A 57,536-nucleotide genomic window follows, 5' to 3' on the forward strand; every position below is an offset into this window, starting at 1 on the left:
CGTAGGTGGTGGGGTGGGATGGGGTGTGACCTGCTAGCCCCGCCCCCCCCCCCCCCCCCCCCCCCCCCCCCCCCCCCCCCCCCCCCCCCACCCCCTGGGCGCGCCGCCGGACGCAATGCGGATATTTAGGGCCGTTTTCCCGGAACCAATGGGTGCCTCCGGGGTCTCTACATGATCGAGTGACACCCCCGCGGGGGCGTCACCGACACCACGAGACAGAGGGCGGGCTGGGTCCCGGCCGGTAGAAGCTAGGTGGCACGAGGGATGAAGGCGGTACCAGTGGCGGGCGAATCGTCCGACACGTCGAAGAGCGCGCAGGGTTCGACCGCGGACGCGGTGGAGACGTCCACTCCCGAACCGGCGCCCCCCGAAGCCGCCCCGGTCGCCGCCGAACAGGCCGCGGTCCCCGCCCCCGCGAGCGAACGGGAGCCGGAGCCGGACCCCGCCCCCCGCGCCGAGGCGGCCCCACCCGCACGCGAGCCCGCGAACGAGCCGGCACGACCCGAAGCCGTGGCGGCAGCCGATACCGAGACGTCGACCGGGGACGAGGCCGGGACCGAGGATGCTGCCCCGGCACCGACCCCGGCCACGGCCGACCTCCCCACCAAGGCACGCCCCGAGGCCCCCGCGAAGGCGTCGGCCGAGGGATCGCCCAAGCCGTCGAGCGAGGCCCCCGCCAAGGCGTCGAGCGAGGAGCGGACCACGGCCTCGACCGAGTCGCCGGTCGAGCGATCGACCAAGGCGTCGAGCGAGGCGCCCGCCAAGGCGTCGGTCGACGGATCGCCCAAGCCGTCGAGCGAGGCCCCCGCCAAGGGGCCGGCCGGGGCATCGACCAAGGCGTCGAGCGAGGAGCGGACCAAGGCAGCCGCCAAGGCGCCGATCGAGCCGGCGGCCGAGGCACCGACAGAGGCCCCCGCCAAGGGGTCGCCCGAGGCGTCGACCGACGCCCCGGCCGAGGCATCGACCAAGGCGTCGACCGACGCTCCGGCCAAGGCTTCGACCGAGGCGTCGGCCGGGGCGGGCGCCCGGGGCGAGGCTGCGTCGAAGGCCGCGACCGAGGACTCGTCCGGGACCGATGACGGGGAGTCGACCGGAGCCGGGGCAGAGGCAGGGGCAGGCCGGGCGGCGGTGCCGGAGTCCGACAACGAGCGGACCAGTACCTTCGTCGCCCTCAAGCCGCTGGAGGCGACGGCCGCACCGGCCAAGGCGCCGGCCGCCCCCGCCCCGACCACCCCGTCCTGGGCCAAGGGCGCGACCCCGAAGGAGCGCGCCGCACCCCCGGTGGCCCCTGCCAAGGCCCCGGCCCCCGCCGCCGAGCCCGCCGCCAGGCCCACCGCCCCGCAACCCCCGCAGCCCGTACCGCCCCTCGACCTGCTGGCGCAGCTCACCAACACGCCCCCGCCGCAGGAGACCACGGCACGCACCCTCGGCCGCCGGGTCAAGATCTGGACGCCCGTGTTGCTCGGGCTGGTCGGCGCGGCCGTGGTGGCCCAGCTGGTCCGGCCGCTGCCCGCGCCGACCGTGACCACCGGGAACGCCGCGGCGTCCTTCACCTTCGACGGGACCTACACCCCGCCGTGGCCCAGCGCGGGCCAGGGCGCGATGCGCGTCGTCGGCAGCGGAGAGATCGGCAGCTTCGGCGAGCAGAAGCCCGTGCCGATCGCGAGCGTGGCCAAGGTGATGACGGCGTACGTCATCCTCACGGGCCACCCGCTGAAGAAGGGCGAGGCCGGCCCCCAGATCGAGATCGACGCCAAGATGGTCGCGGACGGCACGTCCGCGGACGAGTCGCGCGTCGAAGGGCTGACCGCCGGCACCAAGTACAGCCAGCAGGACGTGCTGAAGATGCTGATGATCCCCTCGGGCAACAACGCCGCCCGGCTGCTGGCCCGGTGGGACGGCGGCAGCGACTCGGAGGCCGCGTTCGTCGAGAAGATGAACGCCGCCGCCAAGGCACTCGGCATGACGAACACCACCTACACCGACCCCAGCGGACTCGACGCGGGGACGAAGAGCACGGCCGAGGACCAGCTCAAACTGGCCGAGGCGGTCATGCGGTTCGACGCCTTCCGGGCGATCGTGTCCATGCCGAGCGCCCCGATCCAGGGCCTTCCCAAGCCGCTGATCAACAACAACGCCAGCCTGCTGCTGGCCAACCTGAGCGTCGCGGGCATCAAGACCGGTTCCAGCTCGGCGGCGGGCGGGGCCCTGATGTGGGCGGCGTACAAGTCGGTCGGCGGCAAGGACCAGCTGATCGTGGGAGCCACCTTGGAGCAGCGCGCTCCCGCGCCCGACAAGGACGCGCTGGACAGCCTGGAGCTCGTCAAGGCGAACACCAAGAAGATCATCGAGTCGGTGCGGGGCGCCCTGACGGCTGCCGGAGCCGTGAAGAAGGGCCAGGTCGTCGGGTACGTGGACGACAAGCTCGGCAAGCGCACCGCGCTCGTGGCCACGCGCGACGGCCAGGTGGCCGGCGTACCGGGACAGAAGGTGCGGTTGAAGCTCACCGACGGCGGCAAGACGCTCCCGCACGCGGCGAAGGCGGGCACCCAGGTCGGTGAGCTGGTGCTGGGCGACGGGCCCGGGGCGGCCACGATCCCGCTGGCGCTGAAGGAGGACCTGGTCGAGCCGTCGTTCGGGGCCAGGGTGCTGCGCCTCGGGTAGGGGATCCGCACGCGCGGGGGTGCGTACACCCGCCGTTCGCCGTACGACAACCCGCCCGTCACGACGCGCCGCGAGTGCTACCTCGTCTACGCACCCGGGCGGACGATCGCGCCGCCCATCGGACAACTCCTGACGGACCCCCGGTCCGTCGGGCCCGTCCGGTGGGCGGCGCGGCCGCATCCGGCGCCGCCGTGGCCGCGCCGCGGTGGTGACCTTCGCCACGGACCCCGTCGACGGGTGCGCGCGACGAGGGCGTCCCGAACCCGCGGTGACGACGGGGCGGGAGGGGCGCCCGGAGACCCCCGGGAGCAAGAGGAACGACGAGATCCGGACAACTGCGGGGCGAACGGTTCCCGGCGCCGTCGGATGGCCGGTAACGGGTGACGGTGTGCCAGGTCCGCCGTGGTGTCGCTCCGTGTGGGTGATCCGCGTCCGTTTGCAACCGTTCCGGTCCGGAGCGGGTGTGGGGCGCACCGTTCGTCACTGCCTTCACCGCCACCGGGGGTCGGCGCGTGGGGCGGGACCCGCGCCGCGGGGGAGTGCCGTCGATGTGCGGTATCTGACATTCCGATCGCCGTTATCCGGACAGTCCCGTATACCGTCCCGACTGTCCGAAGTGGACCAACCGCAGGCAGCGGGGCTGGTGGTGGCTGTTTCGGTTGCGGGGGGCGGCGGTGACCCATCTCACTTTTCGAAACATTGCCAGGTCTGCCGCGCTGCTCGAATATCAAGCCGGGATGCAGTCCGGCGCGATCGTGATCCGATCGCCAGGCAACTCAAAGCCACAGATTCTCGGGGGAGTTCGTCATGACCACAGCCCTTGATCTTCACGCATGGGAACTTGCGGAACAGGGTTGTACTCTGCTCACAGACATCGAAACGGACGAGCAGGCCGCCGAGGTGCTCAGCGCCTTCGGCGAACTCGTCCCGCAGTACGACGGATCGCTGCGCTACCAGGTCAAGGCGGCTCCGGGCTTCGAGGAGCGCCGCTACTCGAAGAGCGTCAACACCATCCTGGTGCACACCGAGGCGCCGGGCTGGAACCCGACGCCCAGCTACCTCGCCCTGCACTGCCGGGTCCAGGCGACCTGCGGCAGCGGCCACACCGAGCTGGCCGACATGCGCGCGTTCGTGGAGTCCCTCCCGGCGCAGGACCGCGCGGCCCTCTACGAGCGCGACATCGACTGGCTCGGCCACAACACCGGTGGCGTCGGGACCGAAGGCGTACGCCGTCCCGTGGTCGAACGCACCGCGGGCGGCCGGGAGATCGTCCGCTTCAGCTACAACCTGCTGACCACCGGCCAGTACGACCCGCCGGTCGACGCCTGCGTCGATCCCGCTGAACTGCCCCTCGGCAGCTTCGGCATCCACCTCGCCGAGCAGGCCGAGGCGTTCTTCCGGGAGCAGAAGCGGTCCGTGCTGATCCCGGAGGGCGCGGTCCTCGTCTGGGACAACCAGCGCATGGTGCACGCCCGTTCCGCCTACCGCGACGCCAAGCGGCACCTGACCCGCTACTGGATCGCCGCCCAGCACTGACCCGCCCGCACCGGCCGCCCGGCTCCGACCCTTCGGCGCCGGTCGGCCGGCGCCGAGCGACCACCGCGACGCCGCGCCCGAGCCGGGCCCGCGCACGTACACGGCGCCGGGTCACGGCCTCGGCCGGTGCAGGGCACACGACGCACCGCGACGGCCGCACCGCGCCGCCGCACCGCGTCGGCCCTCGCGGTCGGCCCGCCGCCGCTCCACCGGGACCGCTCGCCCCGGTGGCGCGGCCGGGCCGCGCCGGCCGCGCCCCGCACCGCGCACCCAGGAACACCGATCCCCAAAGGCTGGACCATGACCACCATCGCCCAGAACGTCGTGCACTCGGAGAAGGAAGAGGAGTTCCCCACCGGCCTGCCGGAGGAACTGCGGGGGCTGCCCGAAGGCGTGCCCCGCTACGACCCGAACGACCAGGTCGAGACCGCGGTGATCCGGCGCCTCGTCGGCAACTGGCACCGCAGGGCCACCGTCAAGCGCGACGAGCCGGACCTCGACGAGCTGTTCGAGGTGGACCGGCCCGACTACCCCGAGGGCATCCTGCCCTTCCACGACCACCCCACGTACCAGGCGCTGGACCCGGCGAAGAAGTCCGAGCTGATGAGCTGGGCGTGGATCGCGTACAACCGGCACACGATCATGGCCGAACAGAAGGTGGCCAACCCGGCCTTCGCCCTCGTCATGGAGGGGGAGTACCCCATGCTCCAGGACGAGGCGCTCAACATCTCGCTGGCGCAGGCCATGGTCGACGAGCAGTACCACACGCTCATGCACCTCAACGCGAGCGCGCTCACCCGCCGTCGGCGCGGTCGCGCCATGCCCGACAACGAGCTGCCCATCTCGCACACGGCCCGGGAGCACATGCGGCTGCGCGAGGGCGCTTCGCACCGCTGGCAGAAGTCGCTGACCACGCTCGCCTTCGCGACCGTGTCCGAGATCTCCATCAACGCCTACCTCGACCTGCTGGCCGACGACCCGCACATCCAGCCGGTCAACAGCAGCACCGCCAAGCTGCACAACCGCGACGAGTACTGCCACGCCTCGATCTCCGCCGTCCTGGCCGAGATGGTGCACGACAAGCTCGACGCCGAACAGGGCAAGTTCTTCCGCGACATGCTCTTCGAGGGGCTGGAGGCGTTCGTCGCCACCGACTACACCACCTGGCACCGGATCATGGACCTCGCCGAGATCGAGGGCGGCCACGAGATGCTGGCCGACTGCCAGGCCGAGACCAGCCGCAAGCGCCTCGTCCGCGACTACACCGGACTGCACACGCTCATCGAGCGGATGGGCGTGCAGGAGCTCGTCGAGTTCGACTGGTCGAAGTCCCACGTCGCGCGCTGACGCCCCGCCGATGTCGTTGCAGCAGAAGAGGAATCGAGAGTTCCGGTGAAACACTACGCCAACGAGCGGCTCGCTCAGCTCGCACTGGACCGCGGCATGCCCGCGGAGTACGTGCGTGACCTGCGCGTGGTCGGCAGCGTCCTCCCGTTCAAGGTCAACGAGTACGTGGCCGACGAGCTGATCGACTGGTCGGCCGCGCCGGACGACCCCATCTTCCGACTGACCTTCCCGCACCGGGACATGCTCCCGGCGCACGTCTTCGACCGGATGGCCGCGCTGCTCGACGCCGGCGCCCCCCGCGGGGAGCTGCGCCTGGCCGCCGCGGCCGCGCAGCTCGAACTCAACCCGCACCCCGGCGGCCAGTTGGAGGCCAACGTCCCGGAGCTGGACGGCCGTCGGCTGGACGGGCTCCAACACAAGTACGCGGAAACGGTGTTGGTCTTCCCCTCCCAGGGGCAGACCTGCCACTCCTACTGCGGATACTGCTTCCGCTGGGCCCAGTTCGTCAGCCAGGCGGAGCTGCGCCAGGCGCTGCGCGACCCTGCCGACCTGACCGGCTACCTCGCCGGGCACCCCGAGGTCACCGACGTGCTCTTCACCGGCGGCGACCCGATGATCATGCGCACCGACGTGATCCGCCGCTGGGTGGAGCCGCTGCTGGAACCGGACGCCGACGCGATCCGCACGCTGCGCTTCGGCACCAAGGCCCTGTCGTACTGGCCGGCGCGCTTCACCACCGGTGAGGACGCCGACGACCTGCTACGCCTCTTCGAGCAGGCCGTCGCCGCGGGCCGCCACGTGGCCGTCATGGCGCACTTCTCCCACCCCCGGGAGCTGGAGACCGAGGCGGTACGGGACGCCATCGCCCGGATCCGGTCCACCGGCGCGGTGATCCGCGCCCAGGCGCCCCTGGTGGCGCACGTCAACGACGACGCGGCCGCCTGGGCCCGCATGTGGCAGATGCAGGTCGACCTCGGCATCGTCCCCTACTACATGTTCGTGGAACGGGACACCGGGGCGCGCAACTACTTCGGGCTGCCCCTGGTGCGCGCCCTGGACATCTACACCGAGGCGCTGCGCGGGGTCTCCGGCCTCGCGCGCACCGCGCGCGGCCCGGTCATGTCGGCCGGACCGGGCAAGGTGATGATCCACGGCACCGCCGAGGTCGGCGGCGAACGCGCCTTCGTCCTCAGCTTCCTGCAGGCCCGCCGCCCCGAGTGGGTCGGCCGCCCCTTCTTCGCCGCCTACGACGAGCACGCCCAGTGGTACGACGACCTCAAGCCGCTGTCCGCCTCCGGGGCCGCCTTCCCGCCGTTCCCGGAGCTGAGCGCATGAGGCTCTCCGTCCACGAGATCCGGCTCACCGACCACGACGTCTGGCGCAGCGCCCGCGAGGCCATCCCGGTGCAACCGGGCCTCCTCGTCGAGCTGTCCGCCGGTGGCCGCTCCGGCTTCGGCGAGGCCTCGGCCTTCATGACCGACCGCTACAACTCCTCCCTCGCGGCCATGCACGACGACCTGCGCCGGGTGGCGGCCACCGTGCGCGCACTGCCCGCCGACGACCCCGAGGGCAGCTGGGCCGTGCTGGCCCCGCTGCTCGCGGGCTCGCCCTTCCTGCTGGCCGCGCTCGACGTCGCCGCGCACGACCTCGCCGCCCGGCTGGCGGGCGTACCGCTCTGGCGCCACCTGGGCGGGGAGGAGCCCGGCGCCCTGCAGTCCAGTTACAGCATCGGGCTCGACGAGCCCGACGTGATGGTGCGCAAGCTCCGCGACCAGCCGGGCTGGCCCGCCTACAAGGTCAAGCTCGCGGCCCCCGGCGACCTGCACGTCCTGCGGGCGCTGCGCGAGCACACCGACGCCCCCTTCTTCGTGGACGGCAACTGCGGCTGGGACCTGGCCGCGACGCTCCACGCGCTGGAGGACATGCGCGCCCTCGGCGTGGAACTCCTGGAGCAGCCGTTCCCGCGCGAGCGCTGGGAGGACGCCGCCGCGCTCAAGGCGGCCTCACCGATCCCGGTGTACGCCGACGAGAGCATCACCGGGCCCGACGACCTCGACGCCTGCGTCCGGGCGTTCCACGGGGTCAACCTCAAGCTGATGAAGGCCGGGGGCATCACCCCCGCGCTGCGGATGCTGCGCCGCGCCCGCGCCGCGGGCCTGGGCACGATGCTCGGCTGCATGCCGGAATCCAGCGCGGGCGTCTCCGCCACCGCCCACCTCGGACCGTACGTGGACCACCTCGACGCGGACTCCATCGCCCTGCTCGCCGTGGACACCGGCGTCGGGGTGCTGCTCGACGACCGGGGCCGGATCACCCTGCCGCAAGCTCCCGGCACCGGCTTCGTCCCCGACTTCGCGGGACCCGCCTTCACCGTGCGACCCACCCTGGGCGGGCGCGCCGGCTGGGACGGCGGCGCCCTGGCCGTCTACCGCGAGGCGGTGCCCGTCGCCGCACTCGTCGAACGGCGTCGGCCGTTGCCCGGGAACGGGCCGAGCGACGCGGTGCGCCGGCTGATGGACTTCTCCTTCGAGGATGCGGCGGGCACGGAGGAGATCGCCGCCCTGCTCCGCACGGCCGTCACCCGCGCCGTCGCCGACGGCGCCGACACGGTGTGGATGCGCTCCGAGCACGCCGCCGGCTTCGCCGAAGCGGCCCGCACCACCGGTTTCGCCGCGGCGACGCCGGTCGCCGAATCCCTCTTGGTCTGGAAGGCACCCGCATGACCAGCGCCCCCGCATCCCCGACCACCGCCGCGCCCGCCGCCGGGGCGGGCCTGGTGACGGCGGCCGTCGCCACCGCCACCGCGGTCGCCGCGCTGCGCGCCGCGGGCGTCCCGGAGGGCGACGCCCGTGACGTGGCCGCCGCCCTCACCGAGACCTCCCTGCGCGGCATCGACACGCACGGCCTGCGGCTGCTCCCGCAGTACCTCGCCGAACTCGAACAGGGCATCGCCACCGCGCGCCCCGACATCAGCGTCGTGCGGGACTCCGGCGCCGCCGTGATGCTCGACGCCGACGGCGCCCTCGGCGTGGTCGCGGGCCTGGCGGCCGCCCGGATCGCCGCCGAGCGCGCCCGTACCCACGGCGTCGCCGCCGTGGGCGTGCGCAACTCCAACCACTTCGGCGCCGCCTCCGTCTACAGCCGCCACCTCGCGGCCCAGGGCCTCGTCGGCATCGTGACCACCTCCGCGGCCTCCCGCGTCGCGCCCTTCTCCGGGACCACCCCGCTGTACGGGACCAATCCGCTCAGCTTCGCCGCCGCCGACGACGGCGACGAGTTCGCCCTCGACATGGCCACCAGCCAGGTCTGCTTCGGCGAGATCAAGGAGCGGCGCAAGCACGGCCGCGCCCTCGACGCGGGCTGGGCCACCGACGCCGACGGCCGCCCCGCCACCGACCCCGAGGACGCTCACGCGCTCTCCCCGCTCGGCGGCTACAAGGGCCAGGGCCTCGCCATGGTCGCCACCCTCCTCGGCGCCGTCCTCACCGGTTCGCCGGCGGACTGGCACCTGGAGCACATCGGTGAATCCGCCCCCGGCCGCAGCCGCCAGGTCGGCCACTTCCTGATCTGCCTGGACCCGGCCGCGTTCGGCGGCGCCGAGAGCTTCGCCGCCGGTTTCGCCGACCTGGTGGGCACCACCCGCGCCACCCGGCCCGGAGTCGAGGCCACCCAGCCCGTGCAGGTCCCCGGCGACCCGCAGCGGCGCTGCGCCGAGCAGCGCGCCGCCGACGGCATCCCGCTCGACCCGCACACCGCGGGCGCCTTCGCCGAGCTGGCCGCACACCACGGAACGGGAGCGGGCGCATGATCCTGGTCCTGCTCAGCCCGCGCAACGCCGGACTGCCCTTCGCCGAATGGCTCGGCGAGGAGGCGGGCCGGCTGCTCGCCGTCACCGCGCGGGGCGTCGACCCCGGTCCCGGCTTCCAGGCCGTCGAGACCGTCGCCGACTACTTCGACGACACGGCCGTACGGGAGGCCGCGCGCCGCCTGTGCGAGCGGTACGGGGTCACCCGCGTCCTGGCCCTCGCCGAGGTCGACGTGGAGCGCGCCGCCGCCCTGCGCGAGGAGTTCGCCCTGCCCGGCCAGCGCCCCGAGAGCGCCCGCGCCTACCGGGACAAGGTCCGGATGAAGGAGCTCGCCGCCGCGGGCGGGATCCGCGTCCCCGCCTTCGCCCCGGCCGACTCCCCGGCCGACGTGCTCGCCTTCATGGCCGCCCACCCCGGCCCGGTCGTCGTCAAGCCGCGCGGCGGCTCCGGCTCCACCGGCGTGGCCGTCCTGGACACCCCCGACGACCTGCCCGCCGTCGCCGACCGGATCCGCGCCGGCGACCACGAGGTCGAGGAGTTCGTCGCCGGCCGGTTCTTCCACGTCGACGCCCTGCACGCGGGCGGTGGACCGGTCGTCTCCGTCCCCTCCCTCTACACGGACGGCGGCTGCCTCTCCCACTGGACCGACTCCGGCAACGGCAGTTGGACCCTGGAGCGCGAAGACCCGCTGCACCGCAGGCTGGTGGACGAGACGTGGCGGCTGGTGGCCGCGCTGCCCGCCGCGCCCGCGCTCTTCGTGCACGCCGAGTTCTTCGTGACCGACGCCGACGAGATCGTGCTCTGCGAGATCGCCGGCCGGGTCGGCGGCACCCCGATCCCCGCCATGCTGGAGGCCGTGCTCGGCCTGGACCCGCGGCACTTGTGGGCCAGGATCGAATGCGGGCTGCCCGTGGACCTCGACGCCGTGCGCGCCCACGCCCACGCCGCCCCCCTCGTGGCCAACTTCGGCCTTCCGCCGCGCAACGGCCGCATCACCCGGGTGCCCAGCGGAGCACCGGACGGCACCCGCGACTTCGCGGTCCTCGCCGAGGTGGGCGAGGACTGGGGCGGCGCCCGCTACGCGGGCCGCAAGTCCGGCGACTTCATCGCCACCTGGCTGGTCACCGCCGCGGGCGAAGGGGAGCTGCTCGCCCTCCTGGCCAAGACCGAGGCCGACACCGAAGCCGCCTTCGGCTGGGACCTGGTCGCCGCAGCGGTCGAGGAGGAGCGGTGAAGTACTCCGCCAAGGTCCTCGACGCCGCGAGCCGCCCCACCGCCCGGGAGTTCCCGGCGCTGGAACGGCCCCCGGTCATCTGGGACGACGACCGCTGGTGGCGGTTCACCGAACGCACCGACCTGCACGAGACCCACTACCTCGCCGTCCACGCCGCGGACGGCGCCCTGGTGGCCCTCGCCCCGCTGCTGCTCACCCGGGACGGCGGCGGCCTGCTCTTCTACGACGTCCCCAAGATGACCGGGAACCTCGGAGCCTTCGGCGACCCCGCCCACCTCACCGAGGACGAGCGCACCCGCTGGGAGGAGCTGACCCCCGCCCTGGAGCGGGCCCGCCCCGCCCAGTACCCCTCCGTCGCGCTGTCCGTCTTCGGCTCCCACCACGGCATCGTGCACGCCACCGGACGCACCGCTGACGAGCGCCGCGAGGTCCTGGCCGAACTGCCGCGGCTGCTGGAGGACGCGGCCCGGTTCCTGGGCTGCGCCAGCCACGCCCTGCTGTACGCCACCGACGAACAGGCCCGGACCCTCGGCCCCGCGGCCGCGGACCTCGGCCACGTCCCGGCCGTCCTGGGCGCCGAATCCGTCCTGCGCCTCGACGCCCCGGACTGGGACACCTACCTGGCCACCCTCGTCAGCCGCAAGCGCAAGCGCGCCAACCGCGAACTGCGCGAGTACGCCGAGGCCGGATTCACCACGGTGATCCGCGAGGGCGCCGACGCCCTCACCGGCCCCGTCGTCGACCTCCAGGTCGCCCTGCGCGCCAAGTACGGCCTGCCCGGCGGGCGTCCGCGCGTCGAGCGGGACTTCGCGGCGATCCGCGAGACCGTCGGCGACAGCGCCCTCGTCCTCAGCGCCGAACGCGACGGCGAGACCCTCGGCTTCGTCCTCTACCTCCGTTCCGGCGACGCCCTCTTCGGGCGCACCGCCGGCTTCGACGACGACCGGGCCAAGGGCGTCTACTTCGCCCTCACCTACCACGAGACCATCCGCTGGTCCCTGGCCAACGGAGTCCGGGACATCTGGTACGGCCTCGCCGCCTACGACGCCAAGAAGCTGCGCGGCTGCGACCTCGAACCCCGCCACGGCTGGTTCCACTTCACCGGCGAGGGCCACCAGGTCCTCACCGAGACCGTCCGCCTCCAAGGGGACGGCGAAAACGGCCGGCTGCGCGGCCTGGGCCCGAACAGCACCACCCCACAAGGAGACTGAGCCGACATGCCACTGACCCCGACCCCCTTCATCTGGATGGACGGCGAACTGGTCCCCTGGGACGAGGCCCAGGTGCACGTGCTCACGCCGAGCCTGCACTACGGCTGGGGCGTCTACGAAGGCATCCGCGCCTACGAGACCGAGACCGGCCCGGCCGTCTTCCGGCTGCGCGAGCACATCGCCCGGCTGCGCGACTCCGCCCGCGTCTACCTGATGGAACTGCCCTGGACCGACGAGGAGTTGGTCCAGGCCGTCCTCGATCTGGTCCGCGTCAACGGCCAGCCCTCCTGCTACATCCGGCCCATCGCCTACCTCGGCTACGGCGAGATGGGCGTGGCGCCCAACCTCGACGCCGTCCGCATGTCCATCGCGGTCTGGCCCTGGGGCTCGTACCTCGGCGACAAGGCGGAGAGCGAGGGCTGCCGCCTCATCGTCAGCAACTGGCAGCGCAACTCCAACCAGACCGTCCCGCCGCTGGCCAAGGCCACCGGCGCGTACGTCAACAGCGCCCTCGCCAAGGTCGGCGCGCAGCGCGCCGGTTACGACGACGCGCTGATGCTGACCGCGAACGGGCACATCGCCGAGGCCTCGGCCGCCAACCTGTTCATGCTGCGGGGCGGCGAGCTGGTCACCCCGCCCGTCAGCGACGGCATCCTGCCCGGCATCACCCGCGACACCGCCATCACCTTCGCCCGCGACCTCGGACTGACCGTCGTCGAGCGCAGCATCCCGCGCAGCGAGGTGTACATCGCGGACGAGGCGTTCTTGACCGGGACCGCCGCCGAGATCGTCCCGGTGGCCTCCGTCGACGAGCGCCCGGTCGGCGACGGCCGCGTCGGCGCCGTGACCAAGGAACTCCGCGGTCTCTTCCAGGACGTCGTGCGCGGCCGCAACCAGGCGTACGAGCGCTGGCTGGAGCGCGTGTGAGCGGCGAGCGCCACCAGGACCACCAGGGATACGGCCGCGCCCGCGCAGGGGTCGGCGAGGCGGTGGCCCGTCTGGAGGCCGCCGCCGGCGCCCTGCCCGACACGGCGCCGGAGGCCGCCCCGCGCACCGGGCACACCTCGTGGGGCGAGGAGGTGTGCGACCGGCTGATCGACCTGGGGGCCGCCCGCGCGTGGCTGCGCGCCGCCGAGTCCGCCCCGGTGCGCGACGACGTCGACGAGATGATGCACGCCTGCGTGCGCTGGGTGGTGGGCGAGGACGTCGTGCGCACCCGCTCGCGCGTCGACACCTACGTCGCCGACACGGTGCCCGTGCGCGAGGGGCAGAGCGCCGACGCCGCGCACGGCCTGGTCACCTCGGTGGTCACCTTCGCCGCCCGCCCCGAGTACTACGACGGCGCGGTGGAACGGCTGCGCGCGGCCCTCGGCCCGCGCCCCGCCGGCCGGGCCGCCGCCGCGTGGGACATCGCCGCCGAGGCCCTGGCCGGCCTCGGCGTCACCCGCGACGAATGGGTGGGCGCGGACCCCGCGTTCACCGCCGCGGGCGGCTGGGTCCTGGTCGAGCGGATCGGCCGGATCCAGCTGGCCGCCGCCCTCCTGGCCGAGGCGGACGCGCACCCGGAGGCGGAGCGGGGGACGGGGCCGCAGTACGTGAACGCGGCCCGCCGCTACACCTGGAACTGGCTGCGCCAGCCCCCGCCCGAGGCGGCCACCGAGGTCCACGTCCGGCGCACCGGTGAACTCACCGCGTGGCTGCGGGGCGCGGGCGCCGCGGGCGACACCGCCGCGGGGCGTGACGCATGACGGACCGGCAGACCCCGCCGACGGTGCGGACCTCGCCGAGCGGGCGCCTGGCCCGCTTCCTGGTCGCGATCCTGCCCAGGACCCCCGCCGGGCGCAAGCTCGCCGCGGGCGCCGCCGTGGACTCGGTCGGCTCCGGCATGTTCCTCGCCGCGTCGACCCTGTACTTCGTCACGGTGGTCGGCTTCCCGGCCGAACGGGTCGGTCTGGTGCTCGCCGTCGCGAGCGTCGTCGGCCTGCTCAGCCCGGTCCCGCTGGGCCGGCTCGCCGACCGGGTCGGCCCCGCCAAGGTGTACGTCGGCCTGCTCGCGGCCCGCGGCGTCGGCTACGCGGGCTTCGCGCTGGTCCACGACTTCTGGCCGTACGCGCTGCTGACCTGCGTGTTGACCGCCCTCGACCGGGGCTGCTCGCCGCTCCAGCAGGTCGTGGTCGGGCTGATCGAGGGCGGCGAGAACCAGACCCGCACCATGGCCTCGATCCGCTCGGTGCGCAACATCGGGCTGACGGCCGGCTTCCTGCTGGCCGGCGCGGTCCTCGCGGTCGAGAGCCGGGCCGCGTTCGTCGCGCTCTTCCTCGGCAACGCGCTGACCTTCTTCGTGATCGCCACGGTCGTGGAGCGGCTGCGGCGCCGGGCCCCCGGCACGTCCCCGGCCACCGCGTCCGGCGCGGCGTCCACCACCGAGCCCGTCGCGGCGGCCGTCGTGAAGGACGTCCCGCAGCGGGCCGCCGCCGAGGAGCCCGTCCGCAGTCCCTTCCGGGACCTGCGGTTCATGCTCTTCACCCTCTCCAACGGCGTGCTGTCCCTGCACGACTCGGTGCTCTTCGTACTGCTGCCGCTCTGGCTCACCACCGCCACCAGCGCGCCCACCTCGGCCGTCTCGGTGCTCCTGGCCGTGAACACCGTCCTCACGGTGCTCCTCCAGGTCTACGTGTCCAAGTTCGCGGAGACCACGGCCCGCGCCCTGAAGCTCGTCTGGGTCGCGCTGCTGCCGCTGCTGCTGTCGTGCGGCTTCTTCGCGGGCGCCGAGCACGTGTCCGTCTGGCCCGCCGCGGCCTGCGCCGTGCTCGCCGTGGTGCTCCTCACGGTCGGCGAGAACCTGCACTCCGTGGCCGTCTGGAACCTGTCGTACGAGATGTCCCCGGCCCCGGCCCGGTCCCGCTACCTGGCCACCTTCAGCCTCGGCGTGACCGGCCAGCAGATCATCGGGCCGGTTCTGATGACCTCGGTCATGCTGCCGCTCGGCAGCATAGGCTGGGCGCTGCTCGCCGGGATCTTCGCGGTGGCCGCGCTCGTCGTACGGGCCACCGGCGGCCCCCGGGCGACGCCGGCCGCCGCCCCGTCCACCCCCGTAACCACCGAGGTGACCACATGACCGAGCACGTACTCATCGTCGGCGGCGGCCGCGAGGTCCCCGGACTGATCCGTGACGTCGGCGGCCCGGAGGTGGCCACCACGATCCTGTGCCGGATGGACTTCGTCCCCAAGATCCGCAAGCCGGGGCAGCACGACCGGGTGCTCGCCCTGCGCAGCGACGCCCCCGACGAGGAGTGGATCGCCCTGGCCGCCGCCGTCCACGCCCGGCACCCCTTCACCCGGGTCGGCACCTTCGGCGAACGCGACCAGGACCGCGCCGCCGCCGTGGCCGAGGCCCTGGGCCTGCCCTGCCACAGCCCGCGGACCATCGCCTACGTGCACGACAAGCACGCGATGCGCCGCAGGCTCGCCGAGACCGGGGTGGACGAGACCCCGGTCGCCCGGGTCGCCGACGCGAGCGAGCTGCGCGCCTTCCTCGCCGAACACGGCACCCCCTGCGTGGTCAAGCCCACCCAGGGGGCCGGCAGCTTCGGGGTGTCCGTGGTCCGCGACGTGGAGGAGGCCGAGGCCGCCTTCGCCCGCGCCGCGCGCGACTTCGAGGTGATCCCCGACGCGGGCGTCCTGGTCGAACGCTTCCACGTGGGACCGCAGTTCAGCGTCGAGGCCTTCTCGGAGGACGGCGAGCACGAGATCCTCGCGATCACCCGCAAGTACTCCGATCCGGTCGGCTTCGTCGAGGTCGGCCACGTCGTCCCCGCCGAACTCGACGCGGAGCAGAGCGGGTCGGTGCACGCCTACGTGCGCCGCCTGCTCGACGCCCTCGACATCCGCTACGGGGTCACCCACACCGAGGTCGTGCTCACCGACGCCGGTCCGCGGGTCATCGAGACCCACGTACGGCTCGCCGGGGACGAGATCCCCTACCTCGTCCAGGACGTCACCGGGGTCGACCTCGTCGACTGCGTGGTCCGCCAGACCCTCGGCCAGTCGGTGCTCGCCGACATCCGCAAGACCCTCGCGGACCCGTCCGTGGACCGGCGGCCCGAAGCCATCTGGTTCGCGGTGCCCCGCGCGCGCGGCACCCTCACCGCGATCAACGGCCTGGCCGAGGCCGCCCGGCTGCCCGACGTCGTCGTCGCCGAAGCGCTCCTCGACGCGGGGGACACCGTGGGCGACCTGGACAGCTCCGAGTCCCGCGCCGCCTTCGTGCGGGTCCGCGGCGCGGACGCCGCCGAGGCGATCGCCCGCGCCCAACAGGCCGTGGCCGGCCTGGAGTTCGCGGTCCGGGTCGTCGGTGGCGACCGGGCCGGCGCCGACGAGTGGGTCTGAGGGGGCAGCGGTGAAGGACGACATCACGGCCGGTCCCGAACTGGCCGAGCGCGCCCGGGCCCTGCTCCCCGCCGCGGCCTACGACTTCTACGCCGCCGGCTCCGACGAGCAGATCAGCACCGGCGAGGCCGCGGCGGCCTGGCGGACCCGGCGGCTCGCCCCGCGCGTCCTGCGGGACGTCTCCGCGGTGGACACCTCCCTGGAGCTGCTCGGCAGCACGCTCGCCTCGCCCGTCCTGGCCGCGCCGACCGCCTTCCACCGGATGGCGCACGACGAGGGCGAGGTGGCCACGGCCGCGGGCGTGCGCGCCGCGGGCTCCCTGATGGTGCTCTCCTCCCGGGCCACCCGGTACCCGGAGGACGTCGCGGCGGCCGCCGGGCCCTGGTGGTTCCAGGTGTACTGCCTGCGCGACCGCGACATCACCCGCCGCCAGGTCGAACGGGCCACGGCTGCCGGAGCCCGGGCGCTGGTCCTCACGGTCGACGCGCCCTACGTCCCCCCGAAGGCCACCGCGGGCCTGCCGCTCCCGCTGCCCCAGGACGACGAGCTGTGCCGCTCCGTCGGACTGGCCACCCGCACGCCCGGCTGGGAGCAGGACCCCTCCATCGGCCCCGAGGTGATCGGCGAGCTGAAGCGGATCTCCGGGCTGCCCGTGCTGGTCAAGGGCGTGCTGCGGGCCGATGACGCGAAGGCGTGCGTGGCCGCCGGAGCGGCCGGCGTGATCGTCTCCAACCACGGCGGCCGCCAGCTCGACCGCGCCGCGGCGACCGCCGAGGCGCTGCCCCCGGTGGTCCGGGCCGTGGGGGACACCGTCCCGGTGCTGGTCGACGGGGGCGTCCTGACGGGCACGGACGTCCTGGTCGCCCTCGCGCTGGGCGCCCGCGCGGTCCTGGTGGGGCGCCCGGTCCTGTGGGCCCTGGCCCTGGGCGGCGCCGACGGCGTGGCCGCCCTGCTCGATTCGTACCGGGAGCAGCTCTCGCTGCGGATGGCGCTGGCGGGCGCCGCCACCCTCGGCGAGATCGGACCGGACCTGCTGCACGGATGACGTTCCGCTTCCGCTTCCGGACGCACAACGCGCAGAGGCCCCCTCGACACGAATGTCGAGGGGGCCTCACGCATGAGTAGCGGGGACAGGATTTGAACCTGCGACCTCTGGATTATGAGCCCAGCGAGCTACCGAACTGCTCCACCCCGCGTCGATGAACACCACTCTACGCGAGATTCTGGGCACCGTTCACCAGGTATTCCTCCAGCCGCCCTCGACCGGATCCGGATGCGCTCCGGACGACGTCCGGACGTGATCCGTAGCGGCGTCCTCCCGGTCCTCCCAGGTGGGCCTCGTCCGCGCGGCGCCGCGCCGCCGCCACCGAGGCGGTCCGGAGCGGTCCTCGAAGCGGTTTCGAGGGGGATCTGAGCCATCGTCAAGTGATCGCCGTCATGGTCTGACCACCGAACGTGACGCACGGCCCGGTCCCCGCGCGACGAGCGCGGGGCCCGGGCCCCGCGGATGGAGGACGACCCCGTGACGATGAACGCCGCCCGATCGCCCGCGCACGCCCCGCCCCTGCCCGGACCCGAGGAGTTCGCCGCGCTCGGCCCGGACCGGCGCGAGGAAGCGGTGCGCACCACCCCCGGCACCGCGGGCTGGGGCGAGACCGTACGGATCACCCTGATGCTCGGGCGGCCGCGCACCTGCGTCCCCGGCATGCTGACCTTCGCGCTCGGCTGGACGGTGGCGGGCGGCGGGGTCAGCGGGCTCCTCTTCGCCGGACTGGCGATCTCCCTGGTCTACGGGCTGCTGGCCAACACCTACAACGCCTACACCGACCTCGCCGAGGACAGCCGCAACCTCCCCGGCCGGGTCTGGCAGGTCCTGCGCATCGGGCACCGCCGACTGCTGTGGATCAGCCACGCGATGTCCGCCGTACTCATCGGCGCCTCGCTCCTCTACAGCGTCGCGTACGTGGTCCCGATGACCCTGGCGCTGGTCGGCGCCCACCAGTACTCCTTCCTCCCCGGCCGGCTCAAGGCCCGCCCCGTGACCGGGCTGTTCGCCTTCAGCCTGGCCGTCTTCGGCCCGTACCTCCTCGGCTACTTCGCGGCCCCCACCGGGGTGCGGCGGCTCACCGGGGACGCCTGGGCGATCCTCGCCTTCCTGATCATCTGGTTCGTGGCCAAGGGCATGGTCAAGAACCTCCCGGACTACGACGGCGACCGCGAGGCCGGGCTGCGGACCTCCGCGACCGTCTTCCCCGACCGGCTCTCCGCCGCCCGGGCCGCCACCGTGGTCACCCTGATCGGATACCTGTCCCTGACCGGCTTCGTCCTGGCCGGCAGCCTGCCGCTGCGCACCCTGGTGGCACTGCCCTGGGCCGTCGCCGCCTTCCAACAGTGCCGGGCGATGGCCCGGGCCGTGGAGAACCGGGCGGCCAACGCCGTCCTGAAGGCCGACATGCTGCTGTCGACCGCCTTCCTCGCCTCCGTGCTCGTGCTGCGCGCCCCCGGCTGGGCGACCGCCCTGTCCGTGGCGATCGGCGCCGTGATCCTCTTCGGCAGCGACTTCCTGGCCCTGGACTCCCGGCGCAAGAACGACGGCGCCACCGCCCCGAAGACCGCCTGACACCCCTCCGCCTCCCCCCACCCGCCCCGAAGGAGTTCCCGCATGGCCGCTGTCCCCGGACCGCGCACACCGGCTCAAGTGGTGCGCACCGTCAGAGCGTTCCAGCGCTCGCTGCCGGAAGGGCTGGAGCACCTCAAGGACGAGTACGGTGAGGTCAGCGCCTTCGGGCTGGGCCCCACCCGCACCTACTTCCTCTTCGGGCCCCAGGCCAACGCCCTGGTGATGCGCAACCCCGAGAACTTCCGCTTCGCCGGCGCCTACGACATGCTCCGCCCCATCGCCGGAGAGACCGCCCTGGTCGTCACCGACGGCGAGCCGCACGCCCGCCGCAAGCGCAAGGCACTGCCCTCCTTCCAGCGGCCCGGTGTCGAGCAGGCCACCCGGATGATCGTCGAGGCCGTCGACCGGACCATCGACGACTGGCGCCCCGGGCAGCGCCTGGACATCCACGCCGCACTGCGCGAGGCGATCCGCGGTGCGATGCTCCGACTCTTCTGCGGCGATCGGATCGCCGCACAAGCCCCTTACTTGATCGGCCAGTTGGACCAGATCCACGAGCTGATGGACAATCCGCTGCCCCAGCAGATGGTCGCCTGGAGCCTGCCGACCCGGGCCCGCAGGCGCGCCCTCGACGGCATCGCCGCCGTCGAGGAGCGCATCTACGAGGAGATAGCCCGCAGGCGCCACACCGGAGAGGCCGGAGCTCGCGGCGGCGAGGACCTCATCTCGGTCATGCTGGCCGACGGCGGAGCCGTGATGACGGACCAGGAGATCCGCGACATGGTCGTCAGCGCGCTGATCGCGGGCTACGACCCGGTCGGCTCCGGCATCGGCTGGGCCGTCTACAACTCCCTCGCCCATCCCGGCGTCTGGCAGCGGCTGCGGGCCGAGGCGGACGAGGTCCTCGGCGGCGCGCGCGCCACCCCCGGCGCCGTGCGCAAGCTGCGCTACACCGGCCGGGTGGTCCAGGAGAGCCTGCGGCTGCACCCGCCCGTCGTGATGAGCCCGCGCCGCGTCGTCAAGGCGTTCCGGCACCGCGGTCACCTGATCCCCGCGGGCGCCACCGTGGCGGTCAGCGAGTACATCACCCACCGGTTGCCGGCCGTCTGGGACGCCCCGGGGGCCTTCCGCCCCGAGCGCTGGGACACCGACCAGGAGGGCTACCAATCCCCGTCGCCCTTCGAGTACCTGCCCTACGGCTACGGCGCCCGCCGCTGCATCGGCGCCGGGATCGCCGGAGCCGTCCTGCCCGCCGTCCTCTCCCGGCTGGCCCAGCGCACCGAACTCGACCTGCTCACCCTGCGGCCCCAGTACGGCGGCATCCCGGCCCTCATCCCGCGCGGCGGACTCCACGTCCAGGTCGCCGAGATGCCGCTCCGGGACCGCCCCCGCGACCGGGCCGTCGACACCGACCGCGACGTACTGGTGGAGGAATCCCGATGACGAGCCAGACCGTCCGCCCGACCGGGAGGGTGGCCGTCCCCGACGCCGGCCGGGCCCGGCACGCCTGGCGGATGCGCGAGATGATCTACGGCCAGCTCCGCTCCCGCGCGATCAGCGCCATGGCCGAACTCGGCCTCGCCGACGTGCTGGGCGGCGGAGCCCTGACCGCGGCCGAACTCGCCGAGAAGGTCGGCGCCGACCGCGCCCTGCTGCCCCGACTGCTGCGCGCCCTCGCCTCCTTCGAGATCCTCCACCTCGAACACCGGGACGGACGCGAGGAGTTCTCCCTGACCCCGCTCGGCGAGACGCTGCGCTCGGACGACCCCGGCTCGGCGCTGCCGACGGCCCTGCTGGTCGCCGCCACCGTGGCGCCCGCCTGGGAACGGCTCACCCAGGTGGTCCGCACCGGACGCGCCGCCTTCCCCGAGGTCTTCGGCCAGGACTTCTTCTCCCACCTCGGCGACGACACCCGGCTGCGCCGCATCTTCGACCGCTCCCAGGAGACCGGCCTGGCCCTGGAACTGGAGGGCCTGCTGGGTGCGGTGGACTTCACCGGCCCGCTCAGGGTCGTCGACATCGGCGGCGGGGACGGAGCGCTGATCACCGGCCTGCTCGCCGACCGCCCCGAGCTGCGCGGCACGCTCGTCGACCTCGCCGCGGCCCTGCCGCCGGCCGCCCTGCGACTGGCCGGCGCGGGGCTCGCGGACCGCTGCGAGCTGCGCGAGGGCAACTTCTTCGAAGCCCTGCCGGCCGGCGCGGACCGCTACGTCCTGCGCCACATCCTGCACGACTGGGACGACGAATCCTGCGTCGCGATCCTGCGCAACTGCCGTGAGGCCATGGGACCCGACGCCCGACTGGTGCTCATCGACCACCTGTCCGCCGCCGATCCGACGGGCGACGCGGGGGAGGGTTCGAGCGGCCAGTGGGGCGGCCTGATGGACCTCTACATGATGTCCCTCTTCGACGGCGGGCGGGAACGCACCCGGGAGGAGACCGAGGCCCTGCTGCGCGAGGCGGGCCTGACGGTGCTACGGGTCACCCGACTGCCGGGCGGCACCGGGGTGATCGAGGCGCGCGGCACGCTGGGAGGTGCTCCCCGATGACGCTCCACGACGACGCCGCGCCCGTCGCGGTGCTGCCCCCCGCCTCTCCCGCGTCCGTCACGGAGGCGGCCGAGGCCGTCGTCCAGGAGTGGCTGCGCGACTACGTGAGCCGCCCCCACGAGGAGCTCGGCCGCGACGGCGACGTCTGTCCCTTCGTGGAACCCGCCGAGCGGGCCGGCACCCTGATGATGCACACCCGTACCGGACTCACGGGCGCCACCGGCAGTGAACTGCGCTCCCTGGTACGGGAGATGGCCCGGACCTTCCGCACCACCCACTGGCCGCGCTCCAACCCCACGATGTACGCCTACGTCCTGATCCTGCCCGACCTGCCGCAACCGCAGTGGAGCGAACTCGACCGGACACAGGCGCTCTTGAAGGCGGAGCTCGCCGAGGGCGGCCTGATGCTGGGCCAGTTCCACCCCGAATGCCCCGAGCCCGCCGCCCGCAATCCGCGGTTCCCCGTCTCACGGAGCCCCGTACCGCTCCTCGCCATGCGGAACATGGCGCTGCACGACGTCCTGTTCCTGCACAACGACAGCCGGCTGTTCGCGGAGTACCAGCACCGCTTCGGCGGCCGCTACGAGCGGGGAGCGGTCGCCGACCCGCTGCTGCGCTCGTCGTACGAGGCGGGCTCTGCCGTCAACTGATGGCATGGGCTCGTACACAAGGCCATACACCCACCGCTAACGAGGAGTTCCGTGATGAGGGAGTTCGACCAGCGCTTCGAGGAGTACATGCGCGGGCACACGAGCGAGGCGAGCCGCTGGATGCACGTCGTGGGCATGTCCGCCGCCGCGGCGGCCGCGGTCGTCACCGTGCGCAGCCGCAGGCCCGGACGGCTGTGGACCGTACCGGCGGCCTTCTTCGCCTTCGCGTGGAGCGGCCACTTCGTCTTCGAGCGCAACCTGCCGGTCGGGTTCACCGACCCCGGCGCGGCCTTCTCCGGCGACCTGAAGATGATCTACATGATGGCCACGGGCCGCAACGCCCGCTTGAAGGAGCTGCTGGCGCGCCTCGCGCGGGAGGACGCCGCCGCGGAGTTCGTCGAGGACACCTCCGGCGCCGTCGCCGAAGGCGTCACCGCATGCCCCCGCCCCCTGGACCACGCGGCCTGAGGGGACCCGCCGGGTCCGCGGCCCCCGCGGCAGAGCCGCCCGGGTGACGGCGCGGTCCACCACCCGCGCATAATGCGCACTGCGGGTGACGACCGCAGGTCCAGGGCGAGCGTGCGAGGAAAGGAAACCCCATGGAAACGGCCGAAGGCCCGGAGTTCGTGCAGGACGGCCCCACCTCGGTGGAGCGCGAGGCGTGCGACGAGGTGCGGCGGCTGGCCGCGGGGATGTCCCACCACGAGAGCGCCGAGGCGCTCGAAGCGGCGGAGGAGGCCGCCGGGGACCTGGAGGCGGCCGACGTGCGGACCCGTGCCACGGTGGCCGAGTGGGAGCGGATCACCGACGTGCTCTCCGCCCACGGCGGCCCGTACACCCCGGAGACGGACCCCTACGTCCAGGGCCAGCTCACCGGACGCAGGAACCGGCGGGACGCCACCTCCTGAGCGGTGGAGGTGGCGCGGGCGGCCGCGCCGGGCGGCCGCCCGTTCACCGTCAGGCGATCGGCTGACCTGTCAGCCGGCCCAGCAGCTCGTCCATCTCCGCGCGCCACAGGCGGTGGACGTTCATCCGCGTCGGCTTCGCCTGACCGGGCAGCTGGAGGCGGAACGAGCTCCAGATGGTGTTGCGGTCGACGCCGGAGATGATGCCGACGGCCTCGTGGGCCGGGATCGCGAAGGCGATCTCCTGGGGGCGGTTGCTCATCCGGCTTGCCTTGTGTATCACCACGGCCTGCTCGGTGACGGTGACGAAGTAGTAGGTGAGGAACGCCTGCCCGATCAGCCCGAGCATGCTCATGAGCCACACGCTGGGGCCGGCCACGGCCTGGATCGTGACGAGGGGTCTGTCGGCCGGGTTGACCTGGGCGATGGCCTGTGCCACCTGCTGCTGAATGGTGGCCTTCTTGACGGCCATGGTTCCTCCTGGGCGGGGACGGTACGCCCCCGGTCTTCGAGGGCACCGCAGAGTACCCACCCTCCCCACCACCCCCGCGCCCACCCCCCGCTCCCCGGCTACCTCCGGCCCGTCCGGCGTTTGAGGACCCGCCGGAGGCATCCGTCACCGACGGGAGCCGCAACCAGCCCGCCCGAGCGGAGGTCACACCCGCACGGCGGCCCCGTCCGCCACGGGCGCCCGGCGCAGCGCCCACAGGCTCGGGGCGGCGAAGAGGGCCAGGGTGGCCAGTGTCATCGCCACCGCGGCGGCCCGCAGTACGGGCGCCGCTCCCCAGGAGGCCGCGGCGGCCCCGACGAGGAGATAACCCAGCGGCACGGCCAGCTGCTCGCCGATCGAGCTGAACGAGCCGAGCCGCCCCAGCAGTTCGCCCGGCAACTGCTGCTGCATCACGGTGTTCCAGCACACGATCGAGATGTCCACCCCCACCCCCGCCAGGGCCGCGGACACCGCGAGGACGGGCAGGGGAGCACCCGCGGCCAGGGCCAGCAGGGGGAGCGCCAGCGGAAGGTTGGCGGCCACGCAGGCGATCATGATGCGGGAGGGCCGCCAGCGCAGCGAGAGCACCCCGCCGAGCACCAGTCCCACCGCGAACGACCCCTGTACGGTGCCCCACCCGGCCGCGCCGAGTTCGGTGTCGTGGGCGACGACCGGACCGAGCAGCCCGTACCCGCCCAGCCAGAAGGCCACCACGAAGGTGCCGGACAGCGTGTAGGACCACAGCCAGAACCGCCCGCGGAACTCGTTCCAACCGGTGTGGAAGTCGCGGAGCACGGACCCCCGCGCCGCGACCGGCCCCGCGATCGAGAGCCTGCTGTAGAGCAGCGCGGCGATGGCGAAACTGGCCGCGTCCCACGCGAGGGTCAGCTGCGGACCGACGAGTGCGACGAGGACGCCGCCGATCGCGGGCGCGAGGATGCGGACGAGGTTGGTCGGCAGGCGCAGCAGCGCGTTCGCCTCCTGGAGCCGCGGGGCCTCGACGAATTGGGGCAACAGGCTGTTCATGGCGGGCGAGGCCAGCGCGGAGGCGCCGCTGGCGACGGCCGCGAACACGGCGACGCGGGCGGTGCTCGCGGCTCCCCACAGGACGAGCAGGGCGACCGTCGCCTGGGTCAGGGCCGGCACCACGTTGCCGATCACGATCAGCCGCCGTCGGGAGAAGCGGTCCGCGGCGACCCCGCCGACGAGCAGCAGGATCAGCTGGGGCGCCGTGCTGCCGGCCAGGACGATGGCCAGCGAGCTCGGACGGCTGTCGAACCCGAGCACCGTGAAGGCCAGGGCGACCGGCGCCATCGCCGAGCCGCTCGCCGAAACGAGGCTCGCGAGCAGCAGCGTGCGGAACTGTTTGTCGCGCAACAGGGCGGGTGGCGTGGGGATATCCATCCGCCGGACCCTACCGGGAGCGGCGCGCGGCGCCCCGCAGCGGGCTCAGAGGTCGCCCGCCACCAGGGCGTGCAGGTGCATGTCGTGCCACCCGTCCGCGTGCAGCACCGCGCTGCGCAGGGTGCCCTCGGGGGTGAACCCGGCCCTGTCGGCCACCCGGCAGGACGCCGGGTTCGCCACCGAGTGCAACAACTGGAGCCGATGCAGACCGAGTTCCTCCAGTGCCCAGCGGCACACGCGCCGCGCGGCCGTCACGGCCAGGCCGCCCCCGCGCGCCTCGGGCAGGACCCAGTACAGGATCTCGGCGGTGCCGGCGGCGAGGTCGATGTCGTTCCACCCGGCCAGGCCGACGACCGCGCCGTCGGGGCGGGCGATCGCCCACAGGGCGCCCGACTCGGCCTGCCAGCGCCGCCCCATGCCCTCGATCCGCCCGCGCGCCTCGTCCGGCGTCCAGGTCCGGAGCATGTTCCACAACCGGATCGAGGGATCGAGGCCGGCGGCCACCAGCGCGGGCGCGTCGTCAGAGCGCCAGGGCCGCAGCTCCATCCCGTCCGCCAGGTCGAGCACGGGCTGATCGGCGGCGGCCATCCGACCTTCGGGAACGACCGGCGGTACCGGCTCGGGGGAGATCATGGCGGCATCCTGTCAAACCGATCATGTACGTGCCACCATCTCGGGCTCCGCCACCGCCTCTGCCCCCGCCTCGGGCTCCGTCCCCACCCGCTCCACGGCGACGAGCGCGAGCGCCGACAGCAGGACCAGGGCGCCGGCCCACACGAAACAGCCCGCCACGGGCAGCCGCCCCACCAACAGGCCGACGGCAGCGGCGCCGCCCGCCGTCCCGGCATTGAGCGCCGTGTTGACCCAGGCACCCGCCCGGACGCGGTGGGCCGCACCGGCCGACTCGTCCGCGATCAGATAGGCCGTGGTGATGGCGGGTGCGATGAACACGCCCGCGAGGGCGGCCAGTACGGCCAGCACGTACGCGTTGGGAGCCAGCCCCGCCGCGGCCAGGGCCACCGCGAGTCCGGTCGCGATCAGCACCAGCCGCCGCCGCCCGGGCAGCCGCCAGGCCACCGCGCCGTACGCAAGACCCCCGAGCGCACTGCCCGTGGACAGGGCGGCCAGCACCCAGGGCGCCGCGCCCGGCTGGTGCCGCTGGTCCGCGAAGGCCACCACGAGCAGGTCCAGGCCCCCCAACCCGGCGCCCACCCCCATCGCGACCACGACCACACCGCCGAGCCCGGAGGACCACGACCGGCGCCGTCCGGGAGTCGGCCGTCCGTCCCGGGCGTCGGACCGCTCGGCGCGGGCCCGGGGGCCGGTGGACCCGGGCAGCGACCGGACGACGGGCGAGGAGACGAGCGCGAGCGTGCCCACCAGGACCAGCGCCGCGCTGGCCGCCACGCCCGCGGCCGGTACGGCGCCGCGCACCAGTAGGCCGACGAGCAACGGGCCGCTGACGAAGAGCAGTTCCTCGGCCACCCCGTCCAGGCTGTAGGCACGTTGCAGCATCAGGCGGTCGGGCACCAGGGTGCTCCACAGCGCCCGCATCACGGGCCCGAGGGGCGGGGTGCAGCACCCGGCCAGGGCGGCCAGCGCCACCAGGGCGCTCCCGGAGGCGCCCGGGCGCCAGGTCAGCCAGGCCAGCGCCGTCAGCAGGAGCGCGTAGACACCCGCCATCGGAACCAGGGCCCGCCGCGGACCGAACCGGTCGACCAGTCGGGCCCGGACGGGGGAGAGGGAGACGCTCGTCAGACCGAAGACGGCCATGACGGTCCCCGCCGTCCGGTACGAGCCGGTGGCGTCCTTGGCGGCGAGGAGCAGGGAGAGGGACACCATCCCGTACGAGAGCCGCCCGAGCAGGGCGGCGCCGAAGGTACGGCAGGCGTGAGGGGCGCGCAGGACAGCGCGATAGGAAGAGAAGGACACGACGGGTTTCCTCTGGAGGGCGGCGCGCGGACGGGCGCCGCGAACGTGCGGGGACGCCTGATGACCGCCCGGGCATGGGGCGGTCGGTGCGGGGTCCTACGCACAGAGGAGGGACATGCCGGTCAGGTTAGCAGCGCGGTCGGAGCCCGAGCAGCCCCCGGAGCCGGTGAAGCCGGCCGAGAACCCTTGACCTGGAGCGCGCTCCAACTCCTACAGTGCACCGGCATGACCATGAACTACCGCAGCCTCGGCCGTACCGGCATCGAAGTGAGCGTGCACTGCCTCGGCACCATGATGTTCGGCGCCGTCGGGAACAAGGACCACGGCGACTGCGTGCGGATCGTGCACGCCGCACTCGACGCGGGCATCAACTTCGTCGACACCGCCGACATGTACTCCGCGGGGGAGTCCGAGGAGATCGTCGGCAAGGCCCTGGCGGGCGGCCGCCGCGACGAGGTGGTCCTCGCCACCAAGGTGCACTTCCCGATGGGCGAAGGGCGCAACAGGAGCGGAAACTCCCGACGTTGGATCGTGCGGGCCGTGGAGGACAGCCTGCGCCGCCTGGGCACCGACTGGATCGACCTCTACCAGGTGCACCGCCCCGACCACACCACCGACATCGAGGAGACCCTGGGCGCCCTGGGCGACCTCGTCCGGGAGGGGAAGATCCGGGCCTTCGGCTGCTCCACCTTCCCCGCGGAGGAGATGGCGGAGGCCCACCACGTCTCCGAGCGGCGCGCACTGCCGCGCATGCGGACCGAGCAGCCGCCCTACTCGATCCTCGCGCGCGGCATCGAGCGCGACGTGCTGCCGGTCGCCCGGCGCCACGGCATGGGCGTGCTGACCTGGAGCCCGCTGGCCTCCGGCTTCCTGAGCGGCAAGTACCGCCCCGGCGCACCCGTCGACCTGACCTCGGGACGGGCCGCGCTGACCCCCGCCCGCTTCGACCAGGCCGTCCCCGGGAACGCGGCGAAACTGGAGGCGGCCGGGCAGCTGATCGAGCTCGCGGACTCCATCGGGTGCACCCTGCCCGAACTGGCCGTGGCCTTCCCCACCGTCCACCCGGCGGTCACCTCGGTGATCATCGGCCCGCGCACGATGGACCAGCTCCAATCCCTGCTGGGGGGCGCCGCGCTCACGCTCGACGACGCGACCCTCGACCGCATCGACGAGATCGTGCCGCCCGGCACCAACCTGTACCGCCCGGACGGCGTGTGGAACCCGCCGGCGTTGACCGAACTCGCCCAGCGCCGCCGTCCGGTCACGGAGCGGGCCGCCGGCTGACCCGGTGGGTGGACGCTCGCGCGGGCGCCGGGGATCATGGGGGCACGCCGGCCCGCCGGGGCCCGCGCCCGCCGCCCCGCCCTGGAGGAACGTGTGTCCGTCACGTCGAGCTATGCGTCCGGAGCCAGCGCACAACCCCTGCTCGGCGACACCATCGGAGAGAACCTCGACCGCACCGTGCGCCGGTTCCCCGACCGGGACGCCCTCGTCGACATGGCCGCGGGGCGCCGGTGGACGTACGCGGAGCTGGCCGCCGACGTCGACGCCCTCGCCCTCGGACTGCTCGACCTCGGCATCGCCAAGGGCGACCGCGTCGGCATCTGGGCCCCCAACCGCGCCGAGTGGACCCTGGTGCAGTACGCCACCGCGAAGATCGGCGCGGTCCTCGTCACCGTGAACCCCGCCTACCGCGCGCACGAGTTGGAGTACGTCCTCCAGCAGTCCGGGATCCGCCTGCTGGCCGCGGCCGAGCGGTTCAAGACCTCCGACTACGCGGGCATGATCGAGGAGGTCCGGCCGCGCTGTCCCGAACTGGAGTTCGTGGTCCTGCTGGAAGGGCCGCTGTGGTCCTCCCTGTTGGAGCGCGGCCGCTCGGGCGACCCGGCCGAACTGGCCCGCGCCCAGGTGGCATTGAGCCCGGACGACCCCATCAACATCCAGTACACGTCCGGCACCACCGGCTTCCCCAAGGGTGCCACCCTCTCGCACCACAACATCCTCAACAACGGTTTCTTCGTAGGGGAGTTGTGTCACTACACGGAGCGGGACCGGGTGTGCATCCCGGTCCCCTTCTACCACTGCTTCGGCATGGTCATGGGAAACCTCGCCTGCACCAGCCACGGTGCCACCATGGTGATCCCGGCGCCCTCCTTCGACCCGGGCGCCACGCTGGCCGCCGTCCAGGCCGAGGCGTGCACCTCGCTCTACGGCGTCCCCACGATGTTCATCGCCGAGCTGGCCGATCCCGCCTTCGACGACTACGACCTGTCGAGCCTGCGCACCGGCATCATGGCGGGCTCGCCGTGCCCGGTAGAGGTCATGCGCGAGGTCATCGAACGCATGGGGATGACCGAGGTGTCCATCTGCTACGGGATGACGGAGACCTCGCCGGTGTCCACCCAGACCCGCTCCGACGACTCGGTGGAGCGCAGGGTCGCCACCGTCGGCCGGGTGGGCCCGCACCTGGAGGTCAAAGTGGTGGACCCGCACTCCGGCCGGACCCTGCCCCGGGGCGAGCCGGGGGAGCTGTGCACCCGTGGCTATAGCGTCATGCTCGGCTACTGGGCCGAGCCGGAGCGGACGGCGGAGGCCGTGGACGCGGCCCGTTGGATGCACACGGGTGACCTCGCGGTCATGGACGACGAGGGCTACGTGAGCATCACCGGCCGGATCAAGGACATGGTGATCCGGGGCGGGGAGAACGTCTACCCGCGGGAGATCGAGGAGTTCCTGCACGGACACCCGGACGTCCTGGACGTACAGGTCATCGGCGTACCCGACGCGAAGTACGGGGAGGAGCTGATGGCGTGGGTCCGGATGCGCGAGGGGGCCGAGCCCCTGACCCCCGAGGCCGTGCGCGCGTACTGCGCGGGCCGGTTGGCCCACTTCAAGATCCCGCGCTACGTCCATGTGGTGGAGGAGTTCCCGATGACCGTCACCGGGAAGATCCGCAAGATCGAGATGCGCGAACAGGCGGTCCGACTGCTGAGCGCACCGGCCTGAGCGACCGCGGCCGGGATCCCCGTCCGGTGTACCGGACGGGGATCCCGGAGACGGCTGCGCGGGGCGTCAGAACGCCGAGTGGGCGGACCAGAGGTCGAGCAGTTTTTGGTCGCCCCGCTGCTGGAACGCCTCGTCCGTGCGGTCGAGACGGCCGTAGAGGAGCAGGAGCAGGTCGCCGGACGTCCCCAGGACCGTCGCGTCGGGCTCCGGCGCGTCGCTGGCGTCGGTGACCAGCCCGAAGCCGTCGGGGCGCAGCCGGACCAGCCAGCGGTCGCCGCCGTCCGTGCAGTGGAAGCCGATGGTGCGGTCCGGTGCGCGCAGTGCCGCGGTGCCGGGCGCGAAGAAGGCGGCGAAGGGCAGGTTCGTGAGGAACTCGTCGATGCCGTCCACCGCCACTGCGCGGTCGATCCGCGATGTGATCCCCAGGGCGAGTTCGGCGTCGGCGCGGTGCACGACGGTCTCGAAGAGCATCCGGCGGACCCAGAAGCGGGCGTGCTGGTCGAGTCCCCAGGCCCACATGGGCGCGTCCAGGTCGGTGGTGGCGAACACCTCCGCGGCCTCCGCGGCGCTCTGCGCCAGCCACTCGGGGTAGTCGGCCTCCCGCTCCGGCAGTCGCAGGTCCACGTCGCGGCTGGTCGGGGGCTGCTGGACGCGCTGGCGCAGCAGAACACAGAACCAGCGCTGCACGCTCCCGGCGTGCCGCGTCAGATCGGCGAGCGTCCAGCCGGGGCAGGACGGCACCGGGGTGGCGGGGTCGGCACCCTTGACCGCGGCGACGAAGCGCGCGCTCTGCGCCGCGACGGCCGCGACGTGCTGGGCGGGGTTCATGTCTGGTCCTTCCTGGTCGTGTCGTCGTCGACGCTAACCCACGGGAGGACCGGCCCGGGACGCACCGGGCGCGGGGCGGGCACGGGGAGCGGAGGGAGCGGGGGAGGACGGGTGGGGCGTTCGTATCATGCCGGGATGATCAAGCCGATAGAACTCGTGATATTCGACTGCGACGGGGTGCTCGTCGACAGCGAGCGCATCGCCCTGCGCCTCCAGGTCGCCCTCGGGGCGGAGCTCGGCTGGCCGCTGACGGCCGAGGACGTCGTCGACCGCTTCATCGGGCGCTCCAAGGAGTCCATCTGCGAACAGATCGCGGAGCGGCTCGGCGCGGAGACGGCCGCCGTGTGGTGGGAGCGGCTCATGCGGCGCCACCGGGAGGAGGTGGACGCCGGTCTGGAGCCGGTCGACGGCCTGCCGGAGGCGCTGGCCGCGATCACGCTGCCGGTCTGCGTCGCCTCCAGCGGCTCGCACGAGAAGATGCGGCACACCCTCGGCGTCACGGGGCTCCGTGAGCGCTTCGATGGGCACGTCTTCAGCTCCACCGAGGTGGCCCGGGGCAAGCCCGCCCCCGACCTCTTCCTGCACGCGGCGCGGCGGATGGGCGTGGACCCGGCCGCCTGCGTCGTCGTCGAGGACAGCCGACCGGGGGTCCGGGCGGCCCGCGCCGCCGGGATGCGCTCCTTCGGCTACGCGGGCGGACTCACCCCGGCCGAACGGCTCGTGGGCCCCGGCACCGTCGTCTTCGACGACATGCGCGAGCTGCCCGTCCTCCTCGCGGAACAGGGGGCCCGGCGGGGCGGGGGAACGGGTGTGCGGCCGTGTTAATGTCGCGCCATGTCCAAAGCCGAGATCGATCAGGTGACCGCGGAATTCTTCGGTGCGTTCGACAACCGGGGCGGCAAGGCGGCCGACGTGGAGCGGATCCGACGGCTGGTCATCCCGGGCGGTGTGATCGTCATGACCGGACCCGACTTCACCGTCTACAGCGTGGACGAGTTCATCGAGCCCCGCCGGCGCCTGCTCGGCGACGGGCGCCTGGTCGAATTCACCGAGTGGGAGACCTCCGAACGGACGGAGATCGCCGGCGACATCGCGTCGAGGTTCGGCGAATACCGCAAGTCCGGGATCCTGGACGGCGAGCCGATCGAGGGCGGCGGGACGAAGACGATCCAGTTCGTCCGCACCGCCGACGGCTGGCGCATCGCCGCCTTCTCCTGGTACGACCGGCCCGCCGCGTAACCGCGACGCGAGTCGCGGCCCGCGGGCGCCTGTCTCAGCGACCGTCGGGCGGCGCGGGAGCCAACAGCTGGCAGTCGTCGAAATTCATGCACCCGCACGCCAGACAGTCGGCGACGGCGTCGCGGAGCGCCTGCGCGTCGGCGATGAAGCGGTCCAGCTCGGGCAACTTGCGCGCGGCCAGGGCCCGCCACTGGCGGGTGGCGCCGCGACCGGCGCCGGAGTCCAGGAGCCGGCCGATCTCCGCCAGGGTGAACCCGGCCCGCTGCGCCATCCTGATCAGTGCGATCCGGCGCACCGCGGCGAGCGCGTAGACGCGGCGGCCCGCGACCCGCCGGGCCGGTGGCAGCAGCCCGACGCTCTCGTAGTAGCGCAGGGCCGACGCCCGCATCCCGACCCGCCGCGCGAGGTCGCCGATTCCCAACTCGCGCGCCTGGAGCGCCCCTTGCGGTGCATCCCGGGCGGGCCGTGCCACGGCTTCCTCCACCGGTCCCCCCCACGGTTCCCCTCTTCCCCTCGTCGATCTCGTCTTGACTTCAAGTGGACTTGAACCACCAGTCTGCCCGCGTGACGTCCTCCACGATGACCCGCCTGCTGCCGCGGCCCTACCGGCCGCTCCTCGCCCACACCGGATTCCGGCGCCTGTTGCCCGCCCTCGCGGCCAGCGACCTCGGTGACGGGATGAGCGCCGTCGCCGTGGCGTGGCTGGCCATCGTGATCTCGCCACCGGGCCGCTCCGCCTGGGTCGTCGGCGCGGCGCTCGCCGCCTACGCGCTGCCGGGAGCCGCGGGGGCCCTGCTCCTCGGCCGACGTCTGCGCCGCCTGCCGCCCGCACTGCTGATGGTGGCGGACGGTCGGCTGCGCGCGCTGCTCCTCGGCGCCGTGCCGCTGGCGTGGGCGCTGGGACTGCTACAACCGGCGCTGTACGTCGGCCTGTTGGCCGGCTCGTCGGTGCTGCACGCCTGGGGGAGCGCGGGAAGGTACTCCCTGATCGCGCAACTGCTGCCCCCGGAGCAGCGCTTGGCGGCGAACGCGCTGGTCGGTACGAGTGCCTCGGCGTCCATCATCGTCGGGCCCGCACTCGCCGGTCTCCTCGCGGTGGTCATCGGGCCGGCCTGGATCATCGGCCTCGACGCCCTGTCCTTCGCCCTGCTGGCGGTACAGGTCGGTCGGATCCGACGCGTCGCGGAGGCGGACGGCGTCGAGGCGGACGGTCCGGCGGTGGCCGACAGCGGTCGGCCGGCGGGCGGGAGCGTGTTGGGCCTGCTGCGCGGACAGCCCGAACTCCTCGGCGTCCTCGCCCTGACGTGGTTCTTCAACCTGCTCTACGGCCCGGTGGAGGTCGCGCTCCCCCTGCACGTCGTCGACGACCTCGGTTCCGGCGCGAGCCTGCTCGGGTTGTACTGGACCGTATTCGGAGCCGGCGCCGTGCTCGGCGCCCTGGCCGCCGGAGCCCTGAGCGGGCTTCCCCGCTGGCCGGTGACCCTGGGCATCGTGGCGGGGTGGGGCCTGGTGCTGGTCCCCTTCGGGCTGGACGTGCCCGTGGGCGTCTCGCTCGCGTGCATGGGGTTGGGCGGGGTGATCTACGGGCCCTTCACCGCGCTGTCCTTCACCCTCTTCCAGGACCGCACCCCGACGGCCTGGCTCACCACCGTCCTCGCGTTCCGGGGCGCCGCCCTGCTCACGGCCGGGCCCGTGGGCACCGCCCTCGGTGGCCCCCTCACCGCCGCCATGGGGCCGCGGCTGGTGTTGGCGGCCTCCGGGGTCGCGACCGTCGCCCTCGCCGCCGTGGCCGCCGCCCTGCTGTGGTGCACGGCGAACCGGCGGGCGTGAAGGGCCGGCCGGTTCCGAGCCCGCCCGCCGCTTCAGAGCGGGCCGTGGTCCCGGGCGTACAGCGCGGCCCGGGTGCGGTCGCGCAGACCCAGCCGGCCGAGGATGCGCGAGATGTGGTTCTTGACGGTCCCCTAGCTGAGGTAGAGGCGGGAGGCGATCTCGCGGTCGGTCGACCCTGCGGCGATCAGCCGCGGCACGTCCACCTCGCGCCCGGTCAGGGTCCGCGACGGCTCGGCTGACGGCGGACCAGAACCGTCATCTACGGCGGATGGCCCGGGAACCGCGGGCGGCCCGGGCCGGGCCCGTCCTCTGGGGGGACGGGACCGACCCGGGCCAGGTCCGGCCAGGCCGGGCCGGACCGGTCAGTCGGGGTCGGGCATGCGGAACCAGCCGCTCCACCCGCCCCCGTGGTCGCGGAGGTTGACCCACTGGTAGCCGTCGTCGCCCCGGACGCTCAGCGCGAACCTCCAGGGATCACCGGCGCTCCAGCGGTCGATGACGTAGATCTTGTCCGTGAAGACGCCCCCCATGGACTGCCAGCCGGACCACTTGCCCTTGGTGTCGGTCCAGCGGGTCCACAGGGCCCGGTCGGTGCCGATCAGGAACTCCTGCTTGGCACCGTTCGGGAGCGCGTGCGTGGTGACGCCGTACTCGCAGATGTAGATGGCGCCGCCGCCCCCGTTGCAGTGGCTCAGGGCCTCGGCCGGGGTGACCGCCACTGCGAGACCCGCCAGGAGGGCGGCCGCGACGACGGCGGCCCTGATCCTGATCCTCTTCATGTTCCCGTCGCTCCTCGCTGCGCTGCGCGGGCGCCCTTGCCGGTACCCACGACGACGACCCTGCCGTGCGTCGCTGACGCTTCGCTAACGTTCCGCTGTCGTCGCCGCCGTGCCCCCGGCACGACGTGCGAACGCCGCCCGCGGAATCCGAGGGCGGCGTTCGCGTCAGGGGCACCGCGTCAGATCACTCCGTGTGGTTCGGCGCGAACCCGTAGGACAGCTCGCTCGCGAACGGAACGCTCCGGCCGTGGCGCAGGGCGGGGCCGGGAGTCTGCAGCACCCATCCCGTCATCGTGTCGGGGGTGAAGTTCGTCCCGTTGACGGCGACGTGGAGCTGGTAGACCCGCCCGGTGGTGGTCAGGACCTTGACGTAGGCGTCGTTGCCCTGGGCCTCGATCGAGATGCTGCAGGCGGTTCCGGCCGCACCACCCCTGGGGTAGCCGGTGATGCCCGACAGGTCCTGCCAGACGACCACCCCGCCGGTGGTCGCCGCCCGCCCGGCGGAGGCGACGCCGTTGCGCACGGCGGCGCTGAACGACTCCGTGTTGGAGGGGGAGTAGCTGTCGATGTCGTTGCAGGGGCCGGTGGCTCCGGTGGCGCCCGTCGCTCCGGTGGCACCTGTGGCACCCGTGGCTCCGGTCGCTCCGGTCGCTCCGGTCGCTCCGGTGGCACCTGTGGCTCCAGTGGCTCCCGTGGCACCCGTCGCCCCGGTCGCTCCTGTGGCGCCCCTCGGTCCTGTGGCGCCCGTCGCGCCCGTCGCGCCCGTGGCGCCCTTCGGTCCGGTGGCACCCGTCGCGCCCTTCGGTCCGCGCGGTCCGGGGGGACCCTGCGGGCCCCGGCAGGGCTCGTGCCGGTCCGCCTTCGTCGTCTTCGGCCACGACTCGTCATCGCACTCGTCCCCGCCACCGCCACCGCCCCGCGGGTCCACGGCCGCGGTTTCGGCGGTCTCCGCCTGGACGCTCGGCACCGCCGCGACGGCGGGCGAGGCGATCCCTGCCAGCACCAGTGCCAGCGAGGCGAAGGTTCCACCCGTCAGCCAGCCGGCCCGCCTGGGCAGCGGGCCCAGCGTGGATCGGGGTTTGTCCTCAGGACGCATGCACTGCTCCTCTGAAGAAGTCGATCAGATGATCACCGGATTTCCGGTGGCGCGGGCCATCCTGGGCAACCGGCCACGCGGACACCGGCTGCCGCGCCCCGAAGTCAGCGGTTCGGCCCAGCCCGTGCGCCCACCCGGGTGCCCTGCGGCCGGCCACACGGGTCAGCCGCCCGGCGCGCTGTGTCCCGTAGCCGGCGGCAGCTCCATAGGGTCCCGCCGTGAAGCCGACCATCTGCCTCTGCATGATCGTGAAGAACGAATCCGCCGTGATCGCGCGCTGTCTGGCCTCGGTCAGGGACCACATCGACACCTGGGTCATCTCCGACACCGGCTCCGACGACGGCACCCAAGACCTCATCCGCACGGCCCTGGACGGGATCCCCGGCGAACTCCACGAGGAGCCCTGGGTCGACTTCGGGCACAACCGGAGCCTCAACATCGCCCACGCCCGTGGCAAGGCCGACTACCTGCTGCTGCTCGACGCGGACCTGGTGCTGCGCGAGGACGCGCCGGCGCCGCCGCTCGTGGCGGACGCGTACATGCTCCGGCACCTGGGCGACACCGAGTACCGCATCAAGCGCCTGGTGCGCGGCGACCTGCCCTGGCGGTACGAGGGGGTCACCCACGAGTACATCACCTGCGACTCCACCGAGAGCGTGGCCCACCTGGACGCCCTGGTGATCGAGGACCACGGCGACGGCGGCTCCAAGCACGACAAGTTCGAGCGGGACGCCCGGCTGCTGCGCGCCGAGATGCGACGGGACCCGTCCGTCGGCCGCACCGTCTTCTACCTCGCCCAGACCATGCGCGACATGGGCGAGCGCGCCGAGGCGATCCGGCTCTACGAGCGGCGCGCGGCCATGGGCGGCTGGCCGGAGGAGGTGTACCAGTCCCTCCTCCAGGTCGGCGTGCTGTACGGCGACAGCGGAGACCCGGCGGACTGGCCCGCCGCGATGGACGCGCTCGACCGCGCCTGGGAGTCCCGGCCCGAGCGGATGGAGGCCTGCTACGAACTGGTCTCCCGGTTGCGGCTGCTCGGCCGGTACCGGGCGGCCCACGCACTGGTGCGGGCCTGCCTGGACCGGCCGGCCCCGGACGACGTCCTGTTCACCCAGCCCTGGGTCTACCGGTGGGGGCTGCTGTTCGAGTACTCCATCACCGCGTACTGGGTGGGTGACCTGGCGGAATCGGTACGGGCCTGCGACCGGCTCCTCGCCCTGCCCGACCTGCCGGACTCCTACCGGCGCCAGACCCTGCTCAACCGCGGCTTCGCCCTGCAGGGTCTCTCGGTTCCCGCGCAGTGAAGAACAGCGCCACGCCGGACAGCGCGCGGAGGCCAGTCACCAGGGAGTCGCCGGCCGGGTCCAGGTGCGCGGTGGCCTCCGGGGACGTGGCCGGATCGCACTACGGGCGGCGCCCGAGGGGCAGCAGGTACTGGAGGGGCTGGCCCAGGTCGTCCAGGCCGAAGAGTTCGTGCGCCAGGTCGTCGTGGAAGCCGCCGAGCGGGGTGCCGGCCAGACCCAGCGCCGCCGCGGTGAGGAGCAGGGTCTGGGTCAGGTGGCCGGTCTCCAGCAGGGCCAGGCGCAGCGCGCGCAGCCCGTACCGGCGCCGCAGCAGGCCGACGTCCGCGTACACCCCGAGGACCACCGGCGCGGCGTCGACGCCGATCGCGTCGGGGTCGCTCGCGGGCCGCGACAGGTAGGTCGACAGCGCCTTGACCTCCTCGATCGGGGGCACGGGCCCGACGGGGCGCAGGGTCCGGGAGGCGGGCACGCACTCGTACGTGCCCGCCGGCACGCCGGCCGTGTCGAGCACCAGCAGCCGCACCCGGGCCGTGTACAGGGCGCCCGCGCTCGGATGGGGGCGATGGACGAGGCCGCGGGTCGAGCCGTCCGGCAGGATCTCGTCGGAGCGCCCGCTCTCGGCGAGGGAGTGCCACAGCAGCGCGCCCAGGGTGGCGGCGTCGAGCGGTCCGCCGAGCGGTCCGCGCGCCGACGCCCGCGCCGCGAGGACACTGGCGTACGACACGTCGGGCAGGGGGCCGGTCGGCAGCGGGACGTCGGGTCCGGCGGGTCGCAGGGAGGACGGCGGCAGCGGCGCGGCGGGCCGTAGCGCCGTGTCCTCGCCGCGACCGACGTGGAACTTGCTGCGCTCCAGGTACTGCAGGTCGGGCGCGGTGTACGCGGAAGGGAAGTACGCGGGCGTCCCCTCCACCCCCGCCGCCGTACCCGTCTCCAGCAGGGTCCGCGCCGCCAACCGGCACACCGCCCGTTCCTCGTCGGGGATCACCCCCAGCCGGTTGAAGAGCATGTGCAACTGGGACGCCCACACCCAGGACCAGGGGGCCGGCGCCTCGGGCGGAGCCCCCTCGGCGGCGCCGGCGGCCCGCAGCCCGGCGTCGGCCGTGCGGACCCGGTCCGTCCAGTGGTGCAGCCAGGGCGCCGCGGAGCCGTCGGCGAGCCGGCGGCGCAGCTCCCGGGCCCGTCGCGACAGGGTCGAACGCTGCGCCGCGTAGACCGAGTTGACCCGTGCGTGCACGGACGCCCCCGGCAGCAGCGGCACTTCACTCACCCACCGCCAGCCCGCCGCATGCCCGCGCAGCCAGCGGGCCGCGCCGAGCCGGTCCATGCCGAGGGCGTGCGCCGTCGCGTGCGCCAGATCGGCCGCGACCGCCAGCCGGGCGGATCCGCCCCCGCCCTCCAGCTCCCGCAGGGCGTCGAGGACCACCTTCGTGGAGGCGACGAACACCTCCTCGGCGAGGGGCAACGCGCCCAGCCCGCCGTAGCGTTCGACCTCGGGCAGGTACGGCACGCCACGGACCTCCCCGTGGGCGGAGGGCCAGGGACCCGGCACCGCGGGGACCTTCCGCGCGGCGCGCCCGAGCCGGTCCGCCAGCCGGGCCGCGGCCCCCGCGTCCAGATCGCGCACCCGGATCCGCAGGTGGGGGCCGTCCTCCCCGTAGCGGATGAAGAACCACCCGGTCGCCTCCCCGGCCGCCACGAGGCCGTCGAGGTACGGCGCCGCGTCGCGCAGCAGGAACGCGTCGGTGTCCTCGGCGCTGGAGTGCAGGAACACGTGAGCGCTGTACCAGGTACCGGTACCGGTCGTCGTCATCTGGGGTCCTCGTCGTGGGGCCGGATCAGGGGAAGGGGTGGGGGTGGACCGAGAGGTCCTCCAGGCGCAGCGGCCGCCGCGACCGCCCCAGCCGGTACGGCACCTCCAGCAGCCGGGACAGGCCCCGGACGCGGTGGTTGACGTGCCCGAAGGTCATCGGCAGCGAGCCCGGGACGATGGCCTTCACGCAGTGCAGCCCGAGCCGCTCGCGCAGCCCCGGCTCGCTCTGGTCGACGGCGATGACCTCCAACCCGGCCCGGGACCACCGCTCCACGGTCGCCCCGAGCAGGACGGAGAGGTCGCCCACCGGCGCCGGCGCCCCCGGCCAGGCCTCCTCGACGCTCACGCGGGGCGTGTCGGCGTAGAGGAACGCCAGCCGGGGGGCCGCCTCGGGCAGGGTGCCCAGCCCGACGTGGTCGTCCAGGGTCGTCACCAGCTCCGGCCGGTCCAGCATCGGCCGCAGTCGTCGGGGATCGCGGGGGCCGCCCTCGGCGAGCGAGCGGGGCCCCGACTCGACGACGTTGGTGACGACTTCGGCGACCGCGGAGCGGATGGCGGCGCGCGGATCGTGGTGGGCCCCCGCGGCCAGGAACATCCTGGGCGCCCGCGGGTGCGAGCCCTCGTAGCGGCAGACCGCGACGACGGCGGGGACGCCGAGGTCGTTCGTCGCGTCGAGCAGGACGAGCCGGTACCCGGCCAGGGCCGCCCGGTCCACGAGCAGCGCGGTGTCCGGGTCGTCCGGCGGCGGGGCGATCCGCCGCAGGGGCGTCGCCGCGTACCACGCCATCAGGAAGGCGTCGCGCTCGGCCACCTCGAACAGGCCGTAGAGCAGGGCCTCTTCGGGGCTGTTGCCGAGGCCGCAGCCGTTGGAGGACTCGTACACCACGCGTGGCCCGCGGCTCCCGGGCACGTCCCAGTACGCGACGTGCTCGGGGACGGCCCGCGCGCGCCGCAGGGTGAGCGACCAGCCGTGCACCCAGTCCATCTCCAGGTCGGGCGCGTAGGGGACGGTCGGCGACGCGGGGTGCCCGTGGTAGCGGGGGTCGGGCAGGCCGAGCCGCCGCGGGTCCACGGCCCGCTCGGGCCCGAGCCGCGCGAAGGAGGCCCGCAGCACGGTCCGTTTGCCGGTCGGGCGCATGCCCGCGTACCGCTCGACCCCCTCGAACAGGGCGATCCGCTCACTGCCGCCGAAGTCGAGGGACCGGCCGTACCCGCCATCGTCCACGGCGCGTCCGTCGCTCACGAAGGCGCTGGTGAGGCAGAACGCCGAGTCCTCGGAGCGGAAGAGCCGCCGCACCGGGCCGAACCGCTCGTCGAGGAGCGCCCCGCGCAGCCGGGCCGGCGCGGTCAGCGGATTGGGGGCGCGCAGGACGTACGGGTCCGGCAGCGGGCGCGGCGCCGACGGCAGCGGGACGACGGCGGCCGCGGAGTCCGCCGGCAGCGGCCGGCACACCGGGCAGCCGCCGACCGGCCGGACGCGATGGGTGGACCAGGTGCCCCGGCCCTGGTGGACGAGGTGCACCACGGCCGCCCCGGGGTCCGGATCCGGCGCGCCCGCGCCGGAATCCAGCAGGCCGACCGCGAGGGCGCCGAGCGCGTCCGACAGGGCCGGGGAGGGTACGCCGCCCAGCGCCAACTCCGGGCTGCGCCACGGCACCCGGCCGCCCGCCGTGGCGAGCCGTTGGTACTCCGTACAGCTCAGGCAGGCCGGCGCGCCCGGCCGCAGCACCGGACCGACGACGGCCAGGGCGCCGTCGAAGCGCACCGGGACGAGGGCCACGGGGTGTCCGAGCGCATGACGGCTCAGCTCCTCGGCGAGCCCGAGCGTCCAGCGCGTCAGCAGGACCACGGCCGGTCCGGACGTGAACGCCGTCGCGGACGCCGCGTCGAGGACGGGCACGGCCGGCCCTGCCGGGCGGGGTGGTGTCGGGGCGAGGGTGCTCATCGGTCCTCCTGTGGAGCCGGCAGCACGGTGAACCCGAACGCCTCCAGCAGCGAGGCGAGTTCCGGGTGCGAGCGTAGGGCCGCGACGGCCGGTGCGGGGTTCGCGATCCGGCGCAGCGCGTCCTGGTGCGCCTCCTCGCGTCCGGCCAGGTCGGCCAGCCACGGGCCGGTACCGCCCACGTCCTCCCAGCCGGCCGTCCGGACTCCGGCGGTCGCCAGTGGCGCGAGTGCGCCGTCCGGGGTGACGACGCGCGCGCCGGGCCGCCCCTCGGCGGCGGCGCGGGTGCGGACGACGGCGCCGAGCGCGGCGAAGGCGGCCGCGTCACCGGGGGTCGCCTCGACGGCGTCACCGAGCGGCGGGGGCGGCGGCGCCGACCGGCCACCGGGTGCGCAGGGACGTACGACGGCGCGGTAGGCCTCCACGCCCGGGGCGAGGCGGACCACCTCCAGCCGCGCGGCCACCCCGAGGCGGCCGGTCAGCGTGGCCCACCAGTGGCGCAGCTGGGGGTGGTCCGCCCACCGCTCGGCGGCCACCGCGTGCGGCCGCTCCGGCGCGGGCGCGGGGAGACGTAGGGCGGCGCCGCGCAGGGCCCGTCCCCGGGCGTGCCCGGGAGTGGCGCCGACGGTGAAGAGGCCCTCGCCCAGCTGGAGTTCGGCCGCCCGGCAGAAGAGGTCGAGGCGGGCCAGGTCCAGCCGCGCCGCACCGCCGAGCAGCGCGGCCCCGGCCGACCCGGTGTCGGCCCCGGGCAGCGCGCAGCCGGCCAGGGGTACGGGCAGTTGCCGTAGGTCCGCCGGGAGCGGCTCGGGCAGCGCACCGCAGTGCTCGTCGGTGAGGGCCGCCATCCGTCGCAGCGCCTCGACCAGGGTCGCGGCCGGTGCGAGCCGGACCCGCCGGTCGGCGTCGATGCGGACGGGACCCGGCCAGGTGAGGTAGTCGGCCCGCAGCGGGCGGGCCCGCGCCAGCAGCACGGAAGGCAGGACGCAAGGCAGCACGGAAGGCGCGTCGGGTGGGGGCCGTTCGTCCTCCCCCTCGCGGGACGGGTCGGGCTGCCCGGCCGCCGCGCACAGCAGCCGGTGCGCCGCGGCGCCCGCGAGCAGGGGCAGGAACGCGGCGGGCGCGGGATCGAAGCCCGCCGGCCCCCGCGGCGGGTCGGAGCGGCCCCACCGGGCCTCCAGGGCATCGGCGTCGGCGCCGACCTGCGCGGGGCTGCCCGGCGCGGTGGCGTAGCCCTTCCCGCCGAGGTGCCCGACCGCGACGCACCGCTCGGGTCCGGCGCCGTGCAGGCGGAGCAGGACCCGGTCCGCGGGCAGCCCCGGATCGGTGGTGTGGTCCACGGGCAGCCCGCCGGCCGCCAGCGCGCGCCCGGCGGCCCCGGCCAGCGGCCCCTGCGGCGCGGCGGCCACGACCTCGGCCCGGGCCGAGGCGAGCGCGGCGGCCGCGGCACCCGGACGCTCGGCGCTCGCCCCGGCCCAGTCGGCGACCGGATCGCCGGGCGGAGCGGGAGCCGGTTCGGCCACGAGGAGCCCGTGCGCGTCCAGTTGGCCGAGCAGGGTGTGCACGGAGGCGCGCAGGGTCGGACCGGCCGCCATCGAGTCCAGGAGCTCCGCCACCCTCCCCTCGCGCAGCGGCTCGGCGAGCAGCCGCCAGAGCGAGGGCAGCGCCCCGCCGCCCTCCAGGGTGAGGGTCCCGCGACGCCCGCGCAGGTGCAGGCCCGCGCGCAGCGGGGTGACGGCGACCCCGGGACGCAGCCGCCGGTCGGTGAGGGCCGCGCCGCTCACGATCGGCCTTCCACCGCGTCGACGGCCGCGCCGATCTCGCTCCGCCAGTCGCAGCCGGTCAGGGCGGGTACCGACCGGATCACCAGGTGCGCCGCCAGGTACCGCTCCAGCGGGCGGACGTCACAGATCGCGAGGAGGCGGTAGAGGGCGTTCGTACAGGCGCGGTGCACCAGGTAGTCGGGCTTCTTCCACATCCTCCCGTCGGGGTCGGAGCGCCGCAGCTGGTGGTGGAAGTCGCTGAAGCCGGTCCGCTCCTCGGGGTTCCAGCGCAGGGCCACGGCGGCGTCCCCGGTGGCGGCGGCGCGCGCCCGATAGGCGTCGGGGTCGCCGTGCAGGTCGGCGCCCGCGTCGTAGCGGCTCCGCGTCAGCTGCCAGGCACCCGCCGAGTAGGCGCTCCAGGCCCGCTCCCACCCGCGGGCGCCGCCGTCGTGGATCCTGCCGACGAGTCGGGTGACGGCGTCGCCCGCGCGGTCGGCATGGCGCTCGAATCGCTCCCGCAGTCGGCCCGCGGGATCCTCGTGGAAGAGGAAGTCCTCCAGGTGGGAGACGTACGAGTAGTGCCCGCCGGCCAGGCCGCCGGGGTGGGCGCCGGCGTGCGCGGCCAGGGCGACCACCGCGAGCTGGACCCGGGCGTCGGCGGTGTCGCCGTGGTCGGCCAGGAAGCGGGCGCCCGCGCGCAACGGCTCCAGGCCGGCCCGCAGGAGGTCGTCGCGCAGCTCGGCGCCGGCGGCCCCGAGGAGGCCGCGCAGCGGGGCGTCGTCGACGGGCGCGAGGCGGACCGTGTTGTCGGGCGCGATCGGTCCGTAGGGCGGGGCGAGGAGTTCGGCGCGGCCGGCGACGGACGCCTGCTCCAGCAGTTGGGCGTCGGTGAGTTCGCCGTGCGAGGGGTGGGTCCGCAGCCAGTCGCGGGCCCGGCTCGCGGCGGCGGCCGCGGCGGCGTCGACCCGGGCGGCCGGGCCCCCCAGGCGGAGCCTGAGGTGGGGGCCGTGCAACCAGTGCCGTTCGACGTGGGCGCTCAGCCCGTCCGCCGCGCAGGTCGCGGCGAGCGGCAGCAGCACGTCGCGCAGCAGCGGCGCCTTGACGGGGTGGTGGTAATGGACGATCACGTCGAGGGCCGTGCCGGCGGGGGAGGGGTCGGCACCGCTGGAGGGGGAACTGTCGCGGGAGTCGCTCTCGGAGGGTCGCACCGCTCGTACGCTCGCTTCCACTGTCGTCGGGGGTCGCTTCATCGGAGCCGTCCGGACCGGTAGACCTCCAGGACGAGCTCCACCGCGCGGGCCGGTGCGTCCCGGCCGCCCGGTGCGGGCAGGGCCTCTTCCAGGACCGCGCCGGCGTCGACGTGTCGGGACAACCACTTGGCCAGGCACCTCAGGTGCAGCGGGTTGCCGAGGTCCACGAGGTGCGGTTTGGGGCGGCTCAGCCGGTGCAGGAACGCGGCCCCGGCGCCGTCCGTCCCTCCCGCGTCCCCCGAGTCCCCCGTGCCCGGCGCGCCGGCGGCCGGGTGCAGGAACAGCTGCTCCGGCAGGTCCAGCAGGGCGCGCCAACGGGCCGTCGCCGCGGCCGGCACCGGTTCGGTCCCGAGGTCGGCGCGCAGGGCGCGGACCACCTCGGGCGGTAGCAGCCAGCGGCGCCGGCGGAGCACCACGTGGCGGTGGCGCAGCCGGGCGGTGCGGGTCACCGGGCCACCCGGTGCGGCGACGCAGTGCCGGGGCACCAGCGACCCGAAGTCGACGGCGCCGTGCGGGTGGTCGGCCAGGTGGGCCCCGATGCGGCGCGGCAGCAGGACGGGGGCCAGGAAACCCGGATAGAGGACGTCGAGGTGTTCACCCGTGCTCCGCAGCCGGAAGCGGACCTGGTCGGTGGCCTCGTCGTGGACGAGGTCCAGGTCGGCCTCGCCGATCGCCGCCCAGCGGCGGTCGGGTCCGATCTCCCGCGGGACGAGCATCGGGTGGAGGTTGGCGTTGAAGCCGCCGACGGGCCGGATCTGCGCGGCCCGCGCACCGGGCCCGAGTCCGCGGTGGATCTGCCGCGAGACCTCGGCCCGGGCGCCCGGGTCCAGGGCGTCCAGGAACCGGCTGGTGAACCGGCCCCACCCGCCGTACACGTGGTTCACGCAGAGCAGGCCGGGCCCGGGACCCGGGGCGCGCTGGACGAAGTACGCGTAGCTGAGCGGGCGTTCGACCGCCCAGGCGGGCAGGCGCTCGCCGAGGCCCTTGACGAAGTCCGGCGACAGGACGACCTCGTGGACGCGCGCCCGGTCGTCCCCCGGGTCGCTCCCGCGCTCGTCCGGGGCGTCGCCGACGGCCCGGACGGCCCGCGCCCGCAGGGCGGCGATGTCCGCCGTCCCGGTCGGGAAGTCGGCGGGGTCCTCGGGGGCGAGCGTCGCGGCCCGCCCGGCGGCCTCCCAGGCTCCGGCGACCTCGCCGCCGAACTCCCACGGGTGGTGGCAGGTGCCGCCGGAGCCGTAGCGCTCGACGAAGCGGTCCCGCAGGAGGCGGCGGACGACGTGCCCGTGGTCGAACAGCTCGGCGAGGGCGGTGACTTCGCCGAGGGCCTCGTGGTCGGCGCCGTCGAGGAAGCCGTCGACGACCAGCGGGCGGGGGGCGACGACGTCCTCGGTGAGCACGCTGAGCGGGGCCGATGCGGGCGGGACGGGACTGCCGGCGTCGGCGAGCACCCCCGCCCAGCTCCGGGACAGCCCGGCGAGGAGGGCGGGACGCTCGCCGGCGGGCGCGGCCCCGAACCCCGCCGTCCCCCGGCCGAGTTCGAGGATCCGTTCGGCGAGCATGGGGTCACCGGCGAGCGAGGGGTCTGCGGCGTGGGCCGGGTCCCCGGGGTGCGCCGGGAGCTCGGGGTGCGTCGGGTCGATGGTGCGCAGCCAGGACGCGATCCGCTCCAGCGGGTCGGTGTCCTGCGGGGCGAACGGCTCGCCGCTCACCAGCAGTCGGGCCTCGAAGAGCCGGCCGAGGAAGGCCGCGGCGGCGTCGGCTCCGGCGCCGCCCGCCCCCTTCAGCGCGGCGGTCAGGAAAGCGGCCAACTCGCCCAGCTGGCGGGGGCTTTCGGCCCACTCGGTGACCAGGCGCAGCGGGACCCCGCGGATCAGCTCCACCTCGTCCTCCTCGGCCACCAGGAACCGGCCCCCGGCGAAGGAGGTCCGCTCCCGCGCGTACGCGGCCCGCAGGCCGGTGATCCGCGCGGTGCTGGTGATGCGGTGGGGGAGTGCGGCCCGCCGGTGCGGGGCGGCCAGGAGCGCGCGGGTGAGGGCGCTCGTGAGGGTGCGGTTGACCTTCACGACCGCGTGTAGGGGGTCCTCGAAGAGCGGCGCGGTGCCCCAGTCGCGGACGGTCCCGGCCCGCGTCGCCGCGCCGAAGGCGTCCTCGGGCGTGGCCAGCGGACCCCAGCCGACCGCGGTGAACCACGACAGGGGACTGGTCTTGGTACTGGCCCGCAGGGCGTAGCGCAGGGCGGTGGGCTCTTCCTTGCGCGCCCTGCGGTCGGTCGCTCCGGTGCCCGCCCGCTCCACCGCGCGCAAGAGGTCCGCGCTGGTGAGGGCGACGGCCCGGCCGAGGGCCGGTTCCCGGCACAGGGCGGCCAAGGACGCGCGCTCGCCGGCCAGGGCTCCTTCGGTGACGGCCCCGAGCGCCGTGAGCACCTCGGCCCGCCGGGCCCGCAGCGCGAGCCAGGTGGCGAGCGGCGGCACCCGGTCCGGGAGGTCGTCGAGGCGCTCCAGCAGGGCGGGTCGGGGCTCGCGGCCGTTGTGCAGGGCGCGGCGCAGCGGGAGGACGACGTCGCGGTGGAAGGCGGGCGGATGGCCGTCCCGGCTGTCGTGGAGGGCGTCGGTCAGGGGCGCGGTGATCCGCAGCAGCCGGGCGTCCGTCCGGTGCAGGCGGTCGAGCGAGGTGCGGAAGGCCGCCGCGGCCGGGAGTTGGGCGGGATGGGCGAGCACGGTGGCGCGGACCAGTGCGTACGACGCGGTGCGCACCCGGTACGCGTCCGCTTCCCCCGGCTGTGACCGGGGTGGTGACTGCGGTGGTCGTGGCTGTGACCCACCCTGTGACCGTCCCATGGTGCTCCCTCCCCGTCCTGCCGGTCGTGGTGCGCGGTGGGGCCCGCCCCGGTCGGTCCGGGCAGCCCGGAGCCGCGGCGGCCCGCGCGCCTCCCGCCGTACGCGAAGTACGGCGGGAGGACGCGCGGCCGTGCCGTACGGCCGTGTCGTGCGGCCGTGACGCGCGCGGTGTCGGTGCCCGGGATCTCGGCCCCGGCTACACCGTGGGGGTGTCGGTCTGCGGTTGGGCGCAGGAGGAGGAGCCCTGGCAGGAGGAGGAACCCCAGGAGGCTCCGCCTTCGGGCAGCGCGACCGTGTCGCTCATCGAGGTGACGGTGAGGTCGTCGAGGTCGAGTGCCAGGTCCTGGAGTTCGAACTCGGTGGTGTGCGCGTTCGGCGTGGTGTCGGACATACGCGTCTCCCTGTGTGAGTGGCGGGGGTTCGTGTTTCCGTGTGCCGTTTGTGCGGCGGTCACCACATTGGTCCACCGCGGTCGCGAAGTGCTGGAGGTGCGGTCCACGCGCGGTCGAGAAGCGGTGGGGGACATACCGGTCGGGCGATCGAACGCCACAAGTCTTCGGGCTCTGTTCACCCGCCCGTGACCTGCGGCTTTCCCGACGGGTCGGCCGACCCGTTCGAATGGCACCGTAAACAGGTCTGGACCATTTCATTCGCGCCAAATCCATGTGTCGATCGCCGCGTTGGGCCCGCATTGGGCATGTGGTCTATACCTTTGGCGGTAGAGTGGGTCACCTGAAACCGGCACATATACAGCCGTGGGGGGCTATATGACCGTGCATCATCTTCCGCAGCCACCATCCGACGACGAGTTGTACTGGTACTTCGGCCCGCAGCGTCGCTGGGTCCTGATCAGCACCTCCCTCGCCTTCAGCTTCACCGCGGTGACGATGTTCACCTTCTCGCTGCGAACGCCCGCCCTGTGGGCCTTCCTCGCGGTCCTCGGCCTCAACGTCGTGGCTCTGGTCCTCTCCTCCGTCAACAGCCTGCGCCAGCGGCGCCTGACCCGGCAGTCGCACGAGATCCTCGTCCGGGCCTGGCGGCCCGCCGAACTGCCCAGCGTCGACCTCTACTTGCCGACCTGCGGCGAACCCCTGCCCGTCCTCGCCAACGCCTACCGCGCCGTCGCCGAGGTCGACTGGCCGGGCGCGCTCACCGTGTGGGTCCTGGACGACGGGGACCGGCCCGAGGTCGCCGCGCTGGCCGCCGCGCACGGCTACGAGTACGTCGTGCGCCCCGACCGGGGCCACCTGAAGAAGGCCGGCAACCTCAACCACGCCCTCACCCTGAGCAGCGGCCAGTTCATCGCGATCCTGGACGCCGACTTCGCGCCCCGGCCCGATTTCCTGCGCCACCTTGTCCCCTACCTGGCCGACCCCGCCGTCGGCATCGTCCAGAGCCCGCAGTGCTTCGACACCGACGAGGGCATGGGCTGGATCCAACGGGCCGCGGGCAGCGCCCAGGAGTGGTTCTTCCGCTGGATCCAGCCGTCCCGGGACGCCAGCGACGCCGCCATCTGCTGCGGCAGCAACGCCGTCTACCGGCGCCGGGCGATCGATCTGGCCGGGGGGTTCGCCCGGCTCGACCACAGCGAGGACCTCTACACCGGACTCGCCCTGTACGAACAGGGTTTCCGCACGCTGTACGTGCCCGTCCTGGTCGCCAAGGGCACGTCGCCCGACGAGGTCACCGCCTTCATCAACCAGCAGTACCGGTGGGCGATGGGCAACCTGCACCTGATCGGCACCCCGGTGCTGGGACGGATGCGCGCGCCCTGGCGGATGCGGCTGTGCTTCTACGAGGGCGTCGTCGGCTACCTGACCACGGTGGTGAACACCTTCGCCGCGCCGCTGCCGCCGCTGGTGATGATGTTCTGGTACCCGGACCACATCCGGCCCTGGCACGTCCTGCCGCTGCTCGCCCCGCTGTGGCTCTGGCACGTGCTGCTGCCGCGCATCAGCCGGACCCGCTGGCGGGTGGAGGTGATCCGCGCGAACGTCCTGACGAGCGTGGCCGCCGCGACGGCGTTCCTGCACACCCTGCGCGGCCGCAGCGCCGCGTGGGTGCCCACCGGTGTGCGCGGCCCGAAGGCCTCGGGCGGGATGGCCCGGCGCGTGGTGGCCGTCTCGCTGGTGTGGCTGGTGCTCTCCAACGGCGCTGCCGCCACCGGCCTCGCCCTCGCCGTCGCCCGCAACGGCTGGGAGCCCAACTGGGGCCTCCTGCTCTACCTGTTGGTGCAGTGCCAGATCAACGTCCCGCTGATCCGGGACCTGATCACCGAATCGCGCGGGGCAACGGAGCCCCGGAGCACGGCCGGTGACACCGGTTGGCTGCGTGCCCGACTGCGGACCGCCCTGCGGTCCGGCACCGGCATGCGGCCCCGTCGCTGGCCCGAGACCCTGGCCGCCTCCGCGGCCCTCCTGCTCATCGGCCTGCTGGCATCCGGGTGGGTCAACCCGATGCTTCCCTGGCTGAGTTGAAAGGCTTCGTCACCATGCCCTTCCCCGTGACTCCCGGCTTCCGCCGGAAGCACAGCGCCACCCCGGCCCCGCGGCCGTCCGCCGCGGCGTCCGGGCCGCCGGCCGAGGCGGGCGGCGCGCCCGCGCGGGCCGCTTCCGGCGGCGAATCCGGACCCAGTCCGCACCGGTCCGCCTTCCGGCCCGACATCGAGGGCCTGCGCGCGGTGGCCGTCCTCGCCGTCCTCGCCTTCCACGCCGGAATCCCGGGGCTGGCGGGCGGGTTCGTCGGGGTCGACGTCTTCTTCGTCATCTCCGGCTACCTGATCACCGGCCTGCTGGTCCGCGAGGCGATCACCACCGGCCGGATCCGGCTCGGGGACTTCTTCTCCCGGCGGGCCCGGCGCCTGCTGCCGTCGGCCGCCGTCGTGCTCGGCGTGGTGGCGGTGGCCGGAGCCTGGCTGACCGTACCGCTGCGGCGCGCCGTGCTGGAGTACGATGTCGTCGCGGCGGCCGTGTCCGTCGCCAACTGGCGGTTCGTCGCGCAGCAGACGGACTACCTCGCCGCGAGCCACGACCAGAGTCCCCTCCTGCACTTCTGGTCCCTGGCCGTCGAGGAGCAGTTCTACCTCTTCTGGGCCCCGCTGATGGCGGTGATCGCCCTCTGCACGGCCCGCGCGGTCCGCCGGGGCCGGGTCGTGCGCGCCGTCGTGGCGCTCGCCACCCTGCTGCTGGCCCTCGGCTCCTTCGCGCTGGCCCTGAGCTGGACGGACCACTCGGTCTCGCTCGCCTACCTCGGCACCCCCTCGCGGGTCTGGCAGTTCGCCACCGGTGCGCTGCTGGCGCTGCTGCCCTGGCACCTGCTGCGCGGTCCGCGTCCGCTGCGGTTGCTGTGCGGCTGGGCCGGCGCCGTGGCGATCGGCTGGTGCGTGGTGGCGTACGACGCGAGCACCCCGTACCCCGGATTCGCGGCGCTCGTCCCGACCCTGGGCGCCGCCGCCGTCATCCTCGCCGCGATCCCCGGGCGGGGCGAGCGCAACGTCGAGGGTGCCTACGGCGTCGGGCGGCTGCTCGCCGGCCGCGCGCCGCGCGCGGTCGGGCGGCTCTCCTACAACCTCTACCTGTGGCACTGGCCCGTGCTCGTGTTCGCCGAATCCGCCCTGGGCACGCTCGGCTGGCCCGTCAAGGCGGCGCTGACCCTCGCCGCCGTACTGCCCGCCCTCGCCACCATGCGCTGGGTGGAACGTCCGCTGCGCCGCAGCCGCACCGTCTCCGAACTCCCGCGCCGCGGACTGTCGGTGGGCGTCACGGCCATCGTCATGCCGGTCGTCCTCGCGCTGGTGGTCGGCGCCACCACGCTGCGGCTGCTGGGCCCGGCCACCCCCGTCGACCTCCAGGGCCTGCCGCCGGGCGCGGCCACCGGCCCCACGCTGCTCGCCCGCGGCCCGGCGGCGCCCGCGTTGGACGGCCCGGTGGTTCCCGGCCCCGCCCAGGCGGCCAAGGACTTCCCGCCGGACGGCAACTGCGAGGTGGACCCGGAGGTCACCCGCAGCCCGGACTGCCTCTTCGGCGCGGTCGACAGCCCGGACCGGATCGTGCTGCTCGGTGATTCGCACGCCGGCCAGTGGTTCTCGCCGATGCTCGCACTGGCCTCGCAACGCGGCTGGGCTCTGCAGGAGTTGGTCAAGCAGGGCTGCCCGCTCGCGAAGCTCGCCGTGGACAACCCCCAGCTCGGCCGCGCCTACCGCGAGTGCGACACCTGGCGGGCGGACGCGCTGGACCGGCTGGGGAAGCAGCCGAAGCCCCGCCTCGTCGTGATCTCCTCGCTGGCCCGCTACACCAACGATCCCGCCCTCCTGATCGGGGCGTGGGAGGAGACGCTGAAGCCGTTGCGGGCCCTCGGCGTGCCGATCGTCTACATCGAGGACACGCCCGTACCCGGCAAGGACGTCCCGGCGTGCCTCTCGGGCGCCGGCTCCTCCCCGGAGTCCTGTGCCTTCAGCCGGGCGGCCGCCCAGCAGCCCGACGTGCTGGCCCGGCGGATAGCCTCGGGCGCGCTGCCCGGCGTACGGAGCGTCAGCGTGAACCCGGTGCTGTGCCCGGGCGCCGGTGCGACCTGCCCGGCGGTGCTGGACCGGATCCTGCTCTACCGGGACGACTCCCACCTCACCAACGTCGCGGCCGTCGTCCTGACGGCCCGCCTGGAACGCCTGTTGACCGACGTCGGCGCGCTGACGACCGCCGGGGCCGCGACCGGCGCCGGGACGCCGAGCGCCGCCGCACCGCCGGCCGCCGACGGATGGCGGGAGCTGCTGCGGGACGACTTCGACGGGCCGGTGGGCAGCCGTCCATCCGCCGCCAACTGGCAGTACGACCTGGGTACGTGCTACCCGGGCTGCCCGGCGCCGCAGTGGGGCACCGGTGAGATCGAGACGATGACCGACTCGACCGACAACGTCCGCCTCGACGGGAAGGGCGCGCTGGAGATCGTCCCCACCCGCAAGGACGGGCAGTGGAGTTCGGGCCGCATCGAGACCCGGCGCGCCGACTTCGCCGCGCCGCCCGGCGGGGTGTTGCGGATCGAGGCGTCGATCGCCCTGCCGGACGTGACGGGAGCGAAGGCGGCGGGCTACTGGCCGGCCTTCTGGACCCTCGGCGCACCGTTGCGGGACGGGTACACCGGCTGGCCGTCCGTCGGTGAGCTGGACGTGATGGAGAACGTCAACGGACGGGACGACGTCTTCGCCACCATGCACTGCGGAGTCCTCGGCGGCGGACCCTGCCAGGAGCCCGCGGGCCTGACGTCCGGACCGCGGCCCTGCCCGGACTGCCGTACGGCGTTCCACTCCTACGCCGTCGAGGTCGACCTCACGCCCGGTGCGCAGGAGGTGCGGTGGTCGCTCGACGGCCGGGTGCACCACCGGGTGCGCGCGGACCGGATGGATCCGGAGACCTGGAAGCGGGCCGTGGACCACGGGGTGTTCCTCATCCTGAACGTGGCGATCGGCGGCAACCTCCCGCTCGCGGACGGCGCGACGGTGGGCCCGGCCACCGAACCGGGCCATCCGATGCGGGTCGACCGCGTGACCGTCTCGGCCAAGGACGGGGCGGCGAAGCACTCCTGACGCGGTGACGCAGGGGCCGGTCGGGCGGGTCCCCCGAGGGGCCGGGCACGTCTGCCCGGCCCCTCGGCGCGTGCTCGGGGAAGGGGCGTCGAAAGACTGGTAGGAAACTTTCCTGTTCGATAGCATTCCCGGCGGCGGCTCGGCGCGGCGCCCTCTGACAGGGGCGTGACGTGCTCAGTGAGAGTTCTGACCCGGCCGCCGTGGCGCCGCCCCCTGCCCGCGGCCGGGCCGGTGGACGGCGCTTCGCAACGGTGCCCAGCTCTCACTTCCCCCCCAGTGCAGGAGTTCCCAAGGATGCGCCTGAACGCTTCAGCACCCGCGCCGGCCCGGCGCGGCACGGTGACCCTGGTCGCCGCCGTACTCCTCCTCGTCGGAGGCCTGTTGCTCGCCCTGCCCGAACGGGCCGGGGCCGCCGCCGACTCCCTCATCTCGCGTGGCAAGCCCGCCACCGCGTCCTCCTCCGAAACCTCCGCCTTCGGCCCCGAGAAGGCTTTCGACGGCGATCCGGCTACCCGCTGGGCGAGCGCCGAGGGCAAGGATCCCCAGTGGATCCGCGTCGACCTCGGCGCCAACGCCACCGTGACGCGCGTGTCCCTGACGTGGGAGGCCGCCTACGCCAAGGTCTACCGGGTGGAGATATCCGCCGACGGCAGCACCTGGACCCGCCTCGCCAACGAGACCGCGGGCAACGGCGGTACCGACGAGTGGACCGGCCTCGCCGGCAAGGGCCGCTACCTGCGCGTCTACGGAACCGCGCGCGGGACCTCGTACGGCTACTCGCTCCACGAGGTCGAGGTATACGGCACCGTCGACGGCGGCACCCCGCCCACCGGCGCCTTCACCGTGGTCGCCGCCGGTGACATCGCCGCCCAGTGCACCGCTTCCGACAGCTCCTGCGCCCACCCCAAGACGGCCGCCCTGGCCCGCCAGATCGACCCGAAGTTCTACCTGACGATGGGCGACAACCAGTACGACGACGCCCGGATCTCGGACTACAAGGCCTACTACGACAAGACCTGGGGCACCTTCAAGGACAAGACCCACCCGGTGCCCGGCAACCACGAGACCTACGACCCGGCCGGATCCCTCGCCGGCTACAAGGCGTACTTCGGGTCCATCGCCTACCCCCAGGGCAAGACCTACTACAGCTTCGACGAGGGCAATTGGCACTTCGTCGCCCTCGACTCCAACGCCTTCGACCAGAAGGCCCAGATCGACTGGCTGAAGGCCGACCTCGCCAAGAACGGCAAGCAGTGCGTCGCCGCCTACTGGCACCACCCGCTCTACTCCTCGGGCGGCCACGGCAACGACCCCGTCAGCAAGCCGGTCTGGAACATCCTCTACGCGGCCAAGGCCGACCTGGTCCTCAACGGCCACGACCACCACTACGAGCGCTTCGCCCCGCAGGACCCGAACGGCAAGGCCACGGCCGACGGCATCACCGAGATCGTCGGCGGCATGGGCGGCGCCGAGCCGTACCCCATCGAGAACGTCCAGCCCAACAGCCAGAAGCGGATCAGCGGCCAATACGGCGTGCTGAAGCTGGACTTCACCGACTCCGGCTACAGCTTCAGCTACGTCGGCACCGACGGCAAGGCCAAGGACACCAGCCCGAAGTACACCTGCCACTGATGTACCTGGCGACCACAGGCCGCCCGGACACGTCGACCCGACCCCGCACCGGCGGGGCGGGTCGGCGGGTCCCGGGCACCGTCCTGGCACTCGGCGCGGTCAGCCTCGTCACCGACATCTCCTCCGAGATGGTCACGGCGGTGCTCCCGCTCTACCTGGTCCTCGGACTGGGTCTCTCCCCCCTCCAATTCGGCTTCCTGGACGGCCTCTTCAACGGAGCCACCGCCTTCGTACGGCTCCTCGGCGGTCACGCCGCCGACCGCGGCCACCGGCACAAACACGTCGCCGGGATCGGCTACGCGCTCTCCGCCTGCTCCCGCCTCGGCCTGCTCCTCGCCGGCGGCGCCACCGCCGGGATCGCGGCCGCCCTCGCCACCGACCGCGTCGGCAAGGGCATCCGGACGGCGCCCCGCGACGCGCTCATCACCCTGAGCAGCCCGCCCGACGCACTGGGCCGCTCCTTCGGCGTCCACCGGGCCATGGACACCACCGGCGCCCTGCTCGGCCCGCTCGCCGCCTTCGCCCTGCTGTGGGCGACGGCCGGCGCCTACGACGCCGTGTTCGTGGTCAGCTTCTGCGTCGGCCTGCTGGGGGTGCTGCTCCTGGTCCTGTACGTGCCCGGGCACCACCCGGCGCCGAGCGCGCCACCGGCACCCCGCAAGGGCGCGACCTTCGCGGCGCTGCGCGACCCCGCCTTCCGGCGCATCCTCGCGGCCACCGCGCTGCTGGGCACCGCCACGGTCGGCGACGCCTTCGTCTACCTCCTGCTCCAACAGCGCCTGGACCTGCCCGTGGGCTGGTTCCCGCTGCTCCCGCTCGGCGGGGCCGCCGCCTACCTCCTGCTCGCCGTCCCGGCGGGCCGGATCGCCGACCGGGTCGGCCGCCGGCTCCCCTTCCTGTACGGCCACCTCGCACTGCTCTGCGTCTACGCCGCCCTGCTCCTGCCCACCGGCGACGCCCCGACCCTGCTCCTGCTGCTGCCCGTCCTCGCGCTGCTCGGCGCCTTCTACGCCACCACCGACGGCGTGCTGATGGCCCTCACCGGACCGGTCCTGCCCGCCGACGGCACGGCGCGGGGACTCGCCCTGCTCCAGAGCGGCCAGGCCCTCGCCCGGATGCTGGCCGGCGTGGGCTTCGGCGCCCTGTGGACGGTGTGGGGCCAGGGCCCCGCGCTGTGGGCCGCGCTCTCGCTCCTGTGCGTCGCGCTCGCCGCCGGCTGGCTGCTGCTGCCGCGCACCACCCCGTCCCACCCCGAGAGGCGAACCGCATGACCGACCGCACCGGGTCCGGCCGACCCCCGAAGTCGCTGGGCCCCCGGGCCCGCATCGCCGTCGTGGTGAGCGCCGCGCTGGTGCTCGCGGGCGGCGCCACCGGATACGTTCTGCACGCCGGGGCCCGCCCGGCGGCCCGGGCGGCCGCCGCGGACGCCTCCTTCACCCTGGCGGGTCCCGCCCTGTACTTCCGCGACCCCACCACCGGCCGGGTCGCCCACCGTCCGCTCTCCGGGGACGCCGACGCGCGCGTCGCAGGAGGGCCCTCCTGCGACCGGTTCTACGCCGCCGCCGACACCGCGCTGTGCCTGCGCGCCGAACCGGGGGTGCTGCCCAAGACGTACGCGATCGTCCTCGACCGACAGCTGCGCGAGGTCCGCCGGGTCACGGTGCCGGGCGTCCCCAACCGGGCCCGGGTCTCGGCCTCGGGGCGGATGCTGTCCTGGACGGTCTTCGCGAGCGGGGACTCGTACGCCACCAGTGCCTTCTCCACCCGGACCGCCATCCTCGACCTGCGCACCGGATACCTGGTGACCTCCATGGAGCAGATCCCCCTCACCCTCGACGGCGCCCGCTACCACGCGCCCGACGTGAACTACTGGGGGGTGACCTTCGCCCGCGACGACAACCGCTTCTACGCGACCGTCTCCAGCAAGGGCCGGACCCACCTGGTCGAGGGGAACATGGGGGAGTGGTCCGCGCGCGTACTGCGGGAGAACGCCGAATGCCCCTCGCTCTCGCCCGACAACACCAGGATCGCCTTCAAGAAGAAGGTCTCCGACGACCCGGCCGCACCCTGGCGGTTGTACGTCCTCGACCTGCAGTCGATGCGGGAGACCCCGCTCGCCGAGACGCGCAGCGTCGACGACCAGGCGGCCTGGCTGGACGACGGCACGCTCGCCTATGCCCTGCCGGGGGCGGACGGCAGGGCGAGCGACATCTGGACCGTACCCGCGGACGGCACCGGGACCCCTCGGCTCACCACGCCCAACGGCTCATCACCGGCGGCGCTGCGCTAGACCGTGCCGGGTCCGATCCGCTGTCCGCCGGCGGCCCGGGCCCGGGCCGTCAGCTGGCGGAACCCGCCGCCGAACCCGTCGCGAGGTCCGCGCCCCAGCGCGCGATCGCGGCGGGCAGGTCGAGCGCGCCGGAGCGCAGGTCGGAGTCGGCGCCGGGCCAGTCCTCGCGCGGGACGCGCCACATCAGCTCGAACTCGTTGCCGTCCGGGTCCTTGGCGTAGAAGGACTTCGAGACCAGGTGGTCGGTCGCGCCGACGAGCGCTCCGAGCGCGCCGAGCTTCTCGCCCAGCTCCCGCAGCTCGCCGAGGGTGCCGACCTCCCAGGCCAGGTGGTAGAGCCCGACCCGGCCCTGCTCCGGCCCGGGTGCGTCGGCGCCGATCGCGAACAGCCCGAGATCGTGGTCGTTGAGGCTGCCCGGCGCGCTCAGGAAGGCGGCGCGGCCGGGGATCAGGTGGTCGACCTGGAAGCCGAAGACGTCGCGGTAGAAGGCGACGGACCGCTCGACCTCGCGGATCCAGAGCACGGCGTGGTTCAGACGGCGGACGGACATGGCGACGGACTCCCGAATGACGCGAAGGACCTGGCTCGAAAGGTCCGGCTCGATGTGGACGGTCACCAGCATACAGTTCAAATTCGAACTACCGGGTCGAGTCCCGCGTCACACCTTGGCCTCGGGGGCGATGCCGGGGGCGACGGTGAAGGAGATCCGCTCCATGAGCGGCCGGCGCTTGGTGTTCTGGAAGGCCGCGATCCGCCACTCGCCGGCTCCGCCGGGTCCGCCGGGTCCGCCGGCTTCGCGGACCAGGGTGTATGTCTGGACCTTGCCGAGCTTGGCCGGGCGTCCGGCCTTGTAGGTGTCGCCCCTGCTGTTCACCACGGCCGCGTCGGGCCCGTAGAAGCGGACGTCGAGGATCTCGTCCGCCAGGCGGGTGCCCTTGAGGAAGCCCGCGAAGAGGGTGCGGTGGCTCTCGGTGATGTCGCGCCGCCCCCGGTAGAAGGTGCCCACGTAGGTGGTGTAGGTGGCGTCCTCGGTGAAGAGCGCGCCGTACGCGTCGGCGTCGTGGCGCGCCCAGGCGTCGACGAGGTGGGTGAGCAGGGCCCGAACGGCGATCGTGGGCTCGTTGGTGGACTGCATGACGGATCACTCCCCATTGGTTAGGGTGGCGTAGATGCTGCATCGGTGCAGTATCTGCATGCGTGCAGATATAAAGGTAGGAGGCGACCCCGAAGATGGCAACACCCAGCGGCGGCGAACCGCACGTGGTCTTCCGGCAGTACCTGGACGCGGTGGGCCTCCAGGGGCTGGCGAGCGCCGAGGCGGCCGGCCTGCACACCTCGGAGTGGTACGCCCTGAGCCTCATCACCCTGGAGGGGAGCCTGTCCTCCGGGGAGCTCTCCGCGCGCACCGGCCTGACCACCGGGGCGACGACCCGCCTCATCGACCGGCTCGAACGGTCCGGTTACGCCCGTCGCGCCGCCGACCCGGCCGACCGGCGCCGGGTCATCGTGGAAGCCGTACCGGACGCGCTCGACCGCATCGAAGACGCCGTCGGCCCGGCCCGTCGACGCGTCGCCGAGGTGATCGACAGCTACTCGCCCGAGCAACAGGCCCTGCTCT

General features: G+C 74.1%; 46 protein-coding genes, 1 tRNA gene and 1 pseudogene (1 of these 48 only partly in view). 31 read left to right on the forward strand and 17 right to left on the reverse strand.

Annotation, left to right across the window (positions count from 1 at the left end):
• Positions 1-264: 264 nt before the first annotated feature.
• The 13 genes from ACZ4UB_RS11785 to ACZ4UB_RS11845 all read left to right on the forward strand — a co-directional run bounded on the left by ACZ4UB_RS11785 (position 265) and on the right by ACZ4UB_RS11845 (position 17,232).
• Positions 265-2,664 (forward strand): serine hydrolase, encoded by a 2,400-nt coding sequence (locus ACZ4UB_RS11785; RefSeq protein WP_468069981.1) that lies wholly within the window; start codon positions 265-267, stop codon positions 2,662-2,664.
• Between the two features lie 807 nt (positions 2,665-3,471).
• A complete protein-coding gene (locus tag ACZ4UB_RS11790; RefSeq protein ID WP_354381743.1) occupies positions 3,472-4,200 on the forward strand; it encodes a TauD/TfdA family dioxygenase in 729 nt (242 codons plus the stop codon).
• A gap of 300 nt (positions 4,201-4,500) precedes the next feature.
• On the forward strand, positions 4,501-5,547 hold the full coding sequence (locus tag ACZ4UB_RS11795) for a diiron oxygenase (protein ID WP_468069982.1): 1,047 nt from the start codon (positions 4,501-4,503) through the stop codon (positions 5,545-5,547).
• A gap of 45 nt (positions 5,548-5,592) precedes the next feature.
• Positions 5,593-6,882, forward strand: a complete 1,290-nt coding sequence (locus ACZ4UB_RS11800) for a KamA family radical SAM protein (protein WP_468069983.1) — start codon at positions 5,593-5,595, stop codon at positions 6,880-6,882.
• Positions 6,879-8,270: a dipeptide epimerase gene (locus tag ACZ4UB_RS11805; protein ID WP_468069984.1), complete on the forward strand. Its 1,392-nt coding sequence runs from the start codon at positions 6,879-6,881 to the stop codon at positions 8,268-8,270. The genes ACZ4UB_RS11800 and ACZ4UB_RS11805 overlap by 4 nt, the downstream gene beginning before the upstream one ends.
• On the forward strand, positions 8,267-9,355 hold the full coding sequence (locus ACZ4UB_RS11810; RefSeq protein ID WP_468069985.1) for an Ldh family oxidoreductase: 1,089 nt from the start codon (positions 8,267-8,269) through the stop codon (positions 9,353-9,355). The genes ACZ4UB_RS11805 and ACZ4UB_RS11810 overlap by 4 nt, the downstream gene beginning before the upstream one ends.
• A complete protein-coding gene (locus ACZ4UB_RS11815) occupies positions 9,352-10,587 on the forward strand; it encodes an ATP-grasp domain-containing protein (RefSeq protein ID WP_468069986.1) in 1,236 nt (411 codons plus the stop codon). Before ACZ4UB_RS11810 ends, ACZ4UB_RS11815 begins: the two co-directional genes overlap by 4 nt.
• The gene (locus tag ACZ4UB_RS11820; RefSeq protein ID WP_468069987.1) at positions 10,584-11,798 is read left to right on the forward strand and encodes a GNAT family N-acetyltransferase; all 1,215 of its coding nucleotides are present in this window, start codon (positions 10,584-10,586) and stop codon (positions 11,796-11,798) included. The genes ACZ4UB_RS11815 and ACZ4UB_RS11820 overlap by 4 nt, the downstream gene beginning before the upstream one ends.
• Before the next feature lie 6 nt (positions 11,799-11,804).
• Positions 11,805-12,725: a branched-chain amino acid transaminase gene (locus ACZ4UB_RS11825; RefSeq protein ID WP_467958105.1), complete on the forward strand. Its 921-nt coding sequence runs from the start codon at positions 11,805-11,807 to the stop codon at positions 12,723-12,725.
• Positions 12,722-13,546, forward strand: coding sequence for a hypothetical protein (locus tag ACZ4UB_RS11830; protein WP_468069988.1), 825 nt, complete (start codon positions 12,722-12,724; stop codon positions 13,544-13,546). The genes ACZ4UB_RS11825 and ACZ4UB_RS11830 overlap by 4 nt, the downstream gene beginning before the upstream one ends.
• A complete protein-coding gene (locus ACZ4UB_RS11835) occupies positions 13,543-14,916 on the forward strand; it encodes an MFS transporter (protein ID WP_468069989.1) in 1,374 nt (457 codons plus the stop codon). Before ACZ4UB_RS11830 ends, ACZ4UB_RS11835 begins: the two co-directional genes overlap by 4 nt.
• Positions 14,913-16,187 carry an ATP-grasp domain-containing protein gene (locus ACZ4UB_RS11840; RefSeq protein ID WP_468069990.1) on the forward strand — a complete coding sequence of 425 codons (1,275 nt, stop codon included), beginning with the start codon at positions 14,913-14,915 and terminating at the stop codon, positions 16,185-16,187. The genes ACZ4UB_RS11835 and ACZ4UB_RS11840 overlap by 4 nt, the downstream gene beginning before the upstream one ends.
• A 10-nt stretch (positions 16,188-16,197) precedes the next feature.
• Positions 16,198-17,232 (forward strand): alpha-hydroxy acid oxidase, encoded by a 1,035-nt coding sequence (locus ACZ4UB_RS11845; RefSeq protein WP_468069991.1) that lies wholly within the window; start codon positions 16,198-16,200, stop codon positions 17,230-17,232.
• Positions 17,233-17,309: 77 nt separating this feature from the next.
• Here ACZ4UB_RS11845 and ACZ4UB_RS11850 read toward each other — a convergent pair.
• A tRNA-Met gene (locus tag ACZ4UB_RS11850) sits at positions 17,310-17,383 on the reverse strand.
• Between the two features lie 332 nt (positions 17,384-17,715).
• Between ACZ4UB_RS11850 and ACZ4UB_RS11855 the strand changes: the two genes are divergently transcribed.
• The 6 genes from ACZ4UB_RS11855 (at position 17,716) to ACZ4UB_RS11880 (ending at position 22,914) form a co-directional block, all read left to right on the forward strand.
• Complete coding sequence (locus ACZ4UB_RS11855; RefSeq protein ID WP_468070158.1) at positions 17,716-18,807, forward strand: UbiA family prenyltransferase; 1,092 nt, start codon at positions 17,716-17,718, stop codon at positions 18,805-18,807.
• Positions 18,808-18,849: 42 nt separating this feature from the next.
• Entirely contained in the window at positions 18,850-20,250 is a 1,401-nt protein-coding gene (locus tag ACZ4UB_RS11860; protein WP_468069992.1) for a cytochrome P450, read from the forward strand.
• On the forward strand, positions 20,247-21,356 hold the full coding sequence (locus ACZ4UB_RS11865) for a methyltransferase (protein ID WP_468069993.1): 1,110 nt from the start codon (positions 20,247-20,249) through the stop codon (positions 21,354-21,356). Before ACZ4UB_RS11860 ends, ACZ4UB_RS11865 begins: the two co-directional genes overlap by 4 nt.
• Positions 21,353-22,006 carry a DUF6875 domain-containing protein gene (locus ACZ4UB_RS11870; protein ID WP_468069994.1) on the forward strand — a complete coding sequence of 218 codons (654 nt, stop codon included), beginning with the start codon at positions 21,353-21,355 and terminating at the stop codon, positions 22,004-22,006. The genes ACZ4UB_RS11865 and ACZ4UB_RS11870 overlap by 4 nt, the downstream gene beginning before the upstream one ends.
• A 54-nt stretch (positions 22,007-22,060) precedes the next feature.
• The gene (locus ACZ4UB_RS11875) at positions 22,061-22,474 is read left to right on the forward strand and encodes an Mpo1-like protein (RefSeq protein ID WP_468069995.1); all 414 of its coding nucleotides are present in this window, start codon (positions 22,061-22,063) and stop codon (positions 22,472-22,474) included.
• Positions 22,475-22,605: 131 nt separating this feature from the next.
• Entirely contained in the window at positions 22,606-22,914 is a 309-nt protein-coding gene (locus ACZ4UB_RS11880) for a hypothetical protein (RefSeq protein ID WP_468069996.1), read from the forward strand.
• A 49-nt stretch (positions 22,915-22,963) separates the two neighbouring features.
• Here ACZ4UB_RS11880 and ACZ4UB_RS11885 read toward each other — a convergent pair whose 3' ends face one another.
• The 4 genes and pseudogenes from ACZ4UB_RS11885 to ACZ4UB_RS11900 all read right to left on the reverse strand — a co-directional run.
• Positions 22,964-23,383 carry a hypothetical protein gene (locus ACZ4UB_RS11885; protein ID WP_468069997.1) on the reverse strand — a complete coding sequence of 140 codons (420 nt, stop codon included), beginning with the start codon at positions 23,381-23,383 and terminating at the stop codon, positions 22,964-22,966.
• Between the two features lie 183 nt (positions 23,384-23,566).
• The gene (locus ACZ4UB_RS11890) at positions 23,567-24,805 is read right to left on the reverse strand and encodes an MFS transporter (protein ID WP_468069998.1); all 1,239 of its coding nucleotides are present in this window, start codon (positions 24,803-24,805) and stop codon (positions 23,567-23,569) included.
• Positions 24,806-24,850: 45 nt separating this feature from the next.
• Entirely contained in the window at positions 24,851-25,438 is a 588-nt protein-coding gene (locus ACZ4UB_RS11895) for a GNAT family N-acetyltransferase (protein WP_468069999.1), read from the reverse strand.
• Positions 25,439-25,459: 21 nt separating this feature from the next.
• Positions 25,460-26,761: pseudogene (locus ACZ4UB_RS11900) on the reverse strand (MFS transporter); the annotation flags it as partial.
• A 207-nt stretch (positions 26,762-26,968) separates the two neighbouring features.
• Between ACZ4UB_RS11900 and ACZ4UB_RS11905 the strand changes: the two are divergent.
• On the forward strand, positions 26,969-28,021 hold the full coding sequence (locus ACZ4UB_RS11905) for an aldo/keto reductase (protein WP_468070159.1): 1,053 nt from the start codon (positions 26,969-26,971) through the stop codon (positions 28,019-28,021).
• Positions 28,022-28,057: 36 nt separating this feature from the next.
• Entirely contained in the window at positions 28,058-29,743 is a 1,686-nt protein-coding gene (locus tag ACZ4UB_RS11910; RefSeq protein ID WP_468070000.1) for an AMP-binding protein, read from the forward strand.
• Between the two features lie 66 nt (positions 29,744-29,809).
• Here the strand turns inward: ACZ4UB_RS11910 and ACZ4UB_RS11915 are convergent, their stop codons facing one another.
• On the reverse strand, positions 29,810-30,571 hold the full coding sequence (locus ACZ4UB_RS11915) for a maleylpyruvate isomerase family mycothiol-dependent enzyme (protein ID WP_468070001.1): 762 nt from the start codon (positions 30,569-30,571) through the stop codon (positions 29,810-29,812).
• A gap of 135 nt (positions 30,572-30,706) precedes the next feature.
• Here ACZ4UB_RS11915 and ACZ4UB_RS11920 point away from each other — a divergent pair, with 135 nt between their 5' ends.
• The gene (locus ACZ4UB_RS11920; RefSeq protein WP_468070002.1) at positions 30,707-31,396 is read left to right on the forward strand and encodes an HAD family hydrolase; all 690 of its coding nucleotides are present in this window, start codon (positions 30,707-30,709) and stop codon (positions 31,394-31,396) included.
• A gap of 9 nt (positions 31,397-31,405) precedes the next feature.
• Positions 31,406-31,810, forward strand: a complete 405-nt coding sequence (locus tag ACZ4UB_RS11925; protein WP_467958136.1) for a Cif family virulence factor — start codon at positions 31,406-31,408, stop codon at positions 31,808-31,810.
• Positions 31,811-31,844: 34 nt separating this feature from the next.
• Here the strand turns inward: ACZ4UB_RS11925 and ACZ4UB_RS11930 are convergent, their stop codons facing one another.
• Entirely contained in the window at positions 31,845-32,282 is a 438-nt protein-coding gene (locus ACZ4UB_RS11930; protein ID WP_468070003.1) for a MerR family transcriptional regulator, read from the reverse strand.
• Between the two features lie 92 nt (positions 32,283-32,374).
• Between ACZ4UB_RS11930 and ACZ4UB_RS11935 the strand changes: the two genes are divergently transcribed.
• Complete coding sequence (locus ACZ4UB_RS11935; protein WP_468070004.1) at positions 32,375-33,640, forward strand: MFS transporter; 1,266 nt, start codon at positions 32,375-32,377, stop codon at positions 33,638-33,640.
• A 362-nt stretch (positions 33,641-34,002) separates the two neighbouring features.
• Here the strand turns inward: ACZ4UB_RS11935 and ACZ4UB_RS11940 are convergent, their stop codons facing one another.
• Together ACZ4UB_RS11940 and ACZ4UB_RS11945 are read right to left on the reverse strand one after the other, a co-directional pair.
• A complete protein-coding gene (locus ACZ4UB_RS11940; protein WP_468070005.1) occupies positions 34,003-34,419 on the reverse strand; it encodes a hypothetical protein in 417 nt (138 codons plus the stop codon).
• A 184-nt stretch (positions 34,420-34,603) separates the two neighbouring features.
• On the reverse strand, positions 34,604-35,515 hold the full coding sequence (locus ACZ4UB_RS11945; protein WP_468070006.1) for a hypothetical protein: 912 nt from the start codon (positions 35,513-35,515) through the stop codon (positions 34,604-34,606).
• 218 nt (positions 35,516-35,733) lie between these two features.
• Between ACZ4UB_RS11945 and ACZ4UB_RS11950 the strand changes: the two genes are divergently transcribed.
• Entirely contained in the window at positions 35,734-36,819 is a 1,086-nt protein-coding gene (locus ACZ4UB_RS11950) for a glycosyltransferase (protein WP_468070007.1), read from the forward strand.
• 100 nt (positions 36,820-36,919) lie between these two features.
• Here the strand turns inward: ACZ4UB_RS11950 and ACZ4UB_RS11955 are convergent, their stop codons facing one another.
• From ACZ4UB_RS11955 to ACZ4UB_RS11980, 6 genes are all read right to left on the reverse strand, one after another.
• Positions 36,920-38,629, reverse strand: a complete 1,710-nt coding sequence (locus tag ACZ4UB_RS11955; RefSeq protein ID WP_468070008.1) for a thiopeptide-type bacteriocin biosynthesis protein — start codon at positions 38,627-38,629, stop codon at positions 36,920-36,922.
• Positions 38,630-38,654: 25 nt separating this feature from the next.
• Complete coding sequence (locus ACZ4UB_RS11960; protein ID WP_468070009.1) at positions 38,655-40,574, reverse strand: TOMM precursor leader peptide-binding protein; 1,920 nt, start codon at positions 40,572-40,574, stop codon at positions 38,655-38,657.
• Positions 40,571-42,352, reverse strand: a complete 1,782-nt coding sequence (locus tag ACZ4UB_RS11965; RefSeq protein WP_468070010.1) for a hypothetical protein — start codon at positions 42,350-42,352, stop codon at positions 40,571-40,573. The genes ACZ4UB_RS11960 and ACZ4UB_RS11965 overlap by 4 nt, the downstream gene beginning before the upstream one ends.
• Entirely contained in the window at positions 42,349-43,539 is a 1,191-nt protein-coding gene (locus ACZ4UB_RS11970) for a lantibiotic dehydratase C-terminal domain-containing protein (protein WP_468070011.1), read from the reverse strand. The genes ACZ4UB_RS11965 and ACZ4UB_RS11970 overlap by 4 nt, the downstream gene beginning before the upstream one ends.
• Positions 43,540-43,577: 38 nt before the next feature.
• Positions 43,578-46,334, reverse strand: coding sequence for a lantibiotic dehydratase (locus ACZ4UB_RS11975; protein ID WP_468070012.1), 2,757 nt, complete (start codon positions 46,332-46,334; stop codon positions 43,578-43,580).
• A 280-nt stretch (positions 46,335-46,614) separates the two neighbouring features.
• Positions 46,615-46,809: a thiazolylpeptide-type bacteriocin gene (locus ACZ4UB_RS11980; protein ID WP_354381708.1), complete on the reverse strand. Its 195-nt coding sequence runs from the start codon at positions 46,807-46,809 to the stop codon at positions 46,615-46,617.
• A 376-nt stretch (positions 46,810-47,185) separates the two neighbouring features.
• Between ACZ4UB_RS11980 and ACZ4UB_RS11985 the strand changes: the two genes are divergently transcribed.
• The 5 genes from ACZ4UB_RS11985 to ACZ4UB_RS12005 all read left to right on the forward strand — a co-directional run bounded on the left by ACZ4UB_RS11985 (position 47,186) and on the right by ACZ4UB_RS12005 (position 55,918).
• Positions 47,186-48,895, forward strand: a complete 1,710-nt coding sequence (locus ACZ4UB_RS11985) for a glycosyltransferase family 2 protein (protein WP_468070013.1) — start codon at positions 47,186-47,188, stop codon at positions 48,893-48,895.
• Positions 48,896-48,909: 14 nt separating this feature from the next.
• A complete protein-coding gene (locus ACZ4UB_RS11990) occupies positions 48,910-51,996 on the forward strand; it encodes an SGNH hydrolase domain-containing protein (RefSeq protein ID WP_468070014.1) in 3,087 nt (1,028 codons plus the stop codon).
• Positions 51,997-52,290: 294 nt separating this feature from the next.
• A complete protein-coding gene (locus ACZ4UB_RS11995; RefSeq protein WP_468070015.1) occupies positions 52,291-53,628 on the forward strand; it encodes a discoidin domain-containing protein in 1,338 nt (445 codons plus the stop codon).
• Positions 53,628-54,899 (forward strand): MFS transporter, encoded by a 1,272-nt coding sequence (locus ACZ4UB_RS12000; protein ID WP_468070016.1) that lies wholly within the window; start codon positions 53,628-53,630, stop codon positions 54,897-54,899. The genes ACZ4UB_RS11995 and ACZ4UB_RS12000 overlap by 1 nt, the downstream gene beginning before the upstream one ends.
• Positions 54,896-55,918, forward strand: a complete 1,023-nt coding sequence (locus ACZ4UB_RS12005; RefSeq protein ID WP_468070017.1) for a TolB family protein — start codon at positions 54,896-54,898, stop codon at positions 55,916-55,918. The genes ACZ4UB_RS12000 and ACZ4UB_RS12005 overlap by 4 nt, the downstream gene beginning before the upstream one ends.
• A gap of 49 nt (positions 55,919-55,967) precedes the next feature.
• On the opposite strand, the gene ACZ4UB_RS12010 is transcribed toward ACZ4UB_RS12005, so the two are convergent.
• Positions 55,968-56,468: a VOC family protein gene (locus tag ACZ4UB_RS12010; protein ID WP_354381702.1), complete on the reverse strand. Its 501-nt coding sequence runs from the start codon at positions 56,466-56,468 to the stop codon at positions 55,968-55,970.
• A 108-nt stretch (positions 56,469-56,576) separates the two neighbouring features.
• Entirely contained in the window at positions 56,577-57,053 is a 477-nt protein-coding gene (locus ACZ4UB_RS12015; protein WP_468070018.1) for an SgcJ/EcaC family oxidoreductase, read from the reverse strand.
• Between the two features lie 95 nt (positions 57,054-57,148).
• On the opposite strand from ACZ4UB_RS12015, the gene ACZ4UB_RS12020 reads away from it, so the two are divergent.
• Positions 57,149-57,536, forward strand: the 5' portion of a protein-coding gene (locus ACZ4UB_RS12020) for a MarR family winged helix-turn-helix transcriptional regulator (protein WP_468070019.1). It continues 107 nt past the right edge of the window; 388 of the gene's 495 nt are visible here — the first part of the coding sequence; its start codon is at positions 57,149-57,151; its stop codon lies off the right edge, out of view.

This window comes from Streptomyces sp. NPDC028419 (genome assembly GCF_055565515.1).

Coding starts and splice junctions, on each gene's coding strand:
- ACZ4UB_RS11785 (WP_468069981.1), top strand. CDS start 265: ATGAAGGCGGTACCAGTGGCGGGCGAATCGTCCGACACGTCGAAGAGC.
- ACZ4UB_RS11790 (WP_354381743.1), top strand. CDS start 3,472: ATGACCACAGCCCTTGATCTTCACGCATGGGAACTTGCGGAACAGGGT.
- ACZ4UB_RS11795 (WP_468069982.1), top strand. CDS start 4,501: ATGACCACCATCGCCCAGAACGTCGTGCACTCGGAGAAGGAAGAGGAG.
- ACZ4UB_RS11805 (WP_468069984.1), top strand. CDS start 6,879: ATGAGGCTCTCCGTCCACGAGATCCGGCTCACCGACCACGACGTCTGG.
- ACZ4UB_RS11810 (WP_468069985.1), top strand. CDS start 8,267: ATGACCAGCGCCCCCGCATCCCCGACCACCGCCGCGCCCGCCGCCGGG.
- ACZ4UB_RS11815 (WP_468069986.1), top strand. CDS start 9,352: ATGATCCTGGTCCTGCTCAGCCCGCGCAACGCCGGACTGCCCTTCGCC.
- ACZ4UB_RS11825 (WP_467958105.1), top strand. CDS start 11,805: ATGCCACTGACCCCGACCCCCTTCATCTGGATGGACGGCGAACTGGTC.
- ACZ4UB_RS11835 (WP_468069989.1), top strand. CDS start 13,543: ATGACGGACCGGCAGACCCCGCCGACGGTGCGGACCTCGCCGAGCGGG.
- ACZ4UB_RS11840 (WP_468069990.1), top strand. CDS start 14,913: ATGACCGAGCACGTACTCATCGTCGGCGGCGGCCGCGAGGTCCCCGGA.
- ACZ4UB_RS11855 (WP_468070158.1), top strand. CDS start 17,716: ATGAACGCCGCCCGATCGCCCGCGCACGCCCCGCCCCTGCCCGGACCC.
- ACZ4UB_RS11860 (WP_468069992.1), top strand. CDS start 18,850: ATGGCCGCTGTCCCCGGACCGCGCACACCGGCTCAAGTGGTGCGCACC.
- ACZ4UB_RS11865 (WP_468069993.1), top strand. CDS start 20,247: ATGACGAGCCAGACCGTCCGCCCGACCGGGAGGGTGGCCGTCCCCGAC.
- ACZ4UB_RS11870 (WP_468069994.1), top strand. CDS start 21,353: ATGACGCTCCACGACGACGCCGCGCCCGTCGCGGTGCTGCCCCCCGCC.
- ACZ4UB_RS11875 (WP_468069995.1), top strand. CDS start 22,061: ATGAGGGAGTTCGACCAGCGCTTCGAGGAGTACATGCGCGGGCACACG.
- ACZ4UB_RS11880 (WP_468069996.1), top strand. CDS start 22,606: ATGGAAACGGCCGAAGGCCCGGAGTTCGTGCAGGACGGCCCCACCTCG.
- ACZ4UB_RS11885 (WP_468069997.1), bottom strand. CDS start 23,383: ATGGCCGTCAAGAAGGCCACCATTCAGCAGCAGGTGGCACAGGCCATC.
- ACZ4UB_RS11890 (WP_468069998.1), bottom strand. CDS start 24,805: ATGGATATCCCCACGCCACCCGCCCTGTTGCGCGACAAACAGTTCCGC.
- ACZ4UB_RS11895 (WP_468069999.1), bottom strand. CDS start 25,438: ATGATCTCCCCCGAGCCGGTACCGCCGGTCGTTCCCGAAGGTCGGATG.
- ACZ4UB_RS11905 (WP_468070159.1), top strand. CDS start 26,969: ATGAACTACCGCAGCCTCGGCCGTACCGGCATCGAAGTGAGCGTGCAC.
- ACZ4UB_RS11910 (WP_468070000.1), top strand. CDS start 28,058: ATGGGGGCACGCCGGCCCGCCGGGGCCCGCGCCCGCCGCCCCGCCCTG.
- ACZ4UB_RS11915 (WP_468070001.1), bottom strand. CDS start 30,571: ATGAACCCCGCCCAGCACGTCGCGGCCGTCGCGGCGCAGAGCGCGCGC.
- ACZ4UB_RS11920 (WP_468070002.1), top strand. CDS start 30,707: ATGATCAAGCCGATAGAACTCGTGATATTCGACTGCGACGGGGTGCTC.
- ACZ4UB_RS11925 (WP_467958136.1), top strand. CDS start 31,406: ATGTCCAAAGCCGAGATCGATCAGGTGACCGCGGAATTCTTCGGTGCG.
- ACZ4UB_RS11940 (WP_468070005.1), bottom strand. CDS start 34,419: ATGAAGAGGATCAGGATCAGGGCCGCCGTCGTCGCGGCCGCCCTCCTG.
- ACZ4UB_RS11945 (WP_468070006.1), bottom strand. CDS start 35,515: ATGCGTCCTGAGGACAAACCCCGATCCACGCTGGGCCCGCTGCCCAGG.
- ACZ4UB_RS11955 (WP_468070008.1), bottom strand. CDS start 38,629: ATGACGACGACCGGTACCGGTACCTGGTACAGCGCTCACGTGTTCCTG.
- ACZ4UB_RS11960 (WP_468070009.1), bottom strand. CDS start 40,574: ATGAGCACCCTCGCCCCGACACCACCCCGCCCGGCAGGGCCGGCCGTG.
- ACZ4UB_RS11980 (WP_354381708.1), bottom strand. CDS start 46,809: ATGTCCGACACCACGCCGAACGCGCACACCACCGAGTTCGAACTCCAG.
- ACZ4UB_RS11985 (WP_468070013.1), top strand. CDS start 47,186: ATGACCGTGCATCATCTTCCGCAGCCACCATCCGACGACGAGTTGTAC.
- ACZ4UB_RS11990 (WP_468070014.1), top strand. CDS start 48,910: ATGCCCTTCCCCGTGACTCCCGGCTTCCGCCGGAAGCACAGCGCCACC.
- ACZ4UB_RS11995 (WP_468070015.1), top strand. CDS start 52,291: ATGCGCCTGAACGCTTCAGCACCCGCGCCGGCCCGGCGCGGCACGGTG.
- ACZ4UB_RS12000 (WP_468070016.1), top strand. CDS start 53,628: ATGTACCTGGCGACCACAGGCCGCCCGGACACGTCGACCCGACCCCGC.
- ACZ4UB_RS12005 (WP_468070017.1), top strand. CDS start 54,896: ATGACCGACCGCACCGGGTCCGGCCGACCCCCGAAGTCGCTGGGCCCC.
- ACZ4UB_RS12010 (WP_354381702.1), bottom strand. CDS start 56,468: ATGTCCGTCCGCCGTCTGAACCACGCCGTGCTCTGGATCCGCGAGGTC.
- ACZ4UB_RS12015 (WP_468070018.1), bottom strand. CDS start 57,053: ATGCAGTCCACCAACGAGCCCACGATCGCCGTTCGGGCCCTGCTCACC.